Raw genomic sequence first — 57,671 nt, forward strand, 5'->3', positions numbered from 1 at the left:
AAGGAACTTGCAGTTGTGGCTGAGCTATATTGTTATTCTGTTACCAATGAGCTACGGCGTCGTGAATTATGCGGCCTTGCCCGCCAAAATGGCTATTCATTTTAATTTGGATAATCAACCTAATGGAATGGCCGCAAAATTATTAGTGGTCGTTGGCTTTCCAATTATGATGATGGCGTTTCAGCTGATTTGCGTTGGGGTGACACGGTTGAATGCCAATCATAAGGCACCGGCGCCACGGTTTGAACAGATGATCATTTGGATCGTGCCTGTACTATCAAGTGTGATCTATGCGACAACTATCAGTTATAACTTAGGCCATCAATTGGATATTTGGCGTATTGCCGTTAGTTTGATTGCCTTTATTTTCATGGCCATCGGGAATTATTTGCCAACAATCAGTGCAAATCAATACGCGCAGATGCACCGAGGTGGTCACACGATTCGGCCAATGATTTGGCGGCGTGTTCGTTATTGGTTGGGCTATACGCTAGTTGGTGGTGGGATATTGTTACTACTGAGTATCGTCACAACAGCATGGGTTTCAGTCAGCCTCATGGGGATCATTGTTGCGGCCTTAGTTATCATGAGTCTTTATGGCACTCTAGCGCGTAATTAACGCAGTCAAACGTAAAAAGGTCCTCATCCGTGCGTGGATGGGGACCTTTGTTGTATTAAAGTAACTTTTTGAATTTATCTAGCAACCCAGGTGTTTTCTCGGCCTGGGGTGTTGCTGATGAAGCCTGCGAGGGATAACGCTGCGCAACATCAATAATATCTTGGTTAATGGCGCTTGCAGCAGTGAAGACAAGCGCGTAATCATCATCAGCAGTATGGTAGATGTCATCCGTTTTGATAGTGAATTTGATATTGGCTTGACTAGCCGCCTTGATATACGGCCCAATCAGTTCCTGGTCTAAATTACCATTAATATATAATTGGTCATCCGGATGGCTCGTAAATGCTTGATGAAGTGAGTCGACGTAATTGGCCTGTTTAATTTGGGCAACGGTCACTGCGACTTCGACGCGTTCCCGAAAGGTCCCCAGGTACTTGCGTTGTTCGTCGGGATGCAACTTTGGCGTCCCGTGCATGGCCGTTTCGATGCGGTCAACTGGTTGTTTATCTGTTTCAGCCATTGTCTAACATCCTTTCCTTGATAGTAATTATCATTGTAGCATGTTCCTCCAATAATAGCGAAGGGAAAGGGGGTAGCGTTGCGTTAGTGAATGCGGTATGGTTAATCTAAATTAGTTTTGGGGATGATAAAACTTGTTTACAAATCAAGATTTTGAAATTTTTAATGACCAGACGTTAGCGGGCCGCATGCATTTAATCAAAACGGTGATCGATCCTAAGTTCGAACAGGTCGCACCAACGATTATAGCGAGTTTACAAACACCTAGCGAGCCACCGTTCTACGCGCACGTTGCCAAACATTTACGGCGATTTAAGAATCCACCGGTAGACACTTGGGTCGCTTTTAGTCAAAACAAACGGAGCTACAAAGCCTGGCCACATTTTGAATTGGGGCTATGGCCTGACCGTTTGTTTATCTATTTTGATATTTTGGATGAGTGTAAACCGGCCGTGCAGGCAAAGATGCAACTCGCAGATTTAACACCACTTTTGAAGGCCTTGCCGGCGGGCTATGTTATCAGTAATAATCATGGGGTGCCGGCCACGCAACTTGCAACACCGGCCAATATTACGCAGGCCATCAAGAAATTCGATCAGTATAAACACAGCGAGTTGGTCGTGGGCCGCGCAGTCTTGGTCGGTGATCCGTTATTTGAAGATGCTGATACGTTGAATAAATTGATCATCACAACATTCAAACAATTATTGTCGATTTATCAACCGGTCATGGCGGCTGTGAGTGCTGAGCGTCAGGTCTGAAATTAACAGAACATACAAAAAAACCGCCGCAAACGCGACGGTTTTTAAATACCGGAAATTAAAGTTTGTTGTAGTATTCAACGATTAATGATTCGTCGATATCTGCTTCAAGTTCTTCACGTTCTGGTAAACGAGTTAATGAGCCTTCAAGCTTATCAGCATCGAATTGAACGAAGTTAGGGCGTGCAACAACGGCTTCAACAGCACCAGTGATAACAGCCAACTTCTTGGACTTTTCACGAACTGAGACAACTTGGCCGACACTAACTTCGTATGAAGGGATGTCAACACGCTTGCCATCAACAGTGATGTGACCATGGTTTACTAATTGACGAGCTTGGCGACGAGTTGTTGCTAAGCCTAAACGGTAAACCATGTTATCCAAACGACGTTCGAGTAAGATCATGAAGTTAACACCATGCTTACCTTCGCGAATCTTACCAGCTTTGATGAATAAGTTAGCGAATTGACGTTCAGTTAAACCGTACATCATCCGTAACTTTTGCTTTTCACGTAATTGTGTACCGTATTCAGAAAGCTTACCGCGACGACCTTGGCCATGATCACCAGGTGCGTAAGGACGACGAGCTAATTCTTTACCAGTACCTGAAAGGGACATTCCCAAACGACGGGAAATTTTCCAACTTGGACCTGTATAACGAGACATAAAATGTTTCCTCCAATAATTTTAGTTGGAGTAAAATAATCCGATGTAAGTTCGATATTCGTTCAGATTGGACTGCAGGTTTCACCATTGCAGCCGCAGGTTACTAACTGACCAAAATATTGGCACCAATCTGTTGACGAGCTTACCCACTCACTGCTGCATTATTTTACACAAAGAGTAGCATAACACGTTTAATGCTGATTAGTCAATGTGTGACGTCAGAATCGCCACAAATTCGGTCAATTCAGCTTCGTTATCAGCATTGAATCGGTCTAATGATGGAGAGTCGACGTCGAGTACGCCGATTTGGTGGCCGTCCTTGGTGATTGGGACCACGATCTCAGAGTTGCTGGCGCTGTCACAAGCGATGTGGCCGGGGAATTGATGGACATCGGCTACCCGTTGGTTCGTTTGCGTTTCAAAAGCAGTTCCGACGACACCAGCCCCAACTTTGATGTGCATGCAAGCGACTTTGCCTTGGAAGGGACCTAAGTCGAGCTCGCCAGTTTGTTCGTTAAATAAGTAAAAGCCGGCCCAGTTAAGGTTGTCATAAGTACTGTTGAGGAGGGCACTAGCATTAGCTAAGTTCGCGACCAGGTTAGTTTCTTGAAACAGTAGGGCGTCGAGTTGTTGGTTCATAAGTGATGTTTCCGTGGTAGCCATGTAAAAAATCCTCCTTGAATGTTAACAAATTGTTACTGTCCGTTAGTTACGTCTATGTTATAATTTAAGATAGATTTTAATTGGATTTTCAGAAAAAAGCAAGGTTACGGTTCTCAACAGGGTGAGGCGCAACGCAATTAAAACGGAATAAATAATGTAAGGGGTATTCGTATGCAAGTAGCAATCGGCATTGTTGTGGTTGCGATTGTCATCTACGCGGCGGTCAAAGGCTTTCAATTTTATATCGACAAGCAAGTCCGTCAATTGACGGAACGGCAACAGGCGCTAGTCAAGCAATCGCAGACCACAGATTTCGAAAAAATTGAACAACTCGGACTAACGGGCGGATCGTTAGCGAAGTTGGAAGCGTTGCAGAGCGCTGGTCAAGAAGTTGATAATGATCAGTTACCCGCCGTTAGTGAGCAATTAACGGCCATTACTTCGCAGGCGCGGGGCATCAGATTTCTCGATGCTCAGCAGAATCTGAAGAAGGTTGCGGCCACATTAGATACGATTGAACAACGACAGGCAGAAATTCGTCAGGGCTTGCAGGCCTTAGATGACGCGGATGCCGCGCACCGCCAAGCAGTGGCTAGTTTAGAGAAGAAGTACCAAAACATACGGAAGACGTTATTATCGCAAAACTTTTCATTTGGTCCGAGCATCGACAAATTGGAGGATCAGTTAGCTAACTTAGAAAGTGATTTTGATCATTTTTCCGAATTAGCCAAGGCTGGCGATCATGACGCGGCTGAAAAGGTTTTGGATCAGTTACATCACGATACTGGCACTCTTGAAATGGATATTGATCGGATTCCACCGATTTATAAGGACCTAGTGAGTGGGTTTCCTGATCAGTTAGCCGAACTGGCTAGTGGTTATCAACAATTAACGGCTCAACATTTTCACTTTGAGGTCGAATCGATTGAGCCAGAAATCAAAGCGTTACAGCAAGCAATCGACGATAATATTGCGTTACTTGGTGATTTGAAAGTTACGGATGCTGAAAACGGCAATCATGCGATTGAAAAGCGGATCGACCACTTATACGACGTGATGCAAGCAGAGATCGATGCTAAGGCCGTTGTTGATCAACAACAAGAAGAAATCAGTAAGTTCTTGACACATGCCATGAATCAGAATCACCGCTTACAAATTGAGTTGGATCGATTAGCACAAAGCTATACGTTGAATAATGGCGAAGTTGAACGGACGCGTGAATTGAACGAACAACTGAAGAATATCGAAGCTGTTTATCAGGCGGACGTCACAGCTATTACTAGTAAGCAAGCTGTCTTTAGTGAGATCGCAGCTCATTTTGCCGAACAAGATGAGCAGTTGAAAGGCATTGAAGAAGAACAAGTGGCAATTAACAAAGGTGTGGCGAGTTTGACCGCTGAAGAGTCCAAAGCCCACGAGACGTTGCAACGGTTCGATTTTGAAATCCACGCGATCAAACGCCAGGTTGAAAATTTGAACTTGCCTGGACTACCGAAAGACTATTTGGACTATTTCAAAGTAGTTGCCAAGGAAATCGAACGGCTTGACCATGATATTAATAAGCTCGTGATCAATATGGACGACATCACGAAACAGTTGATTGTTATTCAGGCGGACATGGCGACCTTAAAGGAAAAGACCAGTGATTTAACGGATGCTGCGGTTATGGCGGAACAGCTCTTACAATACGCTAACCGTTACAAGACGAATCATGAAGAGGTGCAAGAAGCCAGCGTGGAAGCACAACGGTTGTTTACCGAGACTCATGACTACGCGCGGAGTTTAGAAGTAATTGCAACAGCTGTGGATAAAGTTGATCCGGGGTCCTATAAACGGATTGAGGACAGTTACTATGCGAACAAACAAGCTGATAAGATGAACGATGAGGCCTGACGAGGATAGTTGGGACCGCCCATATGCAAAATTTTAGTTAACTGAAAATAACCAGCTGGTGGTGATTGTTAAATGACAACCGCCACCAGCTGGTTTTTAGTTGGCATCATGATGCAAGTAGTCGTGATGGTTCTGAGAAGGGTGACTAGGAACGGCCAACAAAAATGGTGTTTAGGACGCAATTGTCGTGTGATTAATCAGAAATTTGAAACAAAAACCCTTGTTTCACTAGTAATATTTGGTATAATTGCAAAGAATTCTTATCGAAAGTAAGTGCAATGCACACTTTCTTGGAAAGAGAAGGCGTAGTAATGATTTATTTTGACAATAGTGCGACGACGCAAGCTGCTCCTGCCGTACTGGAGACGTATACAACGGTTTCCCAAAAAATTTGGGGTAATCCGTCTAGTTTGCATAACTTTGGTGAAACGGCCTTTCATTTGTTGGAACAATCACGTCAACAAATTGCCGGCTTACTAGGTGTGCAAGCCCACGAAATTTTCTTCACGTCTGGTGGGACGGAAGGCGATAATTGGGTTTTGAAGGGTACAGCGATTGAAAAGCGGGCCTTTGGGAAGCATCTAATTACCACGGCGGTGGAACATCCTGCCATTCATAATTCGATGGAACAATTGAAGGAACTTGGTTATGAAGTGACTTACTTACCGGTCGATCAGGAAGGCCGTATCAACGTGGCGGACTTGAAAGCGGCAATTCGGCCTGACACGATTTTAGTGTCAACGATGGCAGTCAATAATGAAATCGGTACGATTCAGCCTTTACTTGAAGTGGCGGAACTACTGAAACAATATCCGAAAATTCATTTTCATATTGATGCAGTCCAAGGAATTGGTAAAGGAATCCAGAACATGATCATGAATGACCGGGTGGATTTTGTGACCTTTTCAGGGCACAAGTTTCATGCGACTCGCGGGGTTGGCTTTATTTACGCGCGCAATGGTCGTAAGTTAGCGCCATTAATGAATGGCGGCGGTCAGGAAAGTAACTGGCGTTCTGGAACTGAGAACTTACCAGCAATTGCCGGCATGGCGAAGGCCCTGCGATTGTTGCTCACGGATGAAGATGGTAAGGTAGCTCGTGAGCGAGCTATCAAACAGCGAATCTACGAGCACATTAAGTCGTTTCCTAAAGTGACGATTTTCAGTCAGCCAACGACGGGGTTCGCACCCCACATACTGTGTTTTACGATCAACGGTGTGCGGGGCGAGACCATTGTCCACGCGTTTGAAGATCAGGGCATTTATATCTCAACAACGAGTGCTTGCTCATCGAAGAAACACTTGGCCTCCAGTACTTTAATGGCGATGCACGTGCAAGAAAGCATTGCGACGAGTGCTGTGCGGGTCAGCCTCGATGAGAATAATACGCTGGCAGAAGCTGACCAGTTTATTAAAGTATTTGATCAACTTTATCAAAAATTCTCAAAAATTAATGCAGACGTATAACGGAAAGGAACTTGTTCATGCAGTACACTGAAATCATGGTACGTTATGGTGAACTATCGACCAAGGGTAAAAACCGGCGGAACTTTATCGATAGCTTAGGCCGTAACGTACGCAAAGCGTTGCACGACTTTCCAGAACTAAAGGTCCACGCGAACCGTGACCGGATGCACATCATGTTAAATGGTGAGGATGCCGATAAAGTCATGGGCCGTTTGAAGCTAGTTTTTGGAATTCAAAACTTTTCACCAAGTATTCGCGTCGATGCCGACATGGATGCCGTCTATGAAACGGCGATTGCAATGGTCAAAGCCCAGTTTAAACCGGGGATGACTTTTAAAATTTACACACGGCGCTCCGATCATCAGTTTGAATACGATACAAATCAAATCAATGACATGCTCGGTGGGCAAATCTTGGACCACGTTGACGGGATTCAAGTTAAGATGAAGAATCCGGACATTGTGTTACGTGTTGAAGTTCGGTTAAACGGTATCTTCTTATCATCAGAAACGATTCAGGGTGCCGGGGGATTACCGGTCGGCACCGCTGGCAAGGGAATGCTAATGCTTTCTGGTGGGATTGATTCACCAGTTGCCGGCTACCTTGGCATGAAGCGTGGTGTGGACATGGAAATGGTCCATTTCTTCAGTCCGCCATACACGAGTGAACAGGCGTTAGCAAAGGCCAAGCAGTTAGCGTCAACGCTAGCAAGTTACTCTGGTAGCGTGAAGTTTATTCAAATTCCATTCACTGAGATTCAAGAAGAAATCAAAGAAAAAGTGCCCGAAGGTTATCTTATGACCGTTCAACGGCGCCTAATGATGCGTTTGATGGACGCCATTACGCGTCAACGGCATGGTAAGGCGATTTTTAATGGTGAATCATTAGGGCAAGTGGCTTCACAAACGATGGACAGCATGATTGCCATCAATGATGTGACTACCTTGCCGGTTTTGCGCCCAGTGATTTCCATGGACAAGACGGAAATCATTAAGATTGCCGAAGATATCGATACCTATGACTTGTCGATCATGCCATTTGAAGATTGTTGTACGATTTTTGCGCCGCCAGCACCCAAGACGCATCCGAAGCTAGACCGTTCACGGTCCTACGAAGAACGGATTGATGTTGAAGGACTGATGGCACGCGCTTTGGCTGGTGTTAAAATGACTGAGATCAAGCCGGGTGAAAATTATTTGAATACACAAGAAGACGTTTTTGCTGAACTATTGTAGGTCAAAAACGGGTGATATTATTACCCTAAAAACGAGTACCCGGTAATACTGGGTACTCGTTTTTTTGATCTTTTGGATGATCAAGCAGGGACGCGCGGAAGCTCATTTCGTAATGGTAAGTCAGCTAAATAATAGGTCATAATCAGCGAACCAAGGTCGTGACTATGCTACGATAAATTTAGATTGAATCAGCGAGGTGAGTGGATGGAGTGGCAACAATTATTAATGGAAAATACGGCGTTGATCAATGCACAGGTTGTTCAGATTGGGCTGGAACGGGAAGGCCAGCGGGTAACGGTGACCGGTCATTTGGCGGATACGGCATTATCACCAACACTTATCAGCGAGTTGTCCGGCCTGCAACGGGACTTTGCGGAGACACAGTTGGAGTTAGTCACCCAACCGCAAGCAAGTGCGGTTGCTGCGTTGCACGCCTTAACGATGCTCACACAACAAGTCCGGCAAAGGCTTCTGCCTGAACTGATTTGGCCGCTAAGCATGCCGCCCACACTTCCACGAGAAGACCGGGATATTCCAATCGCTAAGTTGGATGCGGCCGCTGTCGCCTATCGACAAGGACTTGCTCACCGCTATGGCCGACGACGTCAAATGTTGTCAGGTGTTCACTGTAATGTGAGCTTGGCGGCTAGTCTGATGATGGGATTGTATCAGGCCCAGACATATAGTCGTGATTTCACCACCTTTCAAAATCGCTGTTACCTGCACATTGCGCAGAATTATTTGCACTATCGCTGGCTACTGACGTATCTTTATGGCTGCTCACCACGCTGCTGGCCACAGTCTGGTCTTACGCCACCAGCCCAGCCCGTTCGAAGCTTACGCAACAGTTCTAGCGGGTATACCAATCGGCCGGGTGTTACGGTCTCGTACGCGTCGTTAAATGACTATTGTCAAACACTGCAAGCGGCCGTTGATAATGGAAAATTAAGTGCGACCAAGGAATTTTACGGTCAGGTTCGGTTGCGTCATGCTGGTGGTCATTCACAACTATGTCAGGATGGGATTCAATACTTGGAATTACGTAACTTAGATCTGAACCCATGGGCCGGTGCGGGCATCGATCTGTCCCAACTGACCTGCTTAACGTGGTTCGTTTTACTGATGCTCTGGTTACCAGTGCCAGCTAGTACGGATAATTGGATTCAGGCGGGTCAGCGCGCCAACGAACAAGTTGCCATCGAAACCCCCATGCAAGTGACTCGACAGCTAACTGAAGGCGAACAACTAGCTGACGCGCTACAAACTATGGCTACCAGTTTACATCAACCACACGCGTTGCAAGTCGCCCAACATATTTTAACTAGTCTGCACGACCCGGCCAACACACTCGCTGCCCGCTGGGAACAACAAACAAACGATTCGCTCGAACGTGCAACCCAACTTGCACTCCAGCTGGCTACGACACCACATTTTAATGCTTGAATATACTGAAATCGGCGTACACACATGTTGGCACGTTAGGATGCGCATCGGCTGACGAACAGCAAACCAACTAATAAGCACGTTTAAACCATGACTAACGTCAAATAACGCGTCGCATGTCAAGAATGATAATTTTTGAGACGATTATTTGCGCGGAAACTGAAATTGCGTTAAATTTGAGCTATACTATTACTACCACAAATATTAGAAAACCATTAGTTATCGAAGGGGTGTTTTACGTGCAAGTATTATTTCATGATCAAGCGTTAGACTTAGTCGGTGAACCGTTACAAGATGGTGACCAGTTACCGAAGTTCAAAGTGTTCACTACCCATGATGAAAAGATTAAGACTAAGGACTTGCTAGGTAAGCCTGTCTTGTTAAGTGTGATGCCAGATATTGATACGCGAGTTTGTTCTATTCAAACAAAGAAGTTCAATCAACAGGCTGATAAGTACCCCCACGTTCAATTTTTAGCCATTTCCAATAACGCGGTTGCTGACCAAGCTGGTTGGTGCGCTAAGGAAGGCGTTAAGAACTTAACGGTGGCTTCCGATGAAGAACTATCCTTTGGTTACGCCACCAATCTATACTTGCCCAACAATGGGACGTTGACCCGGGCGATTTATGTCGCTGATGCGGCCGGTAAAATCGTTTATCATGAAATCGTGCCAGATGTTAGTCACGAGCCAAATTACGTTGCGGCACTGGATGCCTTAAAACAATTCGAATAAGGATTGACGGCACTCAGGAAATTCATTACAATAGTGACAACCAGCAATGAGCAAGAGAGTAGCGGTAAACAATGTCAACAGAGAGAGCGTGAACAGTGAAACACGCTTGGCGGTTTTAGCGTGAAGGTAGCTTGCGAGCTGCTATTCTGAACTGTTTTAGTAGGAATAGCCGGACGGGATACACCGTTCGTTAACAACGATGTTTAAGTTGTAAAGCGATCACTTGTGATGGCTTTAAAATTAGGTGGTACCGCGAAGTCCATTCGTCCTAGTCTAATAGGATGAGTGGACTTTTTTAGTGCCAAAAGAAAGGATGTGCCCCAATGTCAGAAGAACCAACTACTGATATGCCAACTAAGTATGATCCGACCGCCGTGGAAGCGGGTCGTTATCAGACTTGGTTAGACCAAGATTTATTTAAGCCTTCGGGCGACAAGAAAGCTAAACCCTATTCAATCGTGATTCCACCGCCAAATGTTACGGGTAAGCTGCATTTAGGCCACGCTTGGGATACCACGTTACAAGATATTATTATTCGTCAGAAACGAATGCAAGGTTTTGATACTTTATGGTTACCAGGAATGGATCATGCCGGCATTGCCACGCAGGCAAAGGTTGAGGCCAAACTGCGCGAACAAGGGATCAGCCGTTACGATCTTGGTCGTGAGAAGTTTATCCAACAAGTTTGGGATTGGAAAGACGAATACGCGTCGATTATCAAACAACAGTGGGCTAAGATGGGACTGTCATTGGATTATTCTCGTGAACGGTTCACCATGGATGATGGTCTGTCAGATGCGGTTAAGAAAGTCTTCGTTGATCTTTACAACAAGGGCTTGATTTATCGTGGTGAATACATCATCAACTGGGATCCTCAAGCACGGACGGCTTTGTCTGATATCGAAGTGATTCATAAGGATGACAAGGGTGCGTTCTACCACGTCAAGTACCCATTTGCTGACAAAGACTATACTTTCAATGGTAAGCATTACATTGAAATTGCTACGACTCGTCCTGAAACCATGATGGGCGATACCGCCGTTGCGGTTAATCCGAGTGATGACCGTTACAAGGAATTGGTTGGCAAAAAAGTCATCTTGCCATTAGCAGAACGTGAAATTCCAATTATCGCCGATGCGTACGTTGACCCTGAGTTTGGAACTGGAATGGTGAAAATCACGCCTGCTCATGACCCGAATGACTTTAAGGTCGGCAACCGGCATGATTTGAAACGGATTAACACCATGAATGATGATGCTTCAATGAACGCCAATGCGGGTAAATACGAAGGTATGGACCGTTTTGAAGCACGTAAAGCGATGGTCAAGGATCTTGAAGATCAAGATTTGATGATTAAAATTGACCCAATTGTGCATAGCGTGGGGCATTCTGAACGGACTGGCGTTCAGGTTGAAGCGCGGCTCTCAACTCAGTGGTTTGTTAAGATGAAGCCACTAGCTGAGCAAGCGTTGAAGAATCAAAAGACTGATAATAAAGTAGAATTTGTGCCTGATCGGTTTGAAGACACATTCAATCAATGGATGGAGAACGTCCACGATTGGGTTATCTCACGCCAACTCTGGTGGGGACATCGGATTCCAGCTTGGTATAACAAGACGACCGGCGAAACGTATGTCGGTGTTGATGGACCAAAAGATCCAGAAAACTGGGAACAGGATCCAGACGTGTTGGACACTTGGTTCTCAAGTGCACTTTGGCCATTTTCAACGATGGGCTGGCCAAACACTGATGCGGAAGACTTTAAGCGCTACTTCCCAACGGATACGCTGGTTACCGGCTACGACATTATCTTCTTCTGGGTATCACGGATGATGTTCCAGAGTTTGGAATTTACTGGCAAACGGCCATTCAAACACGTGCTTTTACACGGTTTAATTCGTGATGAACAAGGTCGCAAAATGAGCAAATCACTCGGTAACGGGATCGATCCAATGGATGTGATTGAAAAGTACGGGGCCGATGCATTACGGTGGTTCTTATCTAACGGGTCGACGGCTGGCCAAGATGTGCGGTTCAGCTATACGAAGATGGATGCTGCATGGAACTTTATTAACAAGATTTGGAACGCCAGCCGTTACGTTATCATGAACCTGGGTACCATGGACAAACCGGAATTACCAGCTGCAAGTGACTGGACGTTAGCAGATAAGTGGATCTTGAGTCGTTTGAACGCGACGGTCAAACAAGTGACGACTACCTTTGATAAGTTTGACTTTGGTGAAGCTGGTCGAGCCTTGTACAACTTTATCTGGAATGACTTCTGTGACTGGTATATCGAAATGAGTAAGGAAGTCTTGACCGGTGATGACGCTCAAGCCAAGGCCAATACCCAAAACGTGTTAGCCTATGTCTTGGATCAAATCTTACGGTTATTGCACCCAATCATGCCATTTGTGACCGAAAAGATTTGGTTATCAATGCCACACGTTGGTGAATCCTTAGTAGTCGCTGCTTATCCTGTTGACCATCCTGAATTTGATGACGAAACGGCGGAAAGTGATATGGCCTCACTTATTGAATTGATTACGGCCGTTCGGAGCATTCGAGCAGAAGCTAATGCGAAGATGTCATCAGCCGTGGATCTATTAATTAAGACGGACAACACTCGGTTACAAGCTGTTTTCAAAGCTAATGAAGATTATATTCAACGGTTTGCACATCCGAAGACACTGTCAATTGGCGCCGACGTGGTTGCACCGAAGTTAGCCATGACACAAGTGATTAGTGATGCGGAAGTTTACATTCCGTTAGCTGAACTTGTTGACCTCGATGAAGAAGTCAAAAAACTTGAAAAAGAACAAGCCAAGTTTGAAAGCGAAGTCGCACGGGCGACGAAGAAGTTAGGTAACGAACGCTTTGTTGCCAATGCCCCTGAAGACGTCGTTAATAGTGAAAAAGAGAAGTTAGCGGACAATCAGACAAAACTAGCCGCCTTAAAGCAACGTTTAGTTGATATTAAGGCTGAAGCTTAATTTGCGATAATAGTTAACTGAAATGTGTGTTACTGGTAAAATGGTAATCGTCCCGTTTTGGGATGGTTACCATTTTATTATTAAAACGTAAAATATAAGGGCTCATTAGCTAGAAGTATGGTGAGCAAACGGCCAAATGATGATTCGCGCGGTTTACAGGAAGGAAGACAAACATGATTGACACTTATTCAGCAGCATTAGCCTTTATTCACGGCCGGACTCAGTTCAAAAAAGCCCCGACACTCAGTCGTATGCGCCAATTCTTACATGAATTGGGTGATCCACAGTTAAAGGTGGCCGGCATTCACGTGGCGGGGACCAATGGCAAGGGGTCGACGGTTGCGAATTTACGCGAATTATTTATGGCAGATGGGCTAACGGTGGGAACTTTCACGTCGCCGTTCATTGTTCGCTTCAATGAACGGATCAGTGTTGACGGCACCCCCATCAGCGATGAAGAACTTGTTGGTCTGGTGCAACAGATTCAACCGATCGTTGCCAAGCTTGACGCGACATTGGCAAGTGGGGGCCCCACAGAATTTGAGATCATTACTGCAATGATGTTTCTTTACTTTGCTGCTCAGCCAATCGATATTGCCATTATTGAAGTTGGGTTGGGTGGGTTATACGATTCTACCAATGTTTGGACACCAGCCGTTAGTGTGATTACTACGATCGGTTATGATCATATGCAAATTCTAGGTAATACATTGACGGCGATTGCGACTCAAAAAGCAGGTATCATTAAGACGCAGGTGCCGGTAATTGTTGGTAAATTACCGGCTGAAGCACAGCAAGTGATGATTGATACCGCCATGAGCAAACGGGCGCCGTTGCGGACGTTGGGAGTTGATTTTACAACCAAATTATTACCGCCCCAAGGCTGGCAAGAACGGTTTAACTTTGACGGGTTAGAGGCGCATTTTAAAGACTTGACAACTCCGCTACTGGGAGACTATCAAGTTGATAATGCGGCCGTTGCAATAGCGGCGTACCTAACTTACCACCAAGCGACTCAGCTACCCGTGGTCACTAGCGACGTCAAAGCGGCTGTGGCAGCAACACAATGGCCTGGCCGTTTCGAACGCTTGAATCAGGACCCACTGATCATGATTGACGGTGCGCACAATGAGCCGGCAGTAACTGAATTAGCAGCTACTTTGAGTGAGCGATTTGGACAGCAAACCGTTTATGTCATCTTTGCGGTCTTAACGGATAAGCAGCATCAACAAATGATTCAGACCTTGGGCGCATTACCTAATGTTCAATTACGGTTGACACAATTCGAAGGTCCGAACGCAAAACGTCCAGCGACCGACCCGACGATGTTGGCACATGAAATGCCAAATGGCCGGACCGCTGAAGTATTTGATAATTGGCAAGCTGCCTTGATGCAGACACTCCAAGAAATGTCGAGTGATGATGCGTTACTACTAACGGGGTCGCTGTACTTTATTAGTGACGTACGGGCTTATTTCAAGGATGGCAGCGACTCAGAAACTGATTAGGGGCTGACACGGATGCTTAGAAGACAATTGCGCAAGAAATAATACTGCGTCCCTGGTACTGATATTATCAAAGATGATTGTGAGTTAACTGAAAAAATTGCGTTAAAATGTCGGTGAATTAATGGTTAGCCGGTCACTTTACGAAACTACTAGGTAGAAAGGGTGGTTTCAATGACGATGATCAGCGAAGAACAAATACCGACAGCACAAGTTCGTGAATTAATGCAAGCCTACTTTGGGACGTTTTTACCCAACGACGCGGTGACTAGCGCGATGCAGGCCTTTGAGCGTGAGTACCCGATAGAGGACGCTATAGAGTGGTTACATGAGTCGTCTGAAAATCCGCGCTGGCAAGGTTTAATCGTGGCGCTCAGATGTGGGCAACTATTACCCCGGCCAAGTCGATTAATTTTGGGGCAGGTATATGGTAGTGAACAACTGGGAGCCGTTTTAGCACGGGACTTTGCCAACTTAGAGCAGGAACAGTTGCAATTGTTATGCTTAGATACGAAAAATCAAGTGATCAAACGCCAGGTCGTCTTTCAGGGCACGCTCAATAGTTGTCCGGCTCAACCGCGGGAAATTATTAAAGTTGCCCTAACGACACCGACTGCCCGGGTCGTTATTGCACATAATCATCCGAGTGGTGATGTGACGCCGTCAAAAAAAGACGTTGAATTTACCAAGCGGTTACAACTGGCTTGTGAACTGATGGGGTTACCGCTCTTGGATAGCTTTATTATCGGTGTAAACGATTACTTTAGTTTTGCCGAGCAGGGCGTATTAAATTGTAATACGGATTCGTAACAGAATGTGGTAAAATAACGGGGTTAGGACCGATAATTTAATCGGCCTGATCGCGTTTTTTTTGTTAAATTTTATCTAAGTTAAATAGTGGGACTGTATTTTTCATTAATTTACGGTATGCTAGGATTCAGGCAATGCTTTTTTAATGCAGTGCGACTATGCTATAATACTTACTATTATGACTAAATAAAAAATTAAATTTGTTAATGATGAAGGGATGAATGTAGTGTTCGGATTTGGGACAAAGAATATCGGGATCGATCTCGGTACGGCCAACACAATTGTGTACGTTGACGGCAAGGGCATCGTATTACGTGAACCATCCGTAGTTGCGAAGAACACGAAAACTGGTGAAATTGTATCAGTTGGTTCAGAAGCACGGGATATGATTGGGAGAACCCCAGCAAGCATTGTGGCGATTCGGCCAATGAAGGATGGCGTTATTGCGGACTACGATACGACCGTTGCGATGATGAAGTACTTTATTCAAAAGACACTCGGCCGCTCAAATGGTAAGCCATACGTCATGGTTTGTGTACCAAGTGGGGTTACCGAAGTTGAAAAGCGGGCCGTTATTGATGCAACACGGGTTGCAGGTGCGCGGGATGCATATGTCATTGAAGAACCATTTGCAGCCGCTATTGGTGCAGGGCTTCCAGTCATGGATCCAACTGGGAGCATGGTCGTTGATATTGGTGGTGGGACTACCGATGTTGCGACAATTTCCTTAGGTGGGATCGTATCAAGCCGTTCAATTCGAATGGCTGGCGATAAGATCGATGACTCAATCATTTACCATGTTCGCCAGAAGTTTAATCTTTTAATTGGTGAACGCACAGCCGAACAACTTAAAATCGACTGTGGCTCAGCTTCTTTGGAAGCCGCTGAAGACTTGGAAGGGTCAACGATTCGTGGACGAGATCTTTTGTCGGGCTTACCAAAGACGGTTGAAATCTCATCTGTAGATGTTTCAGAAGCCATCCAAGAAGTGGTCTCTGAAATTATTTCAGCCATTAAAGAAACCCTTGAAGAAACTTCCCCAGAAATTGCCTCTGACGTAATTGACCACGGGATTGTTTTGACCGGTGGTGGTGCCTTATTGAAGAATCTTTCCGAAGTGATTGCGGACGAAACCAAAGTACCGGTTTTCATCGCTAACGAACCGCTTGACTGTGTTGCAGTTGGGACCGGTGAATCACTCAAGAGCATCGACGTTATGAAAAAGCGATAACAGGTGAGCGGGAAGACGTCTTCCCGCTTATTTATTGTTAAATCATTGAATTTTCGACCGGGGGTTCATTATGCAAAAGTTTTTTTCTAACCGAAAACTAGTGATTGCGATTGTCGTGTTCATTATTAGTTTCGGCTTGATGAGTGTCTCAGTAGCCATTCGTGATAAGAAATCGACACCACCATTGATCCAACAATTTGGAAACGATGTGGCTGGTGCGGTTGACCGGGTGATTGCTTGGCCAGTCAATGGCTTACAAAGTGCGACCAACTCAGTTTCTGACTTGTTGAACACCTATCAAGAAAATCAAAAATTGAAGAAACAAGTTGACCAACTGGCGCAGGCCAAGGTTAGTGCCCAGACGACGCGTGCGGAAAACAAGCAGTTACGCAAGCAGTTGAAACTAAATAATTCGTTATCTGATTATACGACGGTGACCGCCAATGTTTTGACGCGGACACCATCATCTTGGATGAACCAACTCGTGATCTCTAAGGGTGCGACATCCGGTGTAAAGAAGAATATGCCTGTCATGTCACAAAAGGGTTTAATTGGCCGGGTCGTGGAAGTTAACCAAACGAATTCTAAGGTTGAATTAATTTCTAATACGAGTTCGTCTTCGAATAAGTTTGCTATTCAGATTACGAATAGTGTTGGTAAGACTGTTAACGGGATTATTTCAGGTTATGATAAGAGCAATAATCTTTTAGAGATGGGTTCCGTGACGTCTAACGTTAAAATCAAAAAAGGCGATAAAGTCGTGACGAGTGGTTTAGGCGGCAATACGCCGAAGGGACTTTATGTCGGCACGGTTGCTAGTGTCAAGCAGGATGATTACGGACTAGCATCCGAAGTGGAAATCACACCCGCAGCGGATCTTAGTGACTTAACAGTTGTGACGGTCGCTGAACAATAGGGAGGTGCAACGGTGCGTTACTCAAGATTAAAAATCGTCTTTCCAATTGGGTTATTTGTTGCACTCTTTTTAGACGGCTCGATGTCAAATGTTTTTGCCGGTAAACTATTTAGTTACCCGTATGCCAGTGTCTTACACCTAGTTTTACTGTGGATTGTCTTCGCTGTCTTTTTAGATGACCGTGATAATCTGTCGGTTGGAATTTGGTCTGCATTCGTGGGCTTGGTGTTTGACTGGTACTATACTGGGATTTTAGGCGTTTACATGATTGGCTTACCGTTGGTAGTCTATATATGTCGACAAATCAAGCCATGGATCGACCTGAACTTTTTAACGTTACTGATGATCTATATTATTAATTTGACCATTTTGGAAGCATTTACGTATATTTGGTACACGATGAGCCATGTGATCTCTAGTGGGTTAGCAGACTTTGCGGTGTACACGCTAGGACCGACGATTGCGGTCAACCTAGCCATCTTTGTCATATTATATTATCCAATGCGTCGGTTATATCTGAGTGTTAATTAGTCGGCAGAAAGGAATTCTAACATGCAACAGAGTGTAGTTTTAAAGGCCAGTAATGACGGCTATGAACTGATTTTACGGCAAGAAGCAAGTTTCGATGATATTATGGTCGACTTGAAGGTCTTGTTGGATCGGTTGCAGGCTGATAATACGACTGATAAACAAATCTCGTTTGACCTGGATACGGCTAGTCGACTACTGACTGCGGAACAAAATCAAAAAGTGACACAGTTGATTCAACGATATCCGTTATTCAGTATTCATAAGCTAACGGCAGATGTTATTTTGACGGCGGATGCTTTAGCGATGATTGAACGTGATACGGTGCATCTGGTTAATCAGATTATTCGCAACGGTCAGGTCGTTGAGATTACGGGGGACGTGTTGTTCTTCGGTAAGATCCATGAAGGTGGGGTGCTCCGGGCGACGGGTAGTATCTTTGTGATGGGTGAGGTAAACGGTGCGCTTGAGGCCGGTTATCCCGATCACAATGATGCGGTGATCGTTAGCCCCTTAGCGACCGTCCCGCGGGTTCGAGTCGGTGAATTGTTAGAATTAGTGGACCTTGAAAAAGTTGTTGATGGGACGAACGTCGTCTATATTAATGACATTCAAGCGTTGGACTACCAGCCGCTCCAGCAATTAAAACGGGTACGACCGAAGCTATTTACTCGAAATGGAGGACGTGTTTGATGGGAAAAGCAATTGTCATCACCTCTGGTAAGGGTGGGGTCGGCAAAACGACCACTACGGCCAATTTAGGGACGGCCCTTGCTTTGATGGGCAAGAAAGTTTGCTTAGTTGATTTAGATATTGGATTGCGGAATTTAGACGTTATTTTGGGTCTCGATAACCGGATCCTTTATGATATTGTGGATGTAGTTGCCGGTCGTGCTCAAATACGGCAGGCGTTGGTCAAAGACAAGCGGTTTGATGACTTATTGTTTTTATTGCCAGCTGCACAAAATGCGGACAAGGATGCATTGAATCCTGGCCAAGTTCGGGCAATCGTAGACGAGTTGAAACCAGATTTTGATTACGTTTTGCTCGACTGTCCCGCCGGAATTGAACAAGGTTTCATGAATGCGATTGCTGGTGCGGATGCGGCTATTATCGTCTCGACACCCGAGATTTCAGCAATTCGTGATGCGGATCGGGTCGTTGGCTTATTGGAACAATATCCGTTAGCCGAAGCACCTAAGTTAGTGATTAATCGAATCCGGACGCGCATGATGCAAGATGGTGAGACGATGGATATTGATGAAATTACGCATCACTTATCGATCGACTTGCTAGGAATCGTTTTCGATGACGATGCCGTCATTCGGACTTCAAATAACGGTGAACCGATCGTTCTTGATCCTAAGAATCCAGCCTCACAAGGCTACCGCAACATTGCCCGCCGAATCGAAGGTGAAACAGTGCCATTAATGAATTTGGATACACCTAAACCGGGTGTTTGGTCACGAATCGCCGGAATTTTTCATCGTGGCAAGTAAAAAAGGCTTGACGGTTGATTAATTTTCGATTAGTATGAACTCAACATTAAAAAACAGGGAACAGAAGAGTAGTTGTAAGGACCTTGTCGAGCGAGTTATCGATGATGGGAAGATGACCGAGGATTACAACGAACCACATCTGTGAGTTGGACAGCTGAAGTTAGTAAGCTGTTTCGGTTGGCCTCGTTAGCGGCGGAGTTTAGTGATAAACTCGTTGAGATTAGTTGTGTGAGCAACTAGTGAATATGAGGTGGAACCGCGATTAAATCGTCCTCTTAGGCATGCTGGCCTAAGGACGATTTTTTTATTATCACAAAACTCCCTGAGGTAATAACTGTGAAGTTATTACGAAGTGAGGTGGCACCACGGATAACCGTCCTCTTGAGTATTCGACTCAAGGGGACTTTTTTGTGTACTTGAGTCGTGACCGATTAGTGGACGCAGGACAATGTGACCTGTAAATTTGGGAGGGAAAGTACATGCAGTATATTTTAGAAATTTTGCCATCATTATTATCCGGTGCCGTTATGACACTGAAAATTTTCATTTGGACCCTGATTGGGTCGCTACCATTGGGGTTAGTTGTTGGTCTGGGATTAATGTCTAACTTCAAGCCGCTGCAATGGTTATTGCATTTCTACGTTTGGTTAATGCGTGGTACCCCGTTGTTACTGCAATTAATCTTTGTCTTTTACGGCTTACCGTTGATTGGGATTGTTTTTCCACGGTACTACGCCGCGTTATTCGCATTTATTCTGAACTACGCGGCCTACTTCGCGGAAATCTTCCGTGGTGGGTTACAGTCGATTGACAATGGTCAATATGAAAGTGCACGGGTCTTGCGGCTGAGCTACTGGCAGACGATTCGTAAAATCGTTATTCCCCAAGTGATCAAAATTGTTTTACCGTCAGTTGGCAATGAAGTCATCAACTTGGTCAAGGATTCATCGTTAGTTTATGTCATTGGTCTCGGCGACTTGTTACGTGCCGGTAACGTTGCGACAGCGCGCGATGTTACTTTGGTACCCTTAGTATTAGTCGGAATCATTTACTTAGCACTGACAGCCGTAACGACTTTTGTGCTTGGACGAATCGAAAAACACTACAGTTACTGGAAATAGGGAGGCCATCATATGTTAGAACTAAAAAATATTACAAAAAGCTTTGGTTCACGGACAATTATTAAGAATTTGAATTTAACCGTTAAGGATGGCGAGATTCTAAGTATTGTGGGCCCTTCAGGTGCTGGTAAGACAACGTTATTACGCTGTATTACGGGGCTTGAAAAGGTGAATGCCGGTGAGTTCTTAGTCGACGGCCAACCATTTGATCCCTATACTAATCGGAGTAACGATAGTGTAATTGGTGTCGTATTCCAAAATTTTGAATTGTTTCCCAATTTAACAGTCATGCAGAATATTACTTTAGCACCGACCACGGTCTTAAAGCAGTCTAGCGCAGAAGCAGAACAGCAGGCGCAGACATTATTAGATCGTTTGAATCTCGGTGATCACGCTGACCAGTATCCTTTCGAATTATCAGGTGGTCAAAAGCAACGAGTGGCGATTGCCCGGGCATTAGCCATGAAACCGAATGTCTTATGCTATGATGAACCAACTTCAGCACTTGACCCGAACTTACGACAGGAAGTTGAAAAGTTGATTTTAGGCTTAAAGGTTGATGGCATGACTCAAATTGTGGTGACCCATGATTTAACCTTTGCTGAAAATATCGCGGATGAAATGTTCCACGTTGAACCAACCAAGAAGCAATAGGGGGGCGTCAGAATGAAGAAAAGATTATTTGCACTCAGTTTGATCGTTGTGATGCTCCTGGGTATGGCAACGACGTTAAGTGGCTGTGGTCAAAATGTGACTAAACGCGCTGATACCCAAGATACTTGGTCTAAAATCAAGAAACGCGGTTACGTTGTCGTTGGTTTGGACGACAGTTTTGTCCCGATGGGCTTTCGCGAAAAGTCTGGGAAACTAGTTGGTTATGATATCGACCTCGCCCGGGCCGTCTTTAAGTTGTACGGTATTAAGATCAGCTTTCAAACGATTGACTGGTCCATGAATGCGACCGAATTGCGCAATGGCACAATTGATTTGATTTGGAACGGCTACACGAAAAATCCCCAACGTGAAAAAGTGGTGGCTTTCAGTAATACTTATTTGAAGAACAAGCAAGTCCTCGTTTCTTTAAAGAAAAATCATATTAACTCATTTGACGATATGACTGGTAAGACGTTGGGTGTTCAGTCAGGTTCTTCGGGCTATGAGTCATTGGAAAACAATCCGAAACTGCTGAAGGATAAGATTGCTAAGAAAACGCCAGTTCAATACGATACCTTCACGAATGCCTTCCTCGACTTGAATGCTGGACGAATTAAAGGGCTCTTGATTGATAGCGTCTACGCGAGCTATTATATTAAGCACGAAGCGAACTCTGCGGATTACCAAGAAACGCAAGGCACCTTTAAGTCGGAAGACTTCGCAGTTGGGATGCGTAAGGGTGACAAAACGATGAAACGCAAAATTAATGCCGGCCTAAAGACGTTGAAGGCTAACGGAACGTTAGATAAGATCAACAAGAAATGGTTTGGTAATCAAAAAGTTGAAAACTAACGTGACGTGGCAGGACTTGTCATTCAGTGACCCCAGTTATCGGTGAGCAACTAATCATAAATAGGCTTTCCAAGACGGACGATGTCTTGGAAAGCCTATTTATATTGGCACGCAGACAAACTGGGATTGAAGGCTTAAACTTATACACGAAAAATTGTTGAAAGGTACCGCTATAAGGCCAAAAACAACCAGCTAAGGCCCGCTGGAAAAAGTTCGAGTTTTGCATAAACTTGCTTGGCTAGCGTCGTCCTAAGCCGACTTCCAGGCATTTCTGCCAATTGCTGGAACGCGGTGGACACAGATTTAAGCCGAAGACCACGTCTTAAATACTGGTCTTCCACTAACCAAGCAAAGAACGCTTGCTAAGTGGAATTTCACCGCTGAGCATTGGCCGAAATGCCTTCCAGTCGGGACATATTCGAATGGCGGACGAAGATGTACCTAACTTGTGATGGACTTGTCATTACTTTTTATAAACGATAACTTTGTCAAGCAACGGTCAGACAGAAAATGATATTGTTATGGTTCACTATTTCTGAACCAATGTAGCAATAATTGAACTTCTCGATAAACATAGAGATTTACACCTGACGCTTTATTTGAAGCTCCGGTATTAAAAGACCAATTACACCAAGTTAAGTGGCCGTTAATCAGCCATTCGAGCGGCTTAACGAAACGCGCGCGGTGACGCTGAATCCTGTGCTTGCTACGCCAACGGACTGATGCCCAAACCGCATTAATCCGTTGACTAGGCAATGCTTAAATTCAACCCGTGATCCCTCGCACACTTTAGACTGGAGGGGTTGGGTGACAATGCTCAGTAGCCAAATTATTCTTAGCTGAAAGTGGGTTGCTTTCGGCTTAGAATAAGACTCGTATTTGAGATGATGCGGGTTGGGCATTAGCTCAAATCGACGTCGGCTGCGTTCCAGCAATTGTCACCCAGCCCCGGAGGTCGGAATAGGACACGTACATGCTGACGAACGAGTATCCGGGGTCAATTGCCGGCACCTTTCAACAACAATTGATGAAAAACACGGCCATAAAAAATGCCCGACTAGTTGACTAGTCGGACGTATGGGTTAATCGAAAAATTCTTTATATAACGCAATAACGGCTTGATCGGCATCATTGTCGTGTACACCGAACATAATAGAAATTTCGGAGGCGCCTTGATTGACCATGATTAATTTAATATTGTCGTTGGCTAATGCGGTGGCGGCACGTGACATGATGCCGACGCGGTTGCGCATGTTTTCGCCAACGAGCATTAAGATTGAGTAGTCGTGCGTAAAGTAAATTTCATCGGGATTGATGGCCGCTGAGATTTCTGCAACTAACGTTTTCTCTAATTCGGGCGTCAACTGATGTTCATCAAAGATGATGGTCAAATCATCGATCCCAGATGGCATGTGTTCATAACTAATATGATGATTTTCTAAAATCGTTAGAATTTTACGGCCCAGCCCAACTTCTTTGTTGAGCAGATACTTCCGTAAGTATAGTGAACAAAAACTAGAAGAACTGGCAATCCCAGTCACCGGGTAGTGGGAATTGGGTTCGCGAGTTGACTGAATCAAAGTTCCCGGGGCCTCGGGATGGTTCGTATTCTTGACGTTGACGGTAATGTTGCCTTCGATTGCTGGAATCAACGCTTCGTCGTGAAAGACAGAAAAGCCAGCGTAAGAAAGTTCGCGCATCTCAGTAAACGTCATTTCACTAATGGCCGCTGGTTTTGCGACCAAACTAGGATTGACCGCGTAAATTGCATCGACATCGGTAAAGTTTTCATAACGTTCAGCATGGACACCCCGAGCGATGATCGCGCCAGTAATGTCGGAGCCACCGCGTGAAAAGGTACAAATTTGGCCGTTACGATTGTAGGCGAAAAATCCGGGGATAACTAGGATTTGTTCGCTGTTGGCCCACTTAGCGAGCTGGTCATAACTACTCTTGATAATCTGAGCGTCATCAGGAACGTCCGTAACGACCATTCCCGCATCTTTAGGGTCAAGGTAGCGAGCGTTGAGGCCGCTTTGTTGAAAAACAGCGGCGACCAGTTGCGCATTGAGACGTTCGCCGTGCGCTTTGAAAGCTGCCATCAAGTAGGTGTTGTCGGCGTATGATTGTTTTGGTAAGTTGCGAATTGTTTCAAAAATCGGAGTCAATTGTGCTTCGGGAACGTTAAACCCGTGACCGATTTCTGCATAACGGTCAATGATAGCTGCGGTAACGGCTTGCGTATCTTGATGATGGATCGTTTGACGGGCATATTGAATAAGTAAATCAGTGACTTTGGTGTCGCCATCGAACCGTTTACCAGGTGCCGATACAATCACATATTTACGTTTTTGATCAGCCTCAACGATCGCGAGGACTTTTTGCAGTTGCTGACTACTAGCAAGGGAACTGCCACCAAATTTAATTACTTTCACATTAACCGCTCCTTAATTTTATCAATAATTAAAAGAATAGCAGACAAATCGCGACTTGGCAATGTTAATTGCCACTCACGAGAATTTAATTTAATCGTGAAAATAATCATTTTGGCGACCATAATCTGAAAATAAAAAAAACAATAGGACGGAAAGTTGCGTCAATCCGGCCTTTCGCTTATTATTTATTACATATGCAAGGAGGAAACATGTTGCAAACTCAGTTAGCAAAAGGGGTCCAATTGACGACGGTTCAGAGTCATCAATTTAAAACCAACCAGATTATTATCAATTTTCGGGCACCGCTTGCACGTGAAACAATTACTCAGCGGTCGCTACTATCGAATTTATTAGAAACAAGTTCTCGTGATTATCCAGATCAGCGAGCGTTAGCCAACGCATTGGCTGCCATGTATGGTGCTGCGTTTGGTGCGGGTGTTAGTCGTAAGGGACCAACGCATAACTTGCAATTAGCCATCACCGTTGCGAATGAACGGTATTTGGCAACGGATCAGCCACTGACAAATCAGGCCATCCAGTTTTTACAACAAGTCGTTTTACAGCCGCTAGTGGCGGACGGTCAGTTTGATCAAGCGACGTTTGACCGCCAAAAAAAGAATTTGGAAGCGGCGATTATGTCGGTCGCTGATGATAAGCAATATTATGCTGCACAGCAGTTAAATACGGCGTTGTTTGCGGACGAACCTGCGCAACAAGTGCCAAGTTACGGTACGGCGAGTGATTTGGCAGCCCTCACTGCGGAAGGTTTGTACGACTATTATCAAATGATGATCCAAAATGATCAAATCGATATTATCGTGACGGGTGACGTTGATGAGGTGGCCGTTTTAGCTCAGTGGCAACAAGCTGGTTTTGAGGATCGACTGACGGGGCGCCCACGGCCATTTTATCAACATCATAATACAAACCAGTACGTCGAAGTGAGTGAACAACAGGCACTCAGCCAAGCAAAGCTAAATTTAGGTTATGATTTGCCAGTCTTTTATCGTGGCAATCATTATTACGCGGCCTTGGTTTTCAACGAACTATTTGGTGGGTCACCGCTGTCTAAATTGTTTATGAATGTACGTGAAAAGGCGAGTCTGGCTTACTATGCCAGCAGCTCATTGGATACTTTCCGTGGGGTGCTTAAGGTGCAAGCTGGGATTGATGGCAAAAATCATGACCAAGTGTTAGCAATTATTGCGGCCCAATTAACGGCGATTCAAGCCGGTGATTTTACGGATGATTTAGTTGAACAGCTGAAGCTGGGCTTGATCAACGATTTTGAGTCCAGTTTGGATAGTCAACGGACATTCGCTGTGCAAGCCTTGATCGATGATTTAACGCAACAACGCGTTACGGATACTGAATGGCTACGGCAGATTCAAAGTGTGACGCGTGAACAGATCATTGCAGTCGCGAAGATGGTGACCCTTAATAATGGGTTCTTCTTGAGTGGGGTAACCGCATGAAAGTAAAAAAATATGATCAATTTAATGAAAGTTGTTATCAAGCTCAGTTGGATAATGGGCTGACGGTGACGTTGTTACCTAAGGCCGGTTATCACAAAACGTACGCAACGTTTACAACGAACTATGGCTCGATCGACAATACCTTTGTTCCAGCCGGAAGTACTGAAATGCAACGCTTCCCAGATGGAATTGCCCACTTTCTGGAACATAAAATGTTTGAGAAGGCTGACCATGATGCGTTTCAAATTTTTGGTCAGTACGGGGCGAGCGCGAACGCCTTCACTAGCTTCACGAAGACGAGCTATTTGTTCTCAGCTACCCGGCACCTGCAGGACAACCTCATGACCCTCTTAGATTTTGTTCAAGATCCGTATTTTACGCCAGCGACAGTTGACAAGGAGAAGGGCATTATTGGGCAAGAGATTGAGATGTACGATGATGATCCAAGTTGGCGCCTGTATTTCGGAATGATTGGTAATCTATATCCGAACCACCCACTACAATATGATATTGCGGGGACGACTGAGTCGATTGCTAAGATAACGGCTGATGACTTGTACGCCGCTTATCGGACGTTCTATCATCCTGAGAACATGACGTTATTTGTGGTTGGTAATTTTGATCCAGACGAAGTGTTAGGGTGGATTACGACTAATCAAGCAACTAAAAAATTTGCTGCCTTTCAACCGATTGAACGTAAGATTCCTGAAACCGCAACGGATGGACATGACATTATTCCTTATCGGACGATTGATATGCCAGTCAATCGGGCCAAATCAATCGTTGGTGTCAAAGGCTTGCTGCCGATTGAAGCGGGGGCTGCTGCTTTGAAGTACCGTGCAGCGGTTAACGTTTTATTAGAATTATTGTTTGGCGATACGTCAGCAGATTATTTGCGATTATATGATCAGGGTATCATCGATGATACGTTTGGTTATGATTTCGAATTACAGTCTGGATTTAATTTTGTCACTTTTAGTGGTGAAACGGATGATCCAGCCCAGTTTGATGCAGCCATCATTGATGTGCTAGAAAACTGGCGGACGGCTGTAGTTGGTCAGGAAGCAGCACTCGCATTAGTCAAGAAGGAAATGATTGGGCGGGTCGTCTTCATGGCGAACTCCTTGGAGGCAATCGCGAACCGGTATGATCAACGGCTATTCGGGACGGCGACAATCTTTGATGAACCGGGTATAATTGATCAGTTGACCCTTGCAGACTTGCAGACGGTTGCTGAACAATTATTGACTTCTCAGGCAATCAGTGAATACCAGATTCGACCACAAGCAAAGAGTTAAGGAAATCTGAAATTTAATGGTCATGGGGCTGCTAAATTTAGTTGCTGTGATATACTATTAACCGTAAGATTTTGAAAATAGACTTAGGGTGGAGAAAAAGTCAATGAGTGAAAATAACGAAGAAACAACAACGATTGGGGCGCGCTTAAAGGCTGCCCGGACAGCGAAAGGCCTCACAATTGATGATTTGCAACAAATCACCAAGATTCAGAAACGCTATTTGATTGCAATCGAAGATGAACAGTTCGATAAACTTCCCGGTGATTTTTACGTTCGGGCGTTTGTTAAGCAATATGCGGAAACAGTCGATTTAGATGGTAACGCGTTGTTAGAAGAATATCGAGACCAATTACCGAGTGTTCATACTGAAACCATCGTTGAAAATGTTGATGAAGTTCAACCTACCCGGGTTGCTAGTCGCGAACAACCTGCTTCACCAGCGAGCCGCGTGCGTAACTATTTACCAACGATCATCGTCACTGCCATTGTGGTTTTGATTTTGTTATTTATTTGGTTTATGGCGGTTCGCACGCACGCTGGTTCAAGCTCTAGCACGAGTGCGGACAGTTCTTCTGTACAAGTTTCGAGTTCTAAGAAGCAATCGAGTTCGTCGAAAGCTAGTTCATCAGCAAAGTCTAGTTCTAAAGCGTCTTCTGCCAAGGAACAAACAATCAAGGCTAACGGCAGTAGCGATACGGCTTATACTTTGACGAATGGTGCGGATAAGAACAAAGTGGTCATCAAGTCTACTAAGGCTGCTTGGACTTCCGTTACGACTAACGGTACTCAGACTTGGCAAGGAACGCTAAAGGCGGATGGCTCACATACATTAACGTTACCAAGTAATGCTACGACGGTTAAGTTCCAGTTTGGGAACGCAACTGCCACGACCGTAACAATCAATGGTAAGGCGTTCAATTTTAATCCGAAGAACAGTACGTCACAAGTTCGGACGATTACCTTGACCATCAAATAACGTTGCGGAGGAGGCGGGTACTTTGAATTTACCTAATAAATTAACGGTGTTTCGGATTATTCTGATTCCAGTTTTCATTCTTATTATGGTGTTACCCCTTAGTTGGGGACAGGTTGTGTGGGCTGGAACAACAATTCCAGTCACCCAAGTGGTTGCAACTGTCATTTTTGCGGTTGCGTCATTAACTGACTTAGCGGACGGCAAGATTGCCCGGGGTCAACACTTGGTTACGAATTTTGGGAAGTTTGCGGATCCACTGGCAGATAAGATGTTAGTAATGACCGCGTTCATCATCTTAGTTCGGTTAAATGCGGCCCCTGATTGGGTCGTTGCCATTATCATGTGTCGTGAACTCGCGGTAACGGGGTTACGATTATTGATTGTTGAAAATAATGGTAAAGTGATGGCTGCTGCTATGCCCGGGAAGATTAAGACAACGACACAAATGATTGCCATCATCTTCCTGCTGCTGAACAATGTCTTATTTGCGGCAATCCACATTCCATTTGCGGCAATTATGTTATATATCTGCTTATTCTTCGTTATTTATTCTGGCATTGATTATTTTGTTCAGAATCGTGACGTGTTTGCAGATGGCTTCAAATAAAATTAATCATGAGCGTCTCACCGAGTCTTGCATTCGGTGAGACGTTTTTGTATACCATTAACGTGTTGCCCTTATTAATTAATCATGACTCCTGTCAGTCGATAATTTTAACGATGAGTCGCGTTGGCAGGTTATGTCAAATGAAGGTATTTGAAAATGCTAATCTTTTTAATGGGGTCGATCGTCATTTTCGTATATACTTAATGTAGGACGCTAATCATCGCGCCCACACTGAGTGTAATCGATAGGATTACGGGGAGGCATATATGGCATGCAAGCAGAAATAATCGCGGTTGGTACCGAGATTTTACTGGGTCAGATTACGAACACGAATAGTACGTACATCGCACGTGGATTGGCCGAATTAGGAATTGATAGCTATTATCAAACGGTGGTTGGTGATAATCGGCAACGTTTGTCGACCGTCATTGAAATTGCGGCCCAGCGGAATGACTTAGTTATTTTAACGGGTGGTTTGGGGCCGACCAAGGATGACTTGACGAAGCAGACGCTCGCGCATTATTTGAATGTTGCCTTGGTTGAAGATCAGGCAGCAATGCAAAAAATTACGGCCTGGTTTGCCACTAATGACAAAGTAATGACGTCCAACAACCGATTACAGGCGTTGTATCCGGCAGGCGCGCAACCGTTGACTAATCATAACGGAATGGCTGTTGGTGCGTTTTATCAGTCAGAAAATAGTGCTGATTTCTTGTTATTGCCAGGTCCACCCCGTGAGTTAGCCGTAATGTTTGATTCTGAGGCAAAACCGAAATTGGCAGCTGCATATGGGGAACAAGCCCAAATCTATTCGCGAGTGATGCGTTTTTATGGCATCAGTGAGTCTGAATTGGCGACCCGGTTGCAACCCTTGATTGATGAACAGCAGGCGGTTACGATTGCACCCTATGCCAAGACTAACGAGGTTACCCTCAGATTAAGTGCCCAAGCTATGACGGAAACGGCTGCAAGGGGAATGATCGACAAAGTTGACCACCAGATCAAGGCTACCATTGGGCCGTACTTTTACGGTTATGGAGACGATAACTCGTTAGTTACTACTGTTATTAATCAAATGATTGCGGCTAAGCTGAGTATTACAGCCGCTGAAAGCTTAACAGCTGGGCTGTTTCAGAGTACCATCGGCAGTGTGTCCGGGGTCTCCGCAATCTTTCCAGGCGGCTTTGTAACGTATGCGAATGAGGCCAAACATCAGCTAGTGAACGTTCCACAAGCAATTATTGACGCTGAGGGCGTGGTTTCAGAAGCGACCGCTAAGGCCATGGCGAGTGGTGCTAAGCAGCAGCTAAATACTGATGTTGGTATCAGTTTTACAGGCGTTGCCGGTCCAGGAACCTTGGAAGGTCAACCGGCTGGAACGGTATGGATTGGTCTTGCTTACCGTGATCGACCCGTGAAGGCCAAGCAGTACCATTTTGCTGGTAATCGACAACAAATTCGGGAACGCAGTGTGATGGCCGGGTTAGACCTATTGAGACATGCATTGAATGAAGATACGGACTTAAAAAAATAATACGAACTTTTGTTCGCTTTTTGCTTGCAATTCTAACTTTGAACAGCTATGATATTAAGAGTTAGAAACGAGCACCAAAGGAGGAAATAATTTGGCTGATGCACGGAAAGCAGCACTAGATACTGCCCTGAAAAAGATCGAAAAGAATTTCGGTAAAGGGGCGATTATGCGGATGGGTGACGCTGCCCAGACGACTATTTCAACGATTTCAAGTGGATCGTTGGCCTTAGATGACGCGTTGGGTGTCGGCGGCTACCCACGTGGTCGGATCGTGGAAATCTACGGTCCTGAAAGTTCAGGTAAAACGACCGTGGCACTACATGCGGTTGCTGAAGTTCAAAAGCAGGGTGGTACGGCGGCCTATATCGATGCTGAAAACGCACTAGACCCCGTTTATGCGGAACACCTAGGGGTCAACATTGATGACCTGTTACTTTCGCAACCAGATACTGGTGAACAAGGGCTTGAAATTGCAGATGCCTTAGTTTCCAGTGGTGCGGTCGATATTTTAGTTGTTGACTCGGTGGCGGCCTTAGTGCCACGTGCCGAAATTGAAGGTGAAATGGGTGACGCACACGTTGGGTTACAAGCGCGGCTGATGTCACAAGCGCTCCGGAAGTTATCAGGGACATTGAACAAAACCAAGACAATCGCGTTATTTATCAATCAAATTCGTGAAAAAGTTGGTGTGATGTTTGGTAATCCTGAAACGACTCCTGGTGGTCGGGCCTTGAAATTTTACGCCACGATTCGTTTGGAAGTACGGCGGGCAGAACAGATCAAGGAAGGAACCAATATTATTGGTAACCGTGTCCGGATCAAAGTCGTTAAGAACAAGGTTGCACCGCCATTTAAGCGTGCCGAAGTGGATATCATGTATGGTCAAGGTATCTCACAAACTGGTGAAATTGTTGATATGGCTGCTGAAAAGGATATTGTTAAGAAGAGTGGTTCTTGGTATTCATATGGTGACGATCGCATTGGTCAAGGCCGTGAAAATGCCAAGAAGTATTTGGACGAGCATCCTGATGTCATGACGGAGATTCGCCAAAAGGTTCGTGATGCATACGGTATGGATGCAACTGGTGAAGAAACGTCTGAAACTGATGATCAGGCCAAAGAAGCTAAGGATAAGGGAACTGCTAAGAATGGCAGTAAGGGTCAAAGTAAGTCCACTAAAGCGACACCAGCGGAAACTGCTCTCGATCTCGGCGACCAACCAACCGAAAAATAGACAGTTTGTTATGCAACGCCCAAAATATTTATTTTGGGCGTTTTTTGTACATACTTAGCTTGTTTGCACGACAAAAGTAGCCTGCAGAGAGCGGTTGCCATAAGACTTTAAGTTGACACTATTCGTTTCTAACATTAGAATAACAAGTGTGTAAATAATCAAAATATAACATCTGAAAATTTGTAGTTGATTTTATGTTAACTGGATTTTGGTGGTGCGGAGGTGGAAACATGAATGTTTTCGGTATAATCCTCGCAGTCATCGCAATTGTTGTCGGTTATGGGATTGGTTACTATGTACGCAAGAACGTCCATGAAAAAGAATTGGACGTTGCCAGGAACACAGCCGAAGGTATTATTTCTGAGGCCAAACGGGCAGCGGAGACTCATAAGAAAGAAAAAGTCCTTGAAGCTAAGGAAGAGAGTCATCGCTACCGGGCTGAAGTTGAAACGGAGTTAAAGCAACGTCGGAATGAAGTTCAAAAGCAAGAAGACCGGTTGCTTCAACGTGAAGAAACTTTAGATCACAAAGAGAATACTTTTGAAAAGCGCGAGGATGCTTTAGGTAAAAAAGAAGATAAGATTGCCAATCAGCAAAAACGCGTTGAACAACAGCAACAAAGTGCAGCTTCACTAATCACGCAACGTCAAGCTGAGTTAGAACGGGTCGCCGCCTTGTCGCAAGAACAAGCTCGCGATCAAATTTTGACCCAAACGCGCGAACAATTAACGCATGAACGGGCCGTGTTAATTAAAGAAAATACGGACGAAGTGAAAGCGCAGTCTGAAAAAGAAGCCAAAAACTTAATTGTCCAAGCGATTCAGCAAAGTGCTGCCGATATGGTTTCTGAAACCACGGTTTCGGTCGTTTCTTTGCCGAATGACGACATGAAAGGCCGGATTATTGGTCGGGAAGGTCGTAACATCCGAACGTTGGAAACGCTGACGGGAATTGATTTAATTATTGATGACACGCCAGAAGCCGTCGTTTTAAGTGGTTACGATCCGATTCGTCGTGAAATCGCAAAGATCGCGCTTGAAAAGCTGATTCAAGATGGGCGGATTCATCCAGCTCGAATTGAAGAAATGGTTGAAAAAGCGCGTAAGGAAATGGACGAAAAGATCCGTGAAACTGGTGAACAAGCTGTCTTTGATTTAGGATTGCACGGGATGCATCCTGACTTGATCAAGCTTGTTGGTCGGCTGAATTATCGGACCAGTTATGGTCAAAATGTTTTGAATCACTCAATTGAAGTTGCGAAGTTAGCGGGCGTTTTAGCCGCTGAACTTGGTGAAGATGTTACACTCGCGAAACGCGCAGGATTATTACACGATATTGGTAAGGCCGTCGATCATGAGGTCGAAGGTTCCCACGTTGAAATTGGCGTGGAATTAACAACGAAGTACAAAGAGAGCCCCGTCGTGATTAACACGATTGCCTCCCATCATGGTGATGTGGAAGCTAAGTCGATTATCGCGGTGTTGGTTGCGACGTCTGATTCAATTTCAGCCGCCCGGCCAGGTGCTCGGAGTGAGTCGCTGGAGAATTATATTCATCGGCTCGAGAAGCTGGAAGCGATCGCTAATAATGAGGATGGCGTCAAGAAGAGCTATGCGATTCAAGCTGGTCGTGAAATTCGAGTCATCGTTAAGCCAAACGAGATTTCTGATTTACAGGCAACGGTTTTGGCGCACGATGTCAAAAAGCAGATTGAAAATGAACTTGAATATCCCGGTCATATTAAGGTTACGGTTATTCGGGAAGTTCGAGCAGTGGATTACGCTAAATAACCGGGAAATGAGTTTAGGTCTTGACCTAAGCTCATTTTTTTAGTTGCCAGCAGAATTCAATCACGTTTTCAAGGCTAAATAATGCTAAAATAATTGGTATAACGTTAAAACAAGGGAGCAATCTATGCGAATTCTATTTGTTGGGGATGTCATGGGCAATGTCGGCCAAACGGCGGTCACCACGTACTTACCTAAGTTAAAACGGCGCTACAAGCCACAAGTTACTATTGTTAATGGGGAAAATGCCACCCGCGGCCGCGGCATTAATCAGGAAGTGTATAAGGACATCTTGACTGCGGGGGCTGATGTCATTACGATGGGCAACCACACCTGGGATAATAATGAAATCTTTGATTTTATTAATGGTGCTAAGAAGTTGATTCGACCGTTGAACTTTCCGCCAGCGACGACTCCGGGGGTTGGTTATACGATCGTGAAGGTCAATACGGTGAAGTTGGCCGTGATTAATCTTCAAGGAAACGTCTTTATGGGGCAAAATTTAGCGGATCCTTTTACGACTGTCCAACCATTGGTCGAGCAACTGCGGGAAGAGACACCTAACATCTTCATCGACTTTCACGCTGAAACGACAAGTGAAAAGGAAGCCATGGCGTGGTATTTGGATGGTCAGGTGAGTGCGGTAGTCGGCACCCATACCCATGTGCAGACGAGTGATGAACGCGTATTGCCCAATGGAACGGCCTTTTTAAGTGACGTTGGTTTTACGGGTCCGTATAATGGTATTTTAGGAATGACCCGTGAGAATGTTATTCAGCGTTTCTTGGAACAAATGCCGACCCGTTTCAACGTGCAAGAGGATAGTCCGGCAGTGTTGTCGGGTTGTGTGATCGACGTTGATGGTCAGAGTGGTCGGGCGAAAAAGATTGCCCGGATTTTGATTAATCCGGACCACCCATATTTTGATGACTAAGATTTACGATAGAAAGTAGGATTAAGCGTGCCACAGAAAACAAAAGATACACCGATGATGCGTCAATATTTTGCAGTTAAAAATCAATATCCCGATGCGTTTTTATTTTACCGACTTGGTGATTTTTATGAAATGTTTTTTGATGACGCGATTAAAGGTGCTCAGTTATTAGAGTTGACCTTAACGACGCGGAATCATTCGGCGGAAAACCCTATACCGATGTGTGGGGTTCCCCATCGAGCCGTGCAAAATTATATTGATATTTTAGTAGATAAAGGTTACAAAGTCGCTATTTGTGAACAGATGGAAGATCCCAAATTAGCCAAGGGAATGGTCAAACGCGAAGTGATTCAGCTCGTGACACCTGGTACGACGTTGGAACGGGGCGCGGAACAAGCTAAGACGAACAATTACTTGACTGCGCTGATTCAGCGTGATCAACAATATGGTTTTGCGTACGCCGACTTGTCGACTGGGGAACTAAAAACGAGTGTCTTAACGACTAACGATACCCTAATTAACGAGTTGACCAGCTTGCAAACTAAAGAAATTGTGGTCGACGACTCTGTTGCTAGCGATTTGCGCGATCAAATTAAGACGCTAGGAATTCTAATTTCAGAACAGAATAACGTCACCCCCCAGGCTGAATTGAGCTACTTGACTCAGGACTTGACGGTCGATTTGGAACAACAGGTCGTGGAACGGTTATTGATGTATATTACGGTGACTCAAAAGCGGAGCCTCGCGCACTTACAAAAGGCGATCGCTTATGAGCCGTCATACTTCCTGAAACTCGATCATAATTCCAAGTATAATCTGGAATTAATGAAGTCCATCCGAACTGGTAAAAAGCAGGGAACTCTCCTGTGGCTATTAGATGAAACTAAGACGGCGATGGGCGGACGACTATTAAAGCAGTGGATCGACCGGCCATTGATTGTGAAGGCCGATATTGAAACGCGTCAAAATAAGGTTGCGACGTTATTAGATCATTATTTTGAACGTAGTAACTTACAAGAAGAGTTGACTAAAGTTTATGACTTGGAGCGTTTAGCTGGCCGGGTGGCTTTTGGTAGCGTGAATGGGCGTGACTTAGTGCAACTCAAGACATCCTTGCGTCAGATTCCAAAGATTCGGTATATCTTATCGGAATTAGATACGCAGGTATTTAATGATGAAGTTAATCAGCTGGATCCAGTCGAAGACGTTGCGGATTTGATTGACGCGGCAATCGTTGAAGACGCGCCTTTGTCAGTAACGGACGGTGGTGTGATCAAGGATGGTTATAACGAGCAACTCGATCAATATCGGGATGCTATGAATAATGGGAAAAAATGGATTGCTGAGTTGGAAGCCCAGGAACGGGCGACAACCGGTATCAAGAATCTTAAGATAGGGTTTAACCGGGTTTTCGGCTATTATATTGAAGTCACGAAGGCCAACTTGGCCCAATTACCGAAGGACCGCTATGAACGTAAGCAAACGTTAACGAATGCTGAACGCTTTAGTACTCCTGAACTGAAATCGCATGAAAGCCTGATTTTAGAAGCTGAGAGCCATTCTACGGATCTTGAGTATCAACTCTTCACAAAGGTTCGTGAAACGGTTAAAAAGGCAATTCAGCGGCTACAAACATTGGCGAAGGCGGTCGCAGCAATTGATGTCTTGCAAAGTTTCGCCGTCGTTAGTGAAGATTACCACTTTGTTCGACCGAAATTAACTAAATCACATGATTTGAAGATCGTTGATGGTCGTCATCCGGTCGTTGAAAAAGTGATGGGTAACCAGAGTTACGTCCCAAATAACGTGACAATGTCACCTGATGAGACGGTCCTTTTGATTACTGGTCCTAACATGTCCGGTAAAAGTACGTACATGCGTCAATTAGCATTGACGGTCATCATGGCGCAAATTGGTTGTTTTGTACCGGCTAAATCAGCGCAACTTCCAATTTTTGACCAAATTTTTACACGTATCGGTGCCACGGATGACTTAATTTCCGGTCAAAGTACGTTTATGGTGGAGATGCAGGAAGCCAATAATGCCTTGCAACATGCGACAGCCAATAGTCTAGTGTTGTTTGACGAGATTGGCCGGGGGACGGCGACTTACGATGGCATGGCGCTTGCCCAAGCAATTATTGAGTTTGTGCATAACCATATTCATGCCAAGACACTGTTCTCGACGCATTATCATGAGTTGACCGCGTTAGATCAAGAATTATCCGGGTTACGAAACGTGCATGTGGGTGCGACTGAACAGGATGGCGAGCTCGTCTTCTTGCATAAAGTTGAGCCCGGGGCCGCCGATAAGTCCTACGGGGTGCACGTTGCCAAGTTGGCTGGGATGCCAACGAGTTTATTGGAACGGGCCAATAAGATTTTAACGAGTTTGGAAAATCAAACGAGTACGGTATCGACGACAGCGGCTTCGATTGCTGCTAGTGATGCTGCTAATAGCGTGGCACCTAACACAGCGGCTTCAATGCCGGTTGAGGCCGCCGATGAGTCACAGCCAGTAGAATCGGAGACCCCGGTTTCCGAAGCTCCGGTCGCTGAAGCCGGTGATGAACAGCTGTCGTTATTTGCTGAGCCGGCGGTGACGGATGCGAAGGGTGAAAAGGTTTTACAACAGCTGAAGACGTTGAACTTGATGGCGATGACCCCGATGGATGTAATGAACCAGCTGTATAAATGGCAACAAAAATTAGGCAAGTAGGCGCATTTTAACTCATCATAAATGAGCGCAATAAGCTGTTATGATGAGCTATTGGTGCGTCTGACGGACAGGTAGGTCAACACTAGTCAGTTATTGCTAGTTGGGGTAATCGAAAATGTTCGTGCAGGACACGAGCTTAATTATTTTATGTGAAAGGACCGATGGAAATGGGGAAAATTCATGAGTTATCTTCTGTGCTGGCTGACCAGATTGCTGCCGGCGAAGTTGTGGAGCGGCCCGCCTCGGTCGTTAAAGAACTGGTTGAAAATGCTGTTGATGCGCACGCGACACAGGTTGATATTTTGGTGCAAGAGTCGGGCGTTCAGTCAATTCGGGTTATCGATGACGGTGACGGTATTGATGACGCTGAAGTCCTGACCGCTTTTAAACGGCATGCGACGAGTAAGATCACATCACGTGAAGATTTGTTTCGCGTCCATTCTTTAGGTTTTCGCGGTGAGGCGTTGCCAAGTATTGCGTCAGTAGCGGACGTGGTGATGAATACGAGTACCGGCGCCACTGGGACGAGTATTCATTATCGCGGCGGTAAGCTATTACAACAATCGCCCGCTCCGTTGCGGCAAGGGACGGACATTACCGTCACCGATTTGTTTTTTAATACACCTGCGCGACTAAAATATTTGAAGTCCCCCCAAACGGAATTAGCGAATATTTTAGACGTGGTTAACCGCATCGCACTTAGCTATCCAGCGGTGGCATTTCGGTTAGTTCATAATGCGAAAGAGCTACTAAAAACGGCTGGTCGCGGTGACTTACAACAAGTCATTGCTGGTATTTACGGTGTCCAAAATGCGCGCAAGATGGTTGCCATTCAAGGATCGACCACTGATTTTAAATTGAGTGGCTTTGTGGCTTTACCTGAGCTGACGCGGGCCAGTCGCCAGTATATTACTGTTCTGATTAATGGTCGTGCTATCAAGAACCAGCAATTGACCAAAGCCGTCATCAAAGGTTACGGTTCTAAGTTGATGGTCGGCCGTTATCCAATCGCGGTGATCGCTTTAACAATGGATCCTTTATTGGTGGACGTCAATGTTCATCCCACGAAACAAGAAGTCCGTTTGAGTAAGGAACCAGAATTAGCCAAACTGGTCAGCACCACGATTACGGACCGGTTAGTGGATGTGAACTTGATTCCGTCAGCATTGACCAATCTTGGCAGCCATCGGCGTGAACATCTAAATACAGACCAGCTGGCGATGGATTTGAACGCCGTTTCGTCACAGTATCAAGTAGCGGATAAGACAACGCCGGCATCGACTGAGCAGTTTGCAGCCTCGCTGGCAGCGGCAACCATGCAGCCCAGCTCGGCAACGACCATGGTAAGTACTACTTCAGCACAGCCATCAGCGGTAAACCGTGCAGCAGTTAGTGCGGTTGTTCCGTCAGAATCAGCGGCAAGCTCTGCCAACCCGCCGATTATGATTAGCCATCGCGACGAACTGACAGCTACTCCAGTTCAAGCATTTGACCAGCGTTACCAGTCAGAATCAGGCGCTTTACCCTTTGGTGAAACTGCTGAACCGTTAGAAACCAGCACGGCTGCAAGCGCGCCGACTAGTGAAGCGCCGGATACGGAACGTTTTCCACAGTTACGCTATCTTGGTCAGATGCACGGGACTTATCTGTTAGCTGAGGCGGATGATGGTATGTACATTTTGGATCAGCATGCGGCCCAGGAGCGAATCAACTATGAATATTATCGCCAAGCGATAGGTGAGGTTAGTGCGGATCAACAAAATTTATTGGTTCCGATTATTTTAGATTACCCGACGAGCGATGTTTTAAAGATCAAGGAAAAATTGCCGTTACTAGCAGAATTAGGGATTCATCTGGAATCATTCGGCGGCAACAGCTTCATTGTTCATGCCCATCCGACCTGGTTCAAAGCTGGGCAAGAAGAAGATACGATTCGTGAAATGATTGATTGGCTCTTACAGGATGATAAGTTGACGGTCGCCCAATTTCGGGAAAAGTCAGCTATCATGATGTCCTGTAAACGGGCAATCAAGGCCAATCACCATTTGGATGATCAGCAGGCCCGCGCGTTATTAGCCAAGTTACCGACCTGCGAGAATCCGTTCAATTGCCCACATGGCCGCCCGGTGACGGTACACTTCACGAATTCAGACATGGAACGGATGTTCAAACGAATTCAGGATAGTCATGAAGCACGTGATTAAAGTGATTATTGGCGGCGTACTCGTTACTTTAGTATGATTCGTAATCGATCCGCATTGTGCAAGTAAATATTTCATGAATTATGATTAAAACGTGCCAAGTTTAGATTGTTGTTCGTCAGCCGGTGTGCGTCCTATGCCGACCTCCGGGGCTGGGTGACAATTGCTGGAACGCAGCCGACGTCGATTTGAGCTAACGCATAACCCGCGTCATCTCAAATACGAGTCTTATTCTAAGCCGGAAGCAGACCACTTCCAGCTAAGAATAATTTGGCTACTGAGCATTGTCCACCCAGCCCCTCCGGTCGGGAAACTGCTCGAATGGCTGATGAACGACCACCTAATTTGGTACAATTAGTCGCTGACTATTTTGATGCTGGAAGTTTAAACAAAGCGCTAGGTGCATTAAGCACTCTGTCAAGAGATTAAATCCTACTATACCGATTCAGGATTAGTGAGCCATCTCAATATTATTTTTAGTCTGACAGTTGATTGACAAAATTACCGTTTATGAAAAGCAACGACCAATTCATCAAAAGTTGGGTACCTCACCGTCTGCCATTCGAATACTGTCCCGACTGGAAGGCGTTTCGGCCAATGCTCAGTGGTGAAATTTCACTTAGCAAGCGTCTTGTGCTTGGTTAGTGAAAGGCCAGTATTTGAGACGTGATTTTTCGGCTCAAATCTGTGCCCACCACGTTCCGGCAATTGGCAGAAATGCCTGGAAGTCGGTGTAAGGCGCACACACCAAGCAAGTCTACGCTAGTCCGAACTTTTTCCAGCGGTCTTAAGCTGGTTGCTTTTGAACTTAAGAAATGGCACGTTTTAATCATGACTGATACTGAATAATCACGAATCGAATGTGTTATCGAATAAAAATAGCAATGTTGAGTAGTCCCTAGGTTAAAAAACCTAGGGACACTTTTATTGTCGCCAGTATTGCGGTCTAAAAAACAACTTTAAGATTGGGAAAGTGGCGTTTGTGACACTAATTTGAGTTGTAAAATTTCAGATTGAATTGGTTTAAATAGTTAGCTATCATTGATTAAAATGAGTGGTGAGCGCGTATCGGGTGCTTGGACCACTCAACATGATTGGGAGTTGATTGTTTTGGATATGACCAAACTTTATTATCGCCAGGTTTATTCGGCATATTGTTTTTTGGCAGATTTACCAGAGGCCACGCCCGCGTTCGTGGCCGGGCGCAAGACGCTGTGGGAATTAAATGCGCATCCAAGTGCGCGGGACGCCAAATTGATTACGCTGAATTTATATGAGCAAGTTGCTGCTTTTGAGCTCGATCCTAACCGTCATGATCAAGCGGCAATCGCTACGATCAACTTACAACGTGATAATGCTGTGAGTGGCTTACAACCTTTAGTACAGTTGTTTGGGAGTTATCCGGCGACCACTAAGATTGAAACTTTAGATAACTGGGATTGGCGTTAGTTGTTGATGGGACAGCTGTGAATCACGAATTTATTAAGATTCAAACTGAACATCACGAGACGAAATTGTTCATGGTAAAATAGAAACATTGTTTGAGATGGCAAAATATGGGGATTGCGTTGTCGACGTAATTACAAGATAGGGGCACCTGATTTGAAGACAGTACGGAAGATACCACTAGTCGTCTGGTATACGGCGATGTTTGTGGTTATTGCGACGATTACTTACAGTGGGCTTTTCTTAGCCGGCCGGACATTGATTTGGGAAGTGGATGGCATCGCCCAACACTTCCCGATTTTATTGGAATTTCAGCGGATCTTACAGCACCACCCACAACAATTATTCAGTTGGTCATGGAATCTCGGCTTGGGGGCCGATCAACTGACGACTTTTTCCTACTACGTGGTCGGTGATCCGTTTAATTATTTAGTGGCGTTTGTTTCGCGCGCTCATTTGGAATGGGCCTACCAAGCGTTGATCTTGCTGCGATTGTACTTCGTTGGACTTGCTTTTCTAGGTTTCAGTCGGCAGTTCAAGTTCAAACGTATCAGTCAATTGATTGGAGCTTTGACGTATACGTTTACCGCGTATACGTTCTATGTTGGGATGCACCACCCGTTTTTCTTGTTACCAATGATTTGGTTTCCGCTACTGTGTTGGGCGATTGAACGGGTCTTACGAGGCCGACATTGGTTACCACTCAGTCTGATTACCGCCGTTGTAATTTTGAGTAACTTCTATTTTGCTTACTTACTCGCATTGGGCGGTTTAGTCTATGCTTTGGTGCGTTTCTGGTCACGTCGTCGTGACCATTTAACGATGCGGTCGTTTGGACAGTTATTTTGGCGGTTACTAGTGGCAGTTGGTCTTGGTGTCACGATGGCAGGCATCTTACTAGTGCCCACGCTGCTCGCGATGTTGACGGCAACGCGTGCGAGTTTTAACTTTGCGAATGGCTTGACGAGTTATCCCATCAATTATTACGTTAATTTACCCAATCGACTGTTGACCAATGGTGGCAGTGTCCAATACTGGGTGACCCTCGGGCTGAGTAGCATTAGCTTTATTGCAATTATTTATACACTACGTCATTTCAGACGCTATTGGGTGCTTAATTGGGTACTGGTCGTGATGATGTTGGGTATTTTGTTGCCTCAATTTGCGGCCGTATTCAACGTTTTTTCAACACCTTCTAATCGATGGTTGTTGATGGCAACCCTCGTGTTTGCTTATGCGACGATGGCATTTATGGACCAAGTCACTGCTCTGACAGCGGCTGATTTAAAATGGTTGGCTGGTATTAGTGGCGGTCTGCTTGTCATTATTTGGCTGATCAATGGATTCTATCTCAATATCCGCAAACATGATATTGCGACATATCTCATCTTGTTAGCGTTAATTGGGGTCCTGCTGGCCAAACAATCCTTAAAATTGACCAATCGGCAATTTTATGTGTTATTACTGGGAATTGTCACGCTGAACCTGGCGAATAACGGACTGGGCTGGTTGAGTATCAATACTAATTCTAATAGTACTGAGCAGTTGCGGCAGGGCGCGGCAATGAAATGGGTCAAAAATTATTTTGATGGTGCGCAAAAAAGTTTAACCACGACTAGCCAATTTTATCGAACGGCTTTGGCACCCAACTACTATACGATGCGTTCGGCTGAGAGTGATGTGCCGATGGTGTTAGGAACTCACACGGTTGGATCGTATTTTTCAGTTCAAAATGGTTACGTGGGGGCATTTAGTCAGGCCTTAGGCAACTCAGAGTATGCGATGAACTCGCCACTCGGTTCGTTGGACGGTCGGACGACGATGTATAACTTATTAGGTGTTAAATATTTATTTGCACGTGAGGACCAGTTGAAGAAACAAGCCTTACCAGCCGGATATGAGGTTGTTAAGATGAAAACTGGCGAACCGAAGATTTTTGCGGACAAGTTTATTTATGGCATGAGTAATCATACCGGCACGATCTTGTTAAAATCCAAGAATGCGTTGCCGTTAGTTTATACACAGCAGCATCAGATTAGTCAACGCCAATTTAATCGCTTGAACGCAGTTGACCGCGAGCAAGCCTTGTTACAAGGTGCGGTCACTACGCAGCAGGTTAGTGGTGTTAAGACTGTCAAGCCAACCGTTACCGGAAAAAACGTCGCTTATACGGTTCAAGCGGATACGACGAATGTTTTGGATACGTTGGACAAGGTGATTATTTACCGCAATCAACATGCAACGGGAGCGTCGAACAACGCGTTGACTAAGTTACCGGCAGATACGATCACATTAACGCCGGAACAACGAGAAAGTTTGACGCCGGCAACTGGCCTGACGACACCGTCAAACCGCGTGTTGAACTTGATTGCAGCTAATCAAAAGTTAGTCCAGAAAAATCAGGAAAACAATGCCGACGAGTTAACGAGCATGGTCAGTGATGTGCAGGGGCACCAGATACCGTACCAATTGACCATTCAACACCCTAAGAAGTATCGAAATACGGAACTCTATCTTGTGCTAGATGGCATCAGTTATCGGCGTTCCTCAATCAAGCACGCCTTGACAACGAGTCAAAATACCAACGTGTTCACGGCCCGTCCGTATACCAAAGTCGATTATCTAGATGATGTTCGCGATGGTCTGAAGGGCAATTTGAGCGCTAGTGGGTATTCTTTAACTGCTCAGATAACGGATAACTTGACGAGCTTTAGTCAGTTGGGTACCACGAATATGTCAGATTATGAGCCCCGGACATCAGCAGTAATCAACTTAGGGTATAGCAAGTACGCGCGTAAGCTGATTACGTTGAACTTTACGAGCATTCGTAGTTTGCATTTTAAGTCCGCTAAACTGATCGCTGTACCGCTTGGGAAGACTTATCGTCAACGGACGCGGCAACTACAGACGAGTGGGTTGAAGCATCAACAAGTGACGAACAACCAGATTACGGGAACCACGCTGACTAAGACAGCAACCGTGTTAACAACGTCAATTCCGTATTCGACTGGTTGGCAGCTACGAGTTGACGGTCAAACCGTTAGGACTCAAGTTGTCAACAAAGGGTTTGTGGGGGCCAAGTTGACAGCCGGCCGGCACCAGATTCGATTGACGTATCACACACCAGGACTAAAAATCGGCATATGGTCGAGTATTATTGGTGGTGTGATTAGCATACTGATTGCCTGCTGGTGGGGGCTTCACAAACGTGTCAGACAATCTTAATTGAGTAAATCGGTATTAAAATAGGCTTCTTAGGAATTAACTTTGATTCCTAAGAAGCCTATTTAACGTTAGATGGAACACAAACGAATGTATGCCATAGCGAAATTCACAATTAACAGCCACGACTGGTTAATTATGAGGTGTCGCTAACGCAATTAATTGTTCGGGAATGACCGGTGCAGTGACTAATTTTTGCCATTCACTGGTTGAGACTAACATGACGAGTGGCGTGCTGACCGTTGTCAACCACGTTTTCTGCGGGATAACGGGTGCCATGGCCGTTGTGATGTCGGTATTGACCTCAGACTCAGTAATCTGCCAGAGTCGATGTGTGACGTGCGCGGTATCCGTCACCTCGACGACCGGGGCAAAATGACCGACCCAGTCGTCAATCAACATCTCGATAACGGGCTGCTGTGGGTAAAGGACTGTGTTGATCGTGCCGGGAACCATGGTCGTCACGGTTTGATCCACCGGCCAGCTGCCAATTAAGCGCCACTGGTGAACACCGTTGAGTGTGAGTTCGTACCAGTAATAGCTGGCTTCGGTTGTCGTCATTGTATCCTGGCTGTCCCAATTGGTCGCAGCTGTTTGAATTTTAGTTTGACCAGTTGTGGTTGGTAACACCGCTTTAAACGGTTTGAGTTGCATAGCGAGACCTCCCTAGGACTTTGAGCATAGCATGACGTTAACGTGGCGGCAAGCATTTCTTGCAACGAAATCCGTCAATCGAGGTGAAATTGATTTAACATTAAAATTTGTTTTTTATCGGTGCACCAGTGTTAAGCCACTGTGAAAATGTGGTACAATTTAGCAAGCAAACATACGTTTTATTTAAAGGAGTTTTTTCGGTGTACGAATATTTTCTCGGTCAAGTGACCGATGTAACCCCCGGTTATGTGGTGATTGAGGTCAGCGGCATTGGTTATAAAGTGCTAACGGCTAATCCATACCGTTACCAGGTGGGCCCAACAGCAGTTAAGATGTATATCCATCAAGCCGTCAGCGAAAATGGCATGAGCCTATTTGGCTTTTTTGATGCTGACGAGAAGGCGTTGTTCGAAAAGTTGCTCGGGGTTTCGGGAATTGGTCCGAAGTCGGCCCTCGCGATTTTGGCCAACAACGACCATGCAGGTCTGATCCAAGCCATCAATCAAGAGAATGCGACTTATCTGACGAGTTTTCCTGGCGTGGGCAAGAAGACAGCTCAGCAAATCGTGCTGGACTTGAAAGGTAAATTAAACGATCTAAACGTTGATGTGACTGGTCAAACTGCGCTCGATGTGGATGCTCCTGCTGTTGATGGCGCGTTAGCGGACGCGTTGGCGGCTCTGGAAGCTCTTGGCTATTCGAAAGCGGATGTCAAGAAGGTCACTAAGAAGTTGGAGACGTTTAGTCAGACACAAGGGGCCGATACGAACACCTTGTTGAGTGAAGGACTACGACTATTGATGAAGAAGTAGATGGGAGGGGTAACTAAATGGACGATGACAAGTTATTATCCGGTGACAAAGCCGATGACGAAGAGGCGTCATTAGAAAAATCGCTCCGTCCGCAAACGTTAGCCCAGTATATTGGTCAGGCCCGGGTCAAGCACGAATTAGGAGTGTATATTGAAGCGGCCCGCAAGCGTGAGGAATCCTTGGATCACGTTTTGCTGTATGGTCCACCGGGATTAGGGAAGACCACGCTAGCGATGGTAATCGCCAACGAGATGCAGGTCAATATCCGCACGACCAGTGGCCCTGCAATCGAAAAGCCAGGTGATTTGGTTGCGCTCTTGAATGAACTGGAGCCGGGTGATATCTTATTTATTGACGAAATTCACCGGTTACCGAAAATCGTTGAAGAAATGTTGTATTCGGCCATGGAAGATTTTTTTGTCGATATCGTGGTCGGACAGGGGCCAACCGCCCATCCCGTGCACTTTCCACTGCCGCCGTTTACGCTGATTGGCGCGACCACCCGAGCTGGTATGCTGTCAGCTCCGTTACGTGACCGATTTGGAATCGTCGAACATATGGCGTACTATGAAGTTGCTGATTTGGAAGATATCGTTAAGCGGACTGCAGATATTTTTCAAACGAGTATCAAACCATCGGGTGCCCACGAAATTGCGCGTCGCTCACGGGGAACGCCCCGCATTGCTAATCGCTTGTTCAAGCGAATTCGTGATTTTGCAGAAGTGGCGGATCAAGACGCCATTGATGAGGCCATCGTGGCGCGATCACTGACATATTTACGCGTAGATGATGCCGGCTTGGACGAGACTGACAATAAGCTCTTACGAACGATGCTAGAGTATTATGACGGGGGTCCGGTCGGGCTTGCTACGATTGCGGCCAATATTGGTGAAGAAACGGATACAATCGCGGAAGTGGTCGAACCGTACTTACTCCAGATTGGGTTCTTGAAGCGAACACAACGTGGACGCGTTGTTACAATTAAAGGTTATCAGCATTTGGGATTCCCATACCCAGAAAATAAATAAAGATAAGAGGTCACAACATGAGTTTAACACTTGAAGATTTTGATTATGATTTACCACATGAACTGATTGCCCAGACACCAATCAAAAAACGGGATAGTTCACGGTTGTTGGAATTGGATCGCCAAACGGGCGAAATGCAAGATAAGCATTTCTACGATATTATTGATCAACTCAATCCAGGCGATGCGGTCGTTATGAATAATTCCCGCGTTATGCCAGCTCGTTTGTATGGTGTTAAACCTGAAACTGGTGGTCACGCTGAAGTCCTATTATTGCATAATACGGAAGGTGATGAATGGGAGACACTCATGAAACCTGCCAAACGTGCCAAGGTCGGTACCGTGATCTCATTTGGCGATGGTAAGTTGACGGCGACCGTAACGGCCGAAAAGGAAGATGGCATTCGGATGATCGAGTTTCATTACGATGGGATCTTCATGGAAATTTTGGAGAGCCTGGGTGAAACGCCATTGCCACCATATATTAAAGAAAAACTCGATGATCCAGACCGTTATCAGACTGTTTATGCCAAGGAAAATGGCTCGGCAGCTGCGCCAACAGCTGGTTTACACTGGACGAAGGAACTCTTACAAAAAGTTCAAGACAAGGGTATTAAGTTGGTTTACTTGACGCTGCATGTCGGACTAGGGACGTTCCGGCCAGTTGAAGAAGATAATATCGATGATCATAAGATGCACAGTGAATTTTATCGATTGGACGAAGATGCTGCTAAGACGTTGAATGAAGTACGGCAAAATGGTGGGCGCATCATTGCAACCGGGACAACGTCAATCCGGACGTTAGAGACCATTGGTAGTAAGTTTGATGGTGAAATCAAGCCGGATTCGGGTTGGACGGATATCTTTATCAAACCTGGTTATCAATGGAAAGTCGTTGATGCGTTCATCACGAACTTTCATTTACCGAAGTCGACCTTGGTCATGTTAGTGGCTGCCTTTACGGGCCGTGATATGATTTTGAAGGCTTATCAACATGCGATTGATGAAAAGTATCGCTTCTTCAGTTTTGGCGATGCGATGTTTATTCACTAGTATAACTGGCTTTAAACGCGATCGCTTATTTTGAAACGGATGACGGTTGAATATTAAAATGCCGTATTATACGAGGCGTATCGCTAATTTCAAGCTGCCGTTTTAGCTCTGGAGATAATAAAGATTGTCAATAGTCGCTTCAAGAAGTTAAAATGCATTCTTGAGGCGACTATTTGACGTTTGAACGCTTTGTTAACAGACTGACTAAAGCCACGTGGGTGCCCACGCCAATTGCCGCGACTGGTTCACGGCTGGATTTCGTGCTATCATTATTTGAGTTTAGCAACATTTTAATACGGAGGAACAGATATGGAACCGGCAATTAAATACCGATTAATTAAGAAAGAAAAACACACAGGAGCCCGCCTTGGCGAATTGATTACGCCACACGGGACCTTTCCAACACCGATGTTTATGCCCGTTGGGACGCAAGCCAGTGTTAAGTCACTGGCACCCGAAGAATTAGACGCGATGGGTGCGGGTGTTATCTTATCGAATACGTACCATCTGTGGTTACGGCCAGGCGAGCAAATCGTGAAAGAAGCTGGCGGGTTACATCAGTTTATGAATTGGAAAAAGGGAATCTTGACGGATTCAGGTGGGTTTCAAGTCTTTTCCCTGGCTAAAAACCGTGATATTACGGAAGAAGGGGTCCACTTTAAGAATCATCTGAATGGCTCAAAGATGTTCTTATCTCCTGAAAAGGCTATTCAAATCGAAAATGATCTTGGCCCAGATATCATGATGAGTTTGGATGAATGCCCACCATTCTTTGAAAGTTACGACTATGTTAGCAAGTCAGTTGCCCGGACAAGTCGCTGGGCAGAGCGGGGATTGAAGGTTCATCAACATCCTGATTACCAAGGCTTGTTTGGGATTGTTCAAGGTGCGGGCTTTAAAGACTTGCGTGAACAGAGTGCCAAAGATCTTGTTAGCTTGGACTTTCCAGGCTACTCGATTGGGGGCTTATCAGTGGGTGAATCGAAGGCTGAGATGAATCATGTTTTAGACTTCACGACGCCACTATTGCCAGAAAATAAACCCCGTTACTTGATGGGAGTTGGCTCTGCGGATGCCTTGATCGACGGTGCAATTCGTGGGGTCGATATGTTTGACTGTGTCTTACCGACTCGGATTGCCCGTAATGGCACTTGCATGACGTCCCATGGGCGTTTAGTTGTCAAAAATGCGGCCTACGCTCACGATTTCACCCCGTTAGATGATAATTGTGATTGTTATACCTGTCGTAATTTCACGCGTGCTTATATTCGTCATTTGATTAAGGCGGACGAGACGTTTGGTTTGCGTTTGACGAGTTATCATAACTTATATTTCTTGTTACACTTAATGAAGCAAGTTCGTCAAGCCATTATGGATGATAATTTACTGGAGTTTCGCCAGAACTTCTTTGAAATGTACGGTTTTAACGATAAAAACCCGAAAAACTTTTAGTGCTACTGGTATTTCAGACTGTAATTTGTTAAAGTTAAAGATAGTCAAACTTTTAATTAGAGTAGGAGCGATATTAAATGGGTCAAATGGCATCAATTCTGTTTATCGTGGTCATGTTCGCATTCTTATACTTCTTCATGATCCGTCCACAACGGAAACAACAACAACAACATCAACAAATGTTAAGCAAAATCAAACGTGGTGACAAGGTTACGACAATTGGTCGCTTGCACGGGGTCGTTGATGAAGTTAACGAAACCGAAAAAACAGTTACTTTAGACTGTGATGGCATCTACTTGGTTTTTGATTTGAACGCTGTTGCTAAGATTTCTCCAGCCGAAGATGCACAAGCTAAGACAGTTGCACCAGAATCTGGGGCAGCGGCTGAATCAGCTGCTACTTCTGAAGTTGAATCGGCAAGCTCAGCCGCCGACGATAATGCTGATTCTGAAGCAAAATAGGTTTACACCATAAGTGGTCGATCATTACTGATGACCGCTTATTTTTTTTGCTTATTTTTTGGTCTTGAAACGCGCTTTTGAACGTATGTTCGTGTATAATGAAAGTACTAAGGATTGGAGGGGCGGCGGATGGCACAGTCAATTGTTGAAGCGCCTATTCGGGTGGATACGAGTCGGAAAATTATTCATGTGGACATGGACGCGTTTTATGCGTCGATCGAAGAGCGGGAGCATCCAGCCTACAAGACGCAGCCGTTAGTGATCGCGCATGATCCTCGGCAGACAGGTGGGCGAGGCGTTGTGACGACGGCTAACTATGTTGCCCGCCAATTTGGTGTTCACTCGGCGATGCCAGCTGCTAAAGCATTAGAACTCTGCCCAACAGCAGTATTTAAGACGCCCAACTTTCCGTTGTACCGCGAAGTTTCGGCGCAGATTCATCGTATTTTCCATGAGTATACAGAGATGATTGAGCCAATTGCCTTTGATGAGGCTTACTTGGATGTGACTACGAATAAGAAACACATCCATAGTGCGGTCGAACTGGCGCACCGATTACAACAAGAAATTTGGCATCAAACACATTTAACTTGTTCAACGGGAATCTCCTACAACAAATTCATTGCCAAACTAGCATCAGATTATCGAAAACCAGCGGGTGTGACGATCGTATTACCACAGGATGCAGAACCATTTTTGTTACGTGAACCCATCGAGAAATTTCGGGGTGTCGGTAAAAAGACGGTACCTAAAATGCACGATTTAGGAATCAAGACTGGACAGGATTTATACGCACAGTCTGAATTAGACCTAATCAAACAATTTGGCAAGTTGGGCTATATTTTATACCGGCGAGTGCGCGGCAGTGATGATCGGCCAGTCGAGTATTTACGTGAACGGAAATCAATCGGCAAAGAGCGGACGTTTGGACCGTTTCTCCAATCGACGACGGAAGTTAATACGCACTTGAAGGCCATCGCTAAGTTGGTAGCAGCTAGCATGCAATCGCATCAGCGCCACGGTAAAACACTCGTTCTCAAGTTGCGTTACGGTGACTTTGTCACAATTACCAAGCGGCGAACGTTCGGTGAATTCATACCTAATGACGCGGCCTTGTTTGAGCAGTACGCCGAAGAGATTTTTGAAGAGGTGGTCGATGATCATTTTAACTCTGGCATCCGCCTGTTAGGGATCACGCTAACTGGCTTGGCACCACTGGCGTTTGAGAACTTAACGTTACCACTTTATCCAAATGATAATTAATTTATTTGGCGCGACGCGGATTCTTCGGTATACTGGAGTACTGTGACAGTTTAATCGCCACCAGTAAATTATGAGAGTAAGAAGGTTCATTTATGACCGTCCAAACAGCAATTTTTGACTTAATTAAACAAGCAAAAACAATCATCATTCATCGTCATCAGCGACCTGACCCAGACGCCATCGGAAGCCAGTTAGGGTTAGCAGCTATCATTAAAGCTAGCTTTCCTGCGAAGCGGGTATTGACACCTGGAAAACAGTACCATGGTTTTGACTGGTTAGGACAAATGGATGAGGTTACCGAAGCGGACTATCAAGACGCACTAGTATTAATTCTTGATACCGCTAATCAGCCCCGAATTGATGGTGAACTTTGGAATCAAGGTAAGACAATTGTTAAAATCGATCATCACCCAAACGATGACGCTTTCGGTGACCCACAGTGGGTCGACGTTGATGCTTCCAGTACGAGTGAGATGATTTATAATTGGTACGCACCCCTTGCGGCGGAGTTAACGCTAACGGCTAACGCCGCTCGGTTGTTGTATGCCGGCATCGTTGGGGACACCGGTCGCTTTCTATACTCTGCGACCAAGCCTAGTACCATGCGAGCAGCAGCGGCCTTAATGGAAGCCGGTGCGGATGCTGAAGTTGTCAATCGTATTGAAGATACCATCACGTTACCAGTCGCACGGTTGTCGGCCTACGTTTATGAACATCTGACACAGTTGGATTCGGGTGCAGCTTACGTTATTTTAACGAATGCGATTCTCGATTCATTTGCAATCGGTGATGCTAGTACTGCTGGGGTTGTCCCATTACCTGGGCGTATTGATACGGTTAAGTGCTGGGCGATTTTTGTTCAACAAAAGGAAGGTGACTTCCGTATTCGGTTACGTTCAAAGGGACCGTCAATCAACGGTGTGGCCAAGAACCATGATGGTGGGGGCCACGCATTAGCGAGCGGTGCCAAGGCTAAAGACCAACAAGAAATTGAAACGGTAGTGCGAGAACTCGACCAAGTCGCTAGCCATTATGAGAAAGAGGTTTAAATATGACCGCAAGTTTTGAAGATTTTAAATTGCAGCCGTTCTTGATGCAGGCACTGACTGACATCAATTTCCGCAAACCGACTGCGGTACAGGAAAAGTTGATTCCAGTGATTGCTGCTGGCCGCAGCGTTATCGGTCAGTCAGCAACTGGGAGTGGTAAGACGCATACGTTTTTACTGCCAATGATCAATCAACTGAATGCTGATGAACGTTACGTGCAGGCAGTTATCACAACGCCCAGCCGTGAATTAGCTTATCAGATTCAGACTGCTGCTAAACAGTTGATCCAACACAGCCCGAAAGCCATTCACATTGGACTCTATGTCGGTGGGACTGATAAGCAGGAACAGATTGAAAAGCTAAATCGGCACCAACCACAGTTGATTATTGGGACCCCAGGACGGATTCTGGACTTAATGCGCTCCCAGGCACTCGATGTGCATCGTGCGACTCAGCTAGTAGTTGATGAAGCCGATATGACGCTAGACTTGGGCTTTTTGAACGTGGTTGACCAGATTGCTGGCCGAATGCCTGCTGATTTACAAATGTTGGTGTTCTCAGCCACGATGCCACAAAAATTAACGCCATTTTTGCGCAAGTACATGAACAATCCAGTTATGGAAGAAATTCCAGTAGAATCTGTGATTAGTCCGACTATTGATAACTGGCTGATTTCCACCAAGAGTCACGATAAAAACAGTATTATTTATCGCTTGCTGACGATTGGTGAACCGTATCTCGTGTTGATTTTTGCTAACACGAAGGAACGAGTTCAAGAGTTGACCCATTATTTGCGCCAACAAGGTTTAACGGTCGCAATGATCCATGGAGATATTCAACCACGTGAACGAAAGCGGGTTATGCGCGACGTCCAACAATTGAAGTATCAATTTGTTGTTGCCACTGATCTAGCTGCCCGTGGGATTGATATTGAAGGTGTTTCACACGTCATCAATGATGATATTCCGAATGACTTAGAATTCTTCATTCACCGTGTTGGCCGGACCGGCCGGAATGGAATGGCGGGGACTGCGATTACGTTATATAGCCCAGGCGAAGAAGCCAAGGTCAGTGCAGTTGAAGCAATGGGGATCAAGTTCAAACCGAAGGCGATTCGTGATGGTGAGATTGTGGATTCATATGACCGTAATCGTCGGGCTAAACGGGGGCCAAAACAGGAAAAACTGGACCCAACCTTGATTGGTTACGTCAAAAAGTCCAAGAAAAAGATCAAGCCGGGTTACAAACGCCGCATTCGTAAAAAGATCAGCGATAAGGCGCGGATGGACCGCCGCATCGAACAACGAGCGGCTGCCCGCAAGGAACGCAAGGATCGTAAGTCTTAATTGACGTGCATCCGGATAGATTAATGCAAAATAACTGAGTGGTGTATTGACAAGTTGCCACAAGTTTTCTATACTTTGCAAAGTAAGGACATATCTATCTCACATATCGGTCAAGAAACACTTTGGTTGCTGGAAAAAGTGCGGTGTGGGGTAGATGCTACCTAGAAGTAATGACTAGCAAACTAGTCCGTGTCTCAGCGTTAATGAGCTTAAGAGGTAAACGAACACATCGTTGCAAGCAGAGTGGTACCGCGTTAACAGCGTCTTTGCTAGCAACGGTGTTTTTTTGCCTTAAATTAAGAATGATAGAGAGGATGCCAGAATTAAATGAAAAAATTAAGTAGTAGTGAAATTCGGCAAATGTACTTGGACTTTTTTCATGAAAAAGGTCATACGATTGTCCCTAGTGCATCACTAGTTCCCGTGGATGACCCAACGTTATTATGGATCAATTCCGGTGTTGCAACGATGAAGAAGTACTTTGATGGCTCCGTTGTGCCGGATAACCCTCGCATGACGAGTTCACAGAAGAGTATTCGGACGAATGATATTGAGAATGTTGGGCGGACGGCGCGGCACCACACGTTGTTTGAAATGCTTGGTAATTTCTCAGTTGGTGACTACTTCAAAAAAGAAGCAATCAGTTGGGCTTGGGAACTCTTGACCTCACCAAAATGGTTTGGCTGGGATCCTGACAAGTTATACATGACTGTTTATCCCAAGGACACGGATGCCGCGAAATTCTGGGAAGCAACTGGCGTGAAACCAGACCACATCATTAAAGTCGAAGATAACTTCTGGGACATTGGTCAAGGCCCATCTGGCCCCGATTCAGAAATTTTTTATGATCGTGGCGAAGCTTTCAATAATTTAGCTGATGATGACCCGGAAAACTATCCTGGTGGCGAAAATGAACGTTACTTGGAAGTTTGGAACATTGTCTTTTCGCAATTTAACCACACTCCTGAAGGTACTTACGAACCACTCCCGCGTAAGAATATTGATACGGGGATGGGGCTAGAACGGGTCGTTTCGGTCTTTCAAAACGCGAAAACCAATTTTGAAACTGACCTATTCCTCCCAATTATTCATAAGACGGAAGAATTAAGTGATGGCAAGCACTACGGTGATAACGCCCAGGACGACGTGTCCTTCAAAGTGATTGCCGATCACGCTCGGGCCATTACGTTTGCTATTAGTGACGGGGCCTTACCTTCCAACGAAGGTCGTGGTTATGTCATTCGGCGGTTGATTCGGCGGGCAATCCTACATGGTCAAAAATTAGGTTTGAAAGAAGCTTTCTTGGACCAATTAGTACCGATTGTTGGTAAGATCATGGCCTCACACTATCCCGACGTGCTCGAAAATAGTGCGTATATCGAAAAGATCGTGGCTTCAGAAGAAAGTCGCTTCAATGAGACCTTGAATGATGGGTTGAATCTGTTAAATAACTTGATTGCGGAAACCAAGCAGGCTGGTCACGATACACTAGCTGGTAAGGATGCATTTAAGTTATATGACACTTATGGCTTCCCGTTCGAACTAACTAAGGAATACGCTGGCGACGAAGATTTAGATGTCGACGAAGCTGGTTTTGAAGTTGAAATGAAGGCTCAACGTGACCGCGCGCGCAATGCACGTAGCAGTGCCAAGTCCATGGGCGTCCAACGGAGTCTCTTGATCGACATCAAAACGCCAAGTGAATACGTGGGATATGACGAATTAACGAATGTGCAGGGGACTTTGAACGACATTATTGTTGACGAGACCCTGGTTGATCACGTCGACAGTGGTCAAGCTGAGATGATTTTCAGCAAGACACCGTTTTATGCTGAAATGGGTGGTCAGGTTGCCGACCGTGGTGTGATCTTAGATGATGCCGGTGAAATGGTGGCTAAAGTGACTGACGTACAAAATGCACCCAACAAGCAGCATTTACACACCGTTGAAGTGTTGAAACCAATGCGAAAAGACGCGACTTATACGCTGAACGTTGACTTGGCATTCCACAACAAAGTCGAAAAGAATCATACCGCCACCCACTTGTTAGACCAGGCGCTTCGTGACGTTCTCGGTGAACATACGAAACAAGCTGGTTCACTTGTAGAACCTGATTATTTACGGTTTGACTTTACTCACTTTGGTCAAGTGACTGACGAAGAGTTAGCTAAAGTTGAACAAATCGTCAATGATAAGATCTGGGCAGCGTTACCAGTCAGTGCTATTCAAACTGACCAAGAAACTGGTCACAAGATGGGCGCAATTGCGGTTTTCACTGAAAAGTATGGCAAAATTGTGCGGGTTGTTTCAATTGGTGATTATTCTATCGAATTCGATGGTGGGACCCACGTTAAGAACAGTAGTGAATTGGGGCTATTTAAGATTGTTTCCGAAACAGGGATTGGCGCTGGAACGCGGCGGATTGAAGCCGTTACTTCGAAGGAAGCTTTCGAACTGCTTGACGGCGAAGAACAAACCTTGAAGCAAGTTGCTGCTCAAGTCAAGGCACCGAAGTTAGCTGATACGCCAGCCAAGGTTAGTCAGTTACAAGCCGATCTCAAAGCGGAACAACAGAACCGGGCCAGCCTCGAAAGTCGCTTAGCCAAACAGCAGGCTGGGGCAGTCTTTGATCAAGTTGACGATGTGAACGGTACGACGTTGATCGCCCAACAAATTGAAGTCTCTGGCATGGATCAACTCCGTCAATTGGCCGATACTTGGAAGACCAAGCAGTATTCTGACGTACTGGTACTTGGAACGGTCATTGGCGAAAAGGTCAACTTATTAGTTGCTGTTAGTGATGACAAGGTCAAGGCAGGTATCAAAGCTGGTGACTTGATCAAAGCCATTGCACCAAAAGTTGGTGGTGGCGGCGGTGGCCGCCCAACCTTAGCCCAAGCTGGCGGGAAGAAGCCTGCTGGACTACCAGCGGCGCTGAAAGCTGCGCATGAGTGGCTTGCCGAACAATAAGACTGATTGCTTTGGTTGCACATCCTGTTTTTTATGTTGGTTAGCTATGTTAAAGCTATCAAAATAACAATTAAATCAGTGCTGTTAGGACGAGACCGTTCTAACGGTACTGATTTTTTAATGTTATGGCACCTTGTGACCGGCTTAACTCGTAGAAGATTGGGTTACAAGGGGGGCCTGCTTTGGACTTCAACTATTCGAACATTCGAAACAGGGGTATGTCAGCATATGAAAAAACAGTGTAAATCGGGATGGATTTGCAGAAAACGTCTGCATTCTCCGGGTTATTATTACGAATGTGTTACATCAAAGTGGATTGATTGTACTTCATATGGGCATTTAGTAAAATAGATTAGAAGCGGAAACTAGCGGGAGGTGCTTGATATGAGTTCATTAGACAAAACAATGTACTTTGACTTCGATAATGACAGCGTTAAGGATGTCCACGACACGTTAACGACAGTTTATGAAGCGTTACAAGAAAAGGGCTACAATCCGATTAATCAAATCGTGGGTTACTTACTATCCGGTGATCCGGCGTATATCCCGCGCTTAAAGGATGCTCGGAACTTAATTCGGAAGCATCAGCGCGATGAGATTATCGAGGAACTTGTCAAGTCTTACTTAAAGGCAGATAAGGATGTTGATGCATGAAGTTGATGGGGTTAGATGTAGGTTCCAGAACTGTTGGCGTTGCCATTAGTGATGCTTTTGGATGGACGGCGCAGGGCGTTGAAATTATTCGAATCAATGAGGATGCTGAGGAATTCGGAATCGACCGGGTTGCTGAACTCGTTGAAGAATTGGATGCTGGGGGCTTTGTCCTAGGGCTACCAAAGAATATGAATAATACCTTGGGACCACGGGCTGAGGCGGCGCAACATTACGGCGAGTTACTGACAGCCCGGTTTCATTTGCCGGTAGACTTTGAAGATGAACGTCTGACGACCGTTGAAGCTGAACGGATGTTGGTTGAAGAAGCTAACACCTCACGTAAGAAACGCAAAAAGGTGATCGACAAGCTAGCTGCAAGTTTAATCTTGCAAAACTACTTGGATCGCCACGGCAAACTCACACAAGAATAGCGAGGAACTAACATGAGCCAAAACCAAGATCGTAAAGACAATGATGTGATCACATTAGTTGATGACGAAGGTAACGAAACCTTATTTAATATTTTGTTCACGTTTGATTCAGAAGATTTCGGTCACTCCTATATTTTATTATATCCAGCTGATGCTGCGGCCGATGATGAAGTTGATATTCAAGCCTACATCTTTAATCCTGAAGATGGCGACAATGGCGAATTACAATTGATCGAGTCGGACGACGAATGGGATATGGTTGAGCAAGTTTTGAATACCTTCTTAGCCGATGACGGTGGCATGCAATAGTCGAAAGTAGATTAAGCTCGTGGGCGTATGTCCGCGGGCTTTTTTAGAAATTATGAGACGGTTCTAACTGTCGCATAATTGTGATAACCATGCTAGAATATTAATTGTTATTGAAAGGAAGCGGGATGTTGATGACTGCTAACAAGCGCCGCTTTAAAGCGGAAATTGATGGTCGTACTTACACGATCATTGGCACGGCATCTGACCGTCACAT

At 45.3% G+C, this 57,671-nt stretch carries 48 protein-coding genes and 2 other annotated features (2 of these 50 cut by a window edge); of the genes, 43 read left to right on the top strand and 5 right to left on the bottom strand.

The window, feature by feature from the left end; translation table 11 throughout:
* On the top strand, positions 1-619 hold the 3' portion of the coding sequence (locus MMY95_RS01010; protein WP_013355713.1) for a DUF1648 domain-containing protein. Its footprint begins 8 nt before the window's first position; only the last 619 of its 627 coding nucleotides appear in the window; the start codon falls outside the window, past its left edge; the stop codon is at positions 617-619.
* A 55-nt stretch (positions 620-674) separates the two neighbouring features.
* Here the strand turns inward: MMY95_RS01010 and MMY95_RS01015 are convergent, their stop codons facing one another.
* Complete coding sequence (locus tag MMY95_RS01015) at positions 675-1,139, bottom strand: YueI family protein (RefSeq protein ID WP_021356883.1); 465 nt, start codon at positions 1,137-1,139, stop codon at positions 675-677.
* 133 nt (positions 1,140-1,272) lie between these two features.
* On the opposite strand from MMY95_RS01015, the gene MMY95_RS01020 reads away from it, so the two are divergent.
* Positions 1,273-1,899 (top strand): DUF1054 domain-containing protein, encoded by a 627-nt coding sequence (locus tag MMY95_RS01020; RefSeq protein WP_003641474.1) that lies wholly within the window; start codon positions 1,273-1,275, stop codon positions 1,897-1,899.
* 58 nt (positions 1,900-1,957) lie between these two features.
* On the opposite strand, the gene rpsD is transcribed toward MMY95_RS01020, so the two are convergent.
* Together rpsD and MMY95_RS01030 are read right to left on the bottom strand one after the other, a co-directional pair.
* The gene (rpsD, locus tag MMY95_RS01025; RefSeq protein WP_003641475.1) at positions 1,958-2,566 is read right to left on the bottom strand and encodes a 30S ribosomal protein S4; all 609 of its coding nucleotides are present in this window, start codon (positions 2,564-2,566) and stop codon (positions 1,958-1,960) included.
* A gap of 201 nt (positions 2,567-2,767) precedes the next feature.
* Positions 2,768-3,229 (bottom strand): GAF domain-containing protein, encoded by a 462-nt coding sequence (locus MMY95_RS01030; RefSeq protein WP_003641476.1) that lies wholly within the window; start codon positions 3,227-3,229, stop codon positions 2,768-2,770.
* Positions 3,230-3,400: 171 nt separating this feature from the next.
* On the opposite strand from MMY95_RS01030, the gene ezrA reads away from it, so the two are divergent.
* The 16 genes from ezrA (at position 3,401) to MMY95_RS01110 (ending at position 22,109) form a co-directional block, all read left to right on the top strand.
* Positions 3,401-5,122, top strand: coding sequence for a septation ring formation regulator EzrA (gene ezrA / locus MMY95_RS01035; protein ID WP_003641477.1), 1,722 nt, complete (start codon positions 3,401-3,403; stop codon positions 5,120-5,122).
* 311 nt (positions 5,123-5,433) lie between these two features.
* Complete coding sequence (locus MMY95_RS01040) at positions 5,434-6,588, top strand: cysteine desulfurase family protein (protein WP_053267768.1); 1,155 nt, start codon at positions 5,434-5,436, stop codon at positions 6,586-6,588.
* A gap of 17 nt (positions 6,589-6,605) precedes the next feature.
* On the top strand, positions 6,606-7,823 hold the full coding sequence (thiI, locus tag MMY95_RS01045) for a tRNA uracil 4-sulfurtransferase ThiI (RefSeq protein WP_003641480.1): 1,218 nt from the start codon (positions 6,606-6,608) through the stop codon (positions 7,821-7,823).
* 204 nt (positions 7,824-8,027) lie between these two features.
* Entirely contained in the window at positions 8,028-9,266 is a 1,239-nt protein-coding gene (locus MMY95_RS01050; protein WP_241277458.1) for a glutamate--cysteine ligase, read from the top strand.
* Positions 9,267-9,505: 239 nt separating this feature from the next.
* Positions 9,506-10,000, top strand: a complete 495-nt coding sequence (tpx, locus tag MMY95_RS01055) for a thiol peroxidase (protein WP_003644643.1) — start codon at positions 9,506-9,508, stop codon at positions 9,998-10,000.
* 37 nt (positions 10,001-10,037) lie between these two features.
* Positions 10,038-10,274 (top strand) — a binding site (T-box leader).
* Between the two features lie 49 nt (positions 10,275-10,323).
* Positions 10,324-12,993: a valine--tRNA ligase gene (locus MMY95_RS01060; RefSeq protein ID WP_044431249.1), complete on the top strand. Its 2,670-nt coding sequence runs from the start codon at positions 10,324-10,326 to the stop codon at positions 12,991-12,993.
* 173 nt (positions 12,994-13,166) lie between these two features.
* On the top strand, positions 13,167-14,501 hold the full coding sequence (locus MMY95_RS01065) for a folylpolyglutamate synthase/dihydrofolate synthase family protein (protein ID WP_104795821.1): 1,335 nt from the start codon (positions 13,167-13,169) through the stop codon (positions 14,499-14,501).
* 171 nt (positions 14,502-14,672) lie between these two features.
* A complete protein-coding gene (locus tag MMY95_RS01070; protein ID WP_003641486.1) occupies positions 14,673-15,308 on the top strand; it encodes a JAB domain-containing protein in 636 nt (211 codons plus the stop codon).
* A 226-nt stretch (positions 15,309-15,534) separates the two neighbouring features.
* A complete protein-coding gene (locus MMY95_RS01075) occupies positions 15,535-16,539 on the top strand; it encodes a rod shape-determining protein (protein ID WP_003644642.1) in 1,005 nt (334 codons plus the stop codon).
* Between the two features lie 70 nt (positions 16,540-16,609).
* Positions 16,610-17,455 carry a rod shape-determining protein MreC gene (mreC, locus tag MMY95_RS01080; protein ID WP_053267771.1) on the top strand — a complete coding sequence of 282 codons (846 nt, stop codon included), beginning with the start codon at positions 16,610-16,612 and terminating at the stop codon, positions 17,453-17,455.
* Positions 17,456-17,467: 12 nt separating this feature from the next.
* Positions 17,468-17,986, top strand: coding sequence for a rod shape-determining protein MreD (mreD, locus tag MMY95_RS01085; protein ID WP_053267772.1), 519 nt, complete (start codon positions 17,468-17,470; stop codon positions 17,984-17,986).
* A 21-nt stretch (positions 17,987-18,007) separates the two neighbouring features.
* A complete protein-coding gene (locus tag MMY95_RS01090; RefSeq protein WP_003645400.1) occupies positions 18,008-18,676 on the top strand; it encodes a septum site-determining protein MinC in 669 nt (222 codons plus the stop codon).
* Positions 18,676-19,482 carry a septum site-determining protein MinD gene (gene minD, locus MMY95_RS01095; RefSeq protein WP_053267773.1) on the top strand — a complete coding sequence of 269 codons (807 nt, stop codon included), beginning with the start codon at positions 18,676-18,678 and terminating at the stop codon, positions 19,480-19,482. Before MMY95_RS01090 ends, minD begins: the two co-directional genes overlap by 1 nt.
* Positions 19,483-19,529: 47 nt before the next feature.
* Positions 19,530-19,760 (top strand) — a binding site (T-box leader).
* 201 nt (positions 19,761-19,961) lie between these two features.
* Positions 19,962-20,603, top strand: a complete 642-nt coding sequence (locus MMY95_RS01100) for an amino acid ABC transporter permease (protein ID WP_003641492.1) — start codon at positions 19,962-19,964, stop codon at positions 20,601-20,603.
* A 12-nt stretch (positions 20,604-20,615) separates the two neighbouring features.
* Positions 20,616-21,257, top strand: coding sequence for an amino acid ABC transporter ATP-binding protein (locus MMY95_RS01105; protein WP_053267774.1), 642 nt, complete (start codon positions 20,616-20,618; stop codon positions 21,255-21,257).
* 12 nt (positions 21,258-21,269) lie between these two features.
* Positions 21,270-22,109: an amino acid ABC transporter substrate-binding protein gene (locus MMY95_RS01110; RefSeq protein ID WP_003641494.1), complete on the top strand. Its 840-nt coding sequence runs from the start codon at positions 21,270-21,272 to the stop codon at positions 22,107-22,109.
* A gap of 1,082 nt (positions 22,110-23,191) precedes the next feature.
* On the opposite strand, the gene MMY95_RS01115 is transcribed toward MMY95_RS01110, so the two are convergent.
* On the bottom strand, positions 23,192-24,544 hold the full coding sequence (locus MMY95_RS01115; protein ID WP_053267775.1) for an aspartate kinase: 1,353 nt from the start codon (positions 24,542-24,544) through the stop codon (positions 23,192-23,194).
* A 209-nt stretch (positions 24,545-24,753) separates the two neighbouring features.
* Between MMY95_RS01115 and MMY95_RS01120 the strand changes: the two genes are divergently transcribed.
* The 12 genes from MMY95_RS01120 to MMY95_RS01175 all read left to right on the top strand — a co-directional run bounded on the left by MMY95_RS01120 (position 24,754) and on the right by MMY95_RS01175 (position 43,979).
* Positions 24,754-26,019, top strand: a complete 1,266-nt coding sequence (locus tag MMY95_RS01120; RefSeq protein ID WP_104795820.1) for a pitrilysin family protein — start codon at positions 24,754-24,756, stop codon at positions 26,017-26,019.
* Positions 26,016-27,317 (top strand): pitrilysin family protein, encoded by a 1,302-nt coding sequence (locus MMY95_RS01125; protein WP_003644640.1) that lies wholly within the window; start codon positions 26,016-26,018, stop codon positions 27,315-27,317. Before MMY95_RS01120 ends, MMY95_RS01125 begins: the two co-directional genes overlap by 4 nt.
* A 103-nt stretch (positions 27,318-27,420) precedes the next feature.
* Complete coding sequence (locus MMY95_RS01130) at positions 27,421-28,293, top strand: RodZ domain-containing protein (RefSeq protein ID WP_003641501.1); 873 nt, start codon at positions 27,421-27,423, stop codon at positions 28,291-28,293.
* A gap of 22 nt (positions 28,294-28,315) precedes the next feature.
* On the top strand, positions 28,316-28,900 hold the full coding sequence (pgsA, locus tag MMY95_RS01135) for a CDP-diacylglycerol--glycerol-3-phosphate 3-phosphatidyltransferase (protein WP_003641502.1): 585 nt from the start codon (positions 28,316-28,318) through the stop codon (positions 28,898-28,900).
* 271 nt (positions 28,901-29,171) lie between these two features.
* Entirely contained in the window at positions 29,172-30,434 is a 1,263-nt protein-coding gene (locus tag MMY95_RS01140; RefSeq protein WP_241277459.1) for a competence/damage-inducible protein A, read from the top strand.
* A 91-nt stretch (positions 30,435-30,525) separates the two neighbouring features.
* Complete coding sequence (recA, locus tag MMY95_RS01145) at positions 30,526-31,668, top strand: recombinase RecA (RefSeq protein WP_003641504.1); 1,143 nt, start codon at positions 30,526-30,528, stop codon at positions 31,666-31,668.
* A gap of 230 nt (positions 31,669-31,898) precedes the next feature.
* Positions 31,899-33,458 (top strand): ribonuclease Y, encoded by a 1,560-nt coding sequence (rny, locus tag MMY95_RS01150; RefSeq protein WP_241277460.1) that lies wholly within the window; start codon positions 31,899-31,901, stop codon positions 33,456-33,458.
* 124 nt (positions 33,459-33,582) lie between these two features.
* A complete protein-coding gene (locus MMY95_RS01155; protein WP_003641506.1) occupies positions 33,583-34,389 on the top strand; it encodes a TIGR00282 family metallophosphoesterase in 807 nt (268 codons plus the stop codon).
* Positions 34,390-34,416: 27 nt separating this feature from the next.
* Complete coding sequence (gene mutS, locus MMY95_RS01160; protein WP_104795818.1) at positions 34,417-37,107, top strand: DNA mismatch repair protein MutS; 2,691 nt, start codon at positions 34,417-34,419, stop codon at positions 37,105-37,107.
* A 167-nt stretch (positions 37,108-37,274) separates the two neighbouring features.
* Complete coding sequence (gene mutL / locus MMY95_RS01165) at positions 37,275-39,311, top strand: DNA mismatch repair endonuclease MutL (RefSeq protein WP_003644637.1); 2,037 nt, start codon at positions 37,275-37,277, stop codon at positions 39,309-39,311.
* Positions 39,312-40,358: 1,047 nt separating this feature from the next.
* Complete coding sequence (locus tag MMY95_RS01170) at positions 40,359-40,757, top strand: hypothetical protein (protein ID WP_003641510.1); 399 nt, start codon at positions 40,359-40,361, stop codon at positions 40,755-40,757.
* Positions 40,758-40,910: 153 nt separating this feature from the next.
* Positions 40,911-43,979: a YfhO family protein gene (locus MMY95_RS01175; RefSeq protein ID WP_053267779.1), complete on the top strand. Its 3,069-nt coding sequence runs from the start codon at positions 40,911-40,913 to the stop codon at positions 43,977-43,979.
* A 129-nt stretch (positions 43,980-44,108) separates the two neighbouring features.
* On the opposite strand, the gene MMY95_RS01180 is transcribed toward MMY95_RS01175, so the two are convergent.
* Positions 44,109-44,630, bottom strand: a complete 522-nt coding sequence (locus MMY95_RS01180; RefSeq protein ID WP_003645455.1) for a hypothetical protein — start codon at positions 44,628-44,630, stop codon at positions 44,109-44,111.
* 200 nt (positions 44,631-44,830) lie between these two features.
* Between MMY95_RS01180 and ruvA the strand changes: the two genes are divergently transcribed.
* The 13 genes from ruvA to zapA all read left to right on the top strand — a co-directional run.
* Positions 44,831-45,442: a Holliday junction branch migration protein RuvA gene (gene ruvA, locus MMY95_RS01185; protein ID WP_003644635.1), complete on the top strand. Its 612-nt coding sequence runs from the start codon at positions 44,831-44,833 to the stop codon at positions 45,440-45,442.
* Positions 45,443-45,459: 17 nt separating this feature from the next.
* Positions 45,460-46,470, top strand: coding sequence for a Holliday junction branch migration DNA helicase RuvB (ruvB, locus tag MMY95_RS01190; protein WP_003641514.1), 1,011 nt, complete (start codon positions 45,460-45,462; stop codon positions 46,468-46,470).
* Positions 46,471-46,487: 17 nt separating this feature from the next.
* Positions 46,488-47,522: a tRNA preQ1(34) S-adenosylmethionine ribosyltransferase-isomerase QueA gene (gene queA, locus MMY95_RS01195; protein ID WP_003641515.1), complete on the top strand. Its 1,035-nt coding sequence runs from the start codon at positions 46,488-46,490 to the stop codon at positions 47,520-47,522.
* Positions 47,523-47,831: 309 nt separating this feature from the next.
* On the top strand, positions 47,832-48,974 hold the full coding sequence (gene tgt, locus MMY95_RS01200) for a tRNA guanosine(34) transglycosylase Tgt (RefSeq protein WP_003641516.1): 1,143 nt from the start codon (positions 47,832-47,834) through the stop codon (positions 48,972-48,974).
* 77 nt (positions 48,975-49,051) lie between these two features.
* Complete coding sequence (gene yajC, locus MMY95_RS01205) at positions 49,052-49,435, top strand: preprotein translocase subunit YajC (protein WP_003645451.1); 384 nt, start codon at positions 49,052-49,054, stop codon at positions 49,433-49,435.
* Positions 49,436-49,564: 129 nt separating this feature from the next.
* The gene (gene dinB / locus MMY95_RS01210; protein WP_003641518.1) at positions 49,565-50,698 is read left to right on the top strand and encodes a DNA polymerase IV; all 1,134 of its coding nucleotides are present in this window, start codon (positions 49,565-49,567) and stop codon (positions 50,696-50,698) included.
* A gap of 92 nt (positions 50,699-50,790) precedes the next feature.
* On the top strand, positions 50,791-51,747 hold the full coding sequence (locus tag MMY95_RS01215; protein WP_104795816.1) for a bifunctional oligoribonuclease/PAP phosphatase NrnA: 957 nt from the start codon (positions 50,791-50,793) through the stop codon (positions 51,745-51,747).
* A gap of 2 nt (positions 51,748-51,749) precedes the next feature.
* Complete coding sequence (locus tag MMY95_RS01220; RefSeq protein ID WP_003645450.1) at positions 51,750-53,093, top strand: DEAD/DEAH box helicase; 1,344 nt, start codon at positions 51,750-51,752, stop codon at positions 53,091-53,093.
* A 327-nt stretch (positions 53,094-53,420) separates the two neighbouring features.
* Positions 53,421-56,063 carry an alanine--tRNA ligase gene (alaS, locus tag MMY95_RS01225; protein ID WP_053267781.1) on the top strand — a complete coding sequence of 881 codons (2,643 nt, stop codon included), beginning with the start codon at positions 53,421-53,423 and terminating at the stop codon, positions 56,061-56,063.
* Between the two features lie 384 nt (positions 56,064-56,447).
* Positions 56,448-56,717, top strand: a complete 270-nt coding sequence (locus MMY95_RS01230) for an IreB family regulatory phosphoprotein (protein ID WP_003641523.1) — start codon at positions 56,448-56,450, stop codon at positions 56,715-56,717.
* Positions 56,714-57,148 (top strand): Holliday junction resolvase RuvX, encoded by a 435-nt coding sequence (ruvX, locus tag MMY95_RS01235; protein WP_003641524.1) that lies wholly within the window; start codon positions 56,714-56,716, stop codon positions 57,146-57,148. Before MMY95_RS01230 ends, ruvX begins: the two co-directional genes overlap by 4 nt.
* Positions 57,149-57,160: 12 nt before the next feature.
* Positions 57,161-57,457, top strand: a complete 297-nt coding sequence (locus MMY95_RS01240) for a DUF1292 domain-containing protein (protein WP_003641525.1) — start codon at positions 57,161-57,163, stop codon at positions 57,455-57,457.
* A gap of 131 nt (positions 57,458-57,588) precedes the next feature.
* Positions 57,589-57,671, top strand: the start of a protein-coding gene (gene zapA / locus MMY95_RS01245; protein ID WP_053267782.1) for a cell division protein ZapA. It continues 169 nt past the right edge of the window; only the first 83 of its 252 coding nucleotides appear in the window; it begins with the start codon at positions 57,589-57,591; its stop codon lies beyond the right edge, outside the window.

Origin of the sequence: Lactiplantibacillus sp. ME-2, assembly GCF_022549155.1 — a bacterium.
GTDB lineage: Bacteria > Bacillota > Bacilli > Lactobacillales > Lactobacillaceae > Lactiplantibacillus > Lactiplantibacillus plantarum.

Coding starts and splice junctions, on each gene's coding strand:
- MMY95_RS01015 (WP_021356883.1), bottom strand. CDS start 1,139: ATGGCTGAAACAGATAAACAACCAGTTGACCGCATCGAAACGGCCATG.
- rpsD (WP_003641475.1), bottom strand. CDS start 2,566: ATGTCTCGTTATACAGGTCCAAGTTGGAAAATTTCCCGTCGTTTGGGA.
- MMY95_RS01030 (WP_003641476.1), bottom strand. CDS start 3,229: ATGGCTACCACGGAAACATCACTTATGAACCAACAACTCGACGCCCTA.
- ezrA (WP_003641477.1), top strand. CDS start 3,401: ATGCAAGTAGCAATCGGCATTGTTGTGGTTGCGATTGTCATCTACGCG.
- MMY95_RS01040 (WP_053267768.1), top strand. CDS start 5,434: ATGATTTATTTTGACAATAGTGCGACGACGCAAGCTGCTCCTGCCGTA.
- thiI (WP_003641480.1), top strand. CDS start 6,606: ATGCAGTACACTGAAATCATGGTACGTTATGGTGAACTATCGACCAAG.
- MMY95_RS01050 (WP_241277458.1), top strand. CDS start 8,028: ATGGAGTGGCAACAATTATTAATGGAAAATACGGCGTTGATCAATGCA.
- MMY95_RS01060 (WP_044431249.1), top strand. CDS start 10,324: ATGTCAGAAGAACCAACTACTGATATGCCAACTAAGTATGATCCGACC.
- MMY95_RS01065 (WP_104795821.1), top strand. CDS start 13,167: ATGATTGACACTTATTCAGCAGCATTAGCCTTTATTCACGGCCGGACT.
- MMY95_RS01070 (WP_003641486.1), top strand. CDS start 14,673: ATGACGATGATCAGCGAAGAACAAATACCGACAGCACAAGTTCGTGAA.
- mreC (WP_053267771.1), top strand. CDS start 16,610: ATGCAAAAGTTTTTTTCTAACCGAAAACTAGTGATTGCGATTGTCGTG.
- MMY95_RS01090 (WP_003645400.1), top strand. CDS start 18,008: ATGCAACAGAGTGTAGTTTTAAAGGCCAGTAATGACGGCTATGAACTG.
- minD (WP_053267773.1), top strand. CDS start 18,676: ATGGGAAAAGCAATTGTCATCACCTCTGGTAAGGGTGGGGTCGGCAAA.
- MMY95_RS01100 (WP_003641492.1), top strand. CDS start 19,962: ATGCAGTATATTTTAGAAATTTTGCCATCATTATTATCCGGTGCCGTT.
- MMY95_RS01105 (WP_053267774.1), top strand. CDS start 20,616: ATGTTAGAACTAAAAAATATTACAAAAAGCTTTGGTTCACGGACAATT.
- MMY95_RS01110 (WP_003641494.1), top strand. CDS start 21,270: ATGAAGAAAAGATTATTTGCACTCAGTTTGATCGTTGTGATGCTCCTG.
- MMY95_RS01120 (WP_104795820.1), top strand. CDS start 24,754: ATGTTGCAAACTCAGTTAGCAAAAGGGGTCCAATTGACGACGGTTCAG.
- MMY95_RS01125 (WP_003644640.1), top strand. CDS start 26,016: ATGAAAGTAAAAAAATATGATCAATTTAATGAAAGTTGTTATCAAGCT.
- MMY95_RS01130 (WP_003641501.1), top strand. CDS start 27,421: ATGAGTGAAAATAACGAAGAAACAACAACGATTGGGGCGCGCTTAAAG.
- MMY95_RS01140 (WP_241277459.1), top strand. CDS start 29,172: ATGCAAGCAGAAATAATCGCGGTTGGTACCGAGATTTTACTGGGTCAG.
- rny (WP_241277460.1), top strand. CDS start 31,899: ATGAATGTTTTCGGTATAATCCTCGCAGTCATCGCAATTGTTGTCGGT.
- MMY95_RS01155 (WP_003641506.1), top strand. CDS start 33,583: ATGCGAATTCTATTTGTTGGGGATGTCATGGGCAATGTCGGCCAAACG.
- mutL (WP_003644637.1), top strand. CDS start 37,275: ATGGGGAAAATTCATGAGTTATCTTCTGTGCTGGCTGACCAGATTGCT.
- MMY95_RS01170 (WP_003641510.1), top strand. CDS start 40,359: ATGAGTGGTGAGCGCGTATCGGGTGCTTGGACCACTCAACATGATTGG.
- MMY95_RS01180 (WP_003645455.1), bottom strand. CDS start 44,630: ATGCAACTCAAACCGTTTAAAGCGGTGTTACCAACCACAACTGGTCAA.
- ruvB (WP_003641514.1), top strand. CDS start 45,460: ATGGACGATGACAAGTTATTATCCGGTGACAAAGCCGATGACGAAGAG.
- queA (WP_003641515.1), top strand. CDS start 46,488: ATGAGTTTAACACTTGAAGATTTTGATTATGATTTACCACATGAACTG.
- tgt (WP_003641516.1), top strand. CDS start 47,832: ATGGAACCGGCAATTAAATACCGATTAATTAAGAAAGAAAAACACACA.
- yajC (WP_003645451.1), top strand. CDS start 49,052: ATGGGTCAAATGGCATCAATTCTGTTTATCGTGGTCATGTTCGCATTC.
- dinB (WP_003641518.1), top strand. CDS start 49,565: ATGGCACAGTCAATTGTTGAAGCGCCTATTCGGGTGGATACGAGTCGG.
- MMY95_RS01215 (WP_104795816.1), top strand. CDS start 50,791: ATGACCGTCCAAACAGCAATTTTTGACTTAATTAAACAAGCAAAAACA.
- MMY95_RS01220 (WP_003645450.1), top strand. CDS start 51,750: ATGACCGCAAGTTTTGAAGATTTTAAATTGCAGCCGTTCTTGATGCAG.
- alaS (WP_053267781.1), top strand. CDS start 53,421: ATGAAAAAATTAAGTAGTAGTGAAATTCGGCAAATGTACTTGGACTTT.
- MMY95_RS01230 (WP_003641523.1), top strand. CDS start 56,448: ATGAGTTCATTAGACAAAACAATGTACTTTGACTTCGATAATGACAGC.
- ruvX (WP_003641524.1), top strand. CDS start 56,714: ATGAAGTTGATGGGGTTAGATGTAGGTTCCAGAACTGTTGGCGTTGCC.
- MMY95_RS01240 (WP_003641525.1), top strand. CDS start 57,161: ATGAGCCAAAACCAAGATCGTAAAGACAATGATGTGATCACATTAGTT.